56 protein-coding genes (1 of these 56 only partly in view) are annotated in these 57,671 nt (G+C 38.7%); 25 read left to right on the forward strand and 31 right to left on the reverse strand.

What is annotated here, in order from left to right; genetic code table 11:
- The first annotated feature begins 51 nt into the window (after positions 1–51).
- Complete coding sequence (gene rhuM / locus HMJ38_RS25330) at positions 52–291, forward strand: RhuM family protein (RefSeq protein ID WP_228780040.1); 240 nt, start codon at positions 52–54, stop codon at positions 289–291.
- 119 nt (positions 292–410) lie between these two features.
- Here rhuM and HMJ38_RS13090 read toward each other — a convergent pair whose 3' ends face one another.
- Both HMJ38_RS13090 and HMJ38_RS13095 read right to left on the reverse strand, forming a co-directional pair.
- Entirely contained in the window at positions 411–743 is a 333-nt protein-coding gene (locus HMJ38_RS13090) for a hypothetical protein (RefSeq protein WP_228780041.1), read from the reverse strand.
- A 31-nt stretch (positions 744–774) separates the two neighbouring features.
- Entirely contained in the window at positions 775–2,061 is a 1,287-nt protein-coding gene (locus HMJ38_RS13095) for a PQQ-dependent sugar dehydrogenase (protein ID WP_194974855.1), read from the reverse strand.
- Positions 2,062–2,585: 524 nt separating this feature from the next.
- On the opposite strand from HMJ38_RS13095, the gene HMJ38_RS13100 reads away from it, so the two are divergent.
- A complete protein-coding gene (locus HMJ38_RS13100) occupies positions 2,586–4,436 on the forward strand; it encodes a DUF4859 domain-containing protein (protein ID WP_194974856.1) in 1,851 nt (616 codons plus the stop codon).
- Positions 4,437–4,532: 96 nt separating this feature from the next.
- Here HMJ38_RS13100 and HMJ38_RS13105 read toward each other — a convergent pair whose 3' ends face one another.
- Together HMJ38_RS13105 and HMJ38_RS13110 are read right to left on the reverse strand one after the other, a co-directional pair.
- The gene (locus tag HMJ38_RS13105) at positions 4,533–5,249 is read right to left on the reverse strand and encodes a LytR/AlgR family response regulator transcription factor (RefSeq protein WP_194974857.1); all 717 of its coding nucleotides are present in this window, start codon (positions 5,247–5,249) and stop codon (positions 4,533–4,535) included.
- Entirely contained in the window at positions 5,242–6,315 is a 1,074-nt protein-coding gene (locus tag HMJ38_RS13110; RefSeq protein ID WP_194974858.1) for a sensor histidine kinase, read from the reverse strand. Before HMJ38_RS13110 ends, HMJ38_RS13105 begins: the two co-directional genes overlap by 8 nt.
- Before the next feature lie 211 nt (positions 6,316–6,526).
- Between HMJ38_RS13110 and HMJ38_RS13115 the strand changes: the two genes are divergently transcribed.
- On the forward strand, positions 6,527–6,958 hold the full coding sequence (locus HMJ38_RS13115; protein ID WP_194974859.1) for a hypothetical protein: 432 nt from the start codon (positions 6,527–6,529) through the stop codon (positions 6,956–6,958).
- Between the two features lie 444 nt (positions 6,959–7,402).
- Positions 7,403–8,455 carry a TolB family protein gene (locus tag HMJ38_RS13120; RefSeq protein WP_194974860.1) on the forward strand — a complete coding sequence of 351 codons (1,053 nt, stop codon included), beginning with the start codon at positions 7,403–7,405 and terminating at the stop codon, positions 8,453–8,455.
- A 270-nt stretch (positions 8,456–8,725) separates the two neighbouring features.
- Here the strand turns inward: HMJ38_RS13120 and HMJ38_RS13125 are convergent, their stop codons facing one another.
- The 4 genes from HMJ38_RS13125 to HMJ38_RS13140 form a co-directional block, all read right to left on the reverse strand.
- Positions 8,726–9,166: a DUF2214 family protein gene (locus HMJ38_RS13125; RefSeq protein WP_194974861.1), complete on the reverse strand. Its 441-nt coding sequence runs from the start codon at positions 9,164–9,166 to the stop codon at positions 8,726–8,728.
- 112 nt (positions 9,167–9,278) lie between these two features.
- Positions 9,279–11,906 (reverse strand): DNA gyrase/topoisomerase IV subunit A, encoded by a 2,628-nt coding sequence (locus HMJ38_RS13130; protein ID WP_194974862.1) that lies wholly within the window; start codon positions 11,904–11,906, stop codon positions 9,279–9,281.
- Between the two features lie 376 nt (positions 11,907–12,282).
- Positions 12,283–14,187: a DNA topoisomerase IV subunit B gene (locus HMJ38_RS13135; protein ID WP_194974863.1), complete on the reverse strand. Its 1,905-nt coding sequence runs from the start codon at positions 14,185–14,187 to the stop codon at positions 12,283–12,285.
- A gap of 34 nt (positions 14,188–14,221) precedes the next feature.
- Entirely contained in the window at positions 14,222–14,713 is a 492-nt protein-coding gene (locus tag HMJ38_RS13140) for a DNA topoisomerase IV (RefSeq protein WP_194974864.1), read from the reverse strand.
- Positions 14,714–14,836: 123 nt separating this feature from the next.
- Between HMJ38_RS13140 and HMJ38_RS13145 the strand changes: the two genes are divergently transcribed.
- Positions 14,837–16,087 (forward strand): sterol desaturase family protein, encoded by a 1,251-nt coding sequence (locus HMJ38_RS13145; RefSeq protein ID WP_194974865.1) that lies wholly within the window; start codon positions 14,837–14,839, stop codon positions 16,085–16,087.
- Complete coding sequence (locus tag HMJ38_RS13150) at positions 16,080–16,484, forward strand: hypothetical protein (protein ID WP_228780042.1); 405 nt, start codon at positions 16,080–16,082, stop codon at positions 16,482–16,484. The genes HMJ38_RS13145 and HMJ38_RS13150 overlap by 8 nt, the downstream gene beginning before the upstream one ends.
- A 247-nt stretch (positions 16,485–16,731) precedes the next feature.
- Here the strand turns inward: HMJ38_RS13150 and HMJ38_RS13155 are convergent, their stop codons facing one another.
- Entirely contained in the window at positions 16,732–17,661 is a 930-nt protein-coding gene (locus tag HMJ38_RS13155; protein ID WP_194974866.1) for an ROK family protein, read from the reverse strand.
- Positions 17,662–17,711: 50 nt separating this feature from the next.
- Complete coding sequence (locus tag HMJ38_RS13160; protein ID WP_194974867.1) at positions 17,712–18,200, reverse strand: YkgJ family cysteine cluster protein; 489 nt, start codon at positions 18,198–18,200, stop codon at positions 17,712–17,714.
- Between the two features lie 107 nt (positions 18,201–18,307).
- Here HMJ38_RS13160 and HMJ38_RS13165 point away from each other — a divergent pair, with 107 nt between their 5' ends.
- Positions 18,308–18,667 carry an arsenate reductase family protein gene (locus tag HMJ38_RS13165; RefSeq protein WP_194974868.1) on the forward strand — a complete coding sequence of 120 codons (360 nt, stop codon included), beginning with the start codon at positions 18,308–18,310 and terminating at the stop codon, positions 18,665–18,667.
- On the opposite strand, the gene HMJ38_RS13170 is transcribed toward HMJ38_RS13165, so the two are convergent.
- Entirely contained in the window at positions 18,664–19,491 is an 828-nt protein-coding gene (locus HMJ38_RS13170; protein WP_194974869.1) for a CvfB family protein, read from the reverse strand. The two genes, HMJ38_RS13165 and HMJ38_RS13170, sit on opposite strands and share 4 nt — an antisense overlap.
- 151 nt (positions 19,492–19,642) lie before the next feature.
- Here HMJ38_RS13170 and HMJ38_RS13175 point away from each other — a divergent pair, with 151 nt between their 5' ends.
- Together HMJ38_RS13175 and HMJ38_RS13180 are read left to right on the forward strand one after the other, a co-directional pair.
- A complete protein-coding gene (locus HMJ38_RS13175) occupies positions 19,643–20,530 on the forward strand; it encodes a 3-hydroxyacyl-CoA dehydrogenase family protein (protein ID WP_194974870.1) in 888 nt (295 codons plus the stop codon).
- Positions 20,531–20,693: 163 nt separating this feature from the next.
- Positions 20,694–21,311, forward strand: a complete 618-nt coding sequence (locus tag HMJ38_RS13180) for a deoxynucleoside kinase (RefSeq protein ID WP_194974871.1) — start codon at positions 20,694–20,696, stop codon at positions 21,309–21,311.
- Positions 21,312–21,325: 14 nt separating this feature from the next.
- On the opposite strand, the gene HMJ38_RS13185 is transcribed toward HMJ38_RS13180, so the two are convergent.
- The 3 genes from HMJ38_RS13185 to HMJ38_RS13195 are packed head-to-tail and all read right to left on the reverse strand — an operon-like array spanning position 21,326 to position 22,595.
- On the reverse strand, positions 21,326–21,970 hold the full coding sequence (locus HMJ38_RS13185; RefSeq protein WP_194974872.1) for a DUF7255 family protein: 645 nt from the start codon (positions 21,968–21,970) through the stop codon (positions 21,326–21,328).
- A 9-nt stretch (positions 21,971–21,979) separates the two neighbouring features.
- The gene (locus tag HMJ38_RS13190; RefSeq protein ID WP_194974873.1) at positions 21,980–22,441 is read right to left on the reverse strand and encodes a DUF2452 domain-containing protein; all 462 of its coding nucleotides are present in this window, start codon (positions 22,439–22,441) and stop codon (positions 21,980–21,982) included.
- Positions 22,419–22,595: a hypothetical protein gene (locus tag HMJ38_RS13195; protein ID WP_194974874.1), complete on the reverse strand. Its 177-nt coding sequence runs from the start codon at positions 22,593–22,595 to the stop codon at positions 22,419–22,421. The genes HMJ38_RS13190 and HMJ38_RS13195 overlap by 23 nt, the downstream gene beginning before the upstream one ends.
- 238 nt (positions 22,596–22,833) lie before the next feature.
- On the opposite strand from HMJ38_RS13195, the gene HMJ38_RS13200 reads away from it, so the two are divergent.
- The 3 genes from HMJ38_RS13200 (at position 22,834) to ggt (ending at position 27,336) form a co-directional block, all read left to right on the forward strand.
- Complete coding sequence (locus HMJ38_RS13200; protein ID WP_194974875.1) at positions 22,834–23,166, forward strand: Hpt domain-containing protein; 333 nt, start codon at positions 22,834–22,836, stop codon at positions 23,164–23,166.
- A gap of 98 nt (positions 23,167–23,264) precedes the next feature.
- The gene (locus HMJ38_RS13205) at positions 23,265–25,628 is read left to right on the forward strand and encodes a S9 family peptidase (protein WP_194974876.1); all 2,364 of its coding nucleotides are present in this window, start codon (positions 23,265–23,267) and stop codon (positions 25,626–25,628) included.
- Between the two features lie 4 nt (positions 25,629–25,632).
- Entirely contained in the window at positions 25,633–27,336 is a 1,704-nt protein-coding gene (ggt, locus tag HMJ38_RS13210; RefSeq protein ID WP_194974877.1) for a gamma-glutamyltransferase, read from the forward strand.
- A gap of 174 nt (positions 27,337–27,510) precedes the next feature.
- Here the strand turns inward: ggt and HMJ38_RS13215 are convergent, their stop codons facing one another.
- Both HMJ38_RS13215 and HMJ38_RS13220 read right to left on the reverse strand, forming a co-directional pair.
- Positions 27,511–28,896, reverse strand: a complete 1,386-nt coding sequence (locus HMJ38_RS13215) for an NmrA family NAD(P)-binding protein (RefSeq protein ID WP_194974878.1) — start codon at positions 28,894–28,896, stop codon at positions 27,511–27,513.
- A complete protein-coding gene (locus tag HMJ38_RS13220; RefSeq protein ID WP_194974879.1) occupies positions 28,893–30,152 on the reverse strand; it encodes a protoporphyrinogen/coproporphyrinogen oxidase in 1,260 nt (419 codons plus the stop codon). Before HMJ38_RS13220 ends, HMJ38_RS13215 begins: the two co-directional genes overlap by 4 nt.
- A gap of 154 nt (positions 30,153–30,306) precedes the next feature.
- On the opposite strand from HMJ38_RS13220, the gene HMJ38_RS13225 reads away from it, so the two are divergent.
- The 4 genes from HMJ38_RS13225 to HMJ38_RS13240 all read left to right on the forward strand — a co-directional run bounded on the left by HMJ38_RS13225 (position 30,307) and on the right by HMJ38_RS13240 (position 34,585).
- Entirely contained in the window at positions 30,307–31,533 is a 1,227-nt protein-coding gene (locus HMJ38_RS13225) for a serine hydrolase domain-containing protein (RefSeq protein WP_194974880.1), read from the forward strand.
- A gap of 249 nt (positions 31,534–31,782) precedes the next feature.
- Positions 31,783–33,075, forward strand: a complete 1,293-nt coding sequence (tyrS, locus tag HMJ38_RS13230) for a tyrosine--tRNA ligase (protein ID WP_194974881.1) — start codon at positions 31,783–31,785, stop codon at positions 33,073–33,075.
- A gap of 73 nt (positions 33,076–33,148) precedes the next feature.
- Positions 33,149–33,778 (forward strand): hypothetical protein, encoded by a 630-nt coding sequence (locus HMJ38_RS13235; RefSeq protein ID WP_228780043.1) that lies wholly within the window; start codon positions 33,149–33,151, stop codon positions 33,776–33,778.
- 105 nt (positions 33,779–33,883) lie between these two features.
- Entirely contained in the window at positions 33,884–34,585 is a 702-nt protein-coding gene (locus HMJ38_RS13240; protein ID WP_194974883.1) for a TetR/AcrR family transcriptional regulator, read from the forward strand.
- Positions 34,586–34,783: 198 nt separating this feature from the next.
- On the opposite strand, the gene HMJ38_RS13245 is transcribed toward HMJ38_RS13240, so the two are convergent.
- Positions 34,784–35,752: a zinc-dependent alcohol dehydrogenase family protein gene (locus tag HMJ38_RS13245; RefSeq protein WP_194974884.1), complete on the reverse strand. Its 969-nt coding sequence runs from the start codon at positions 35,750–35,752 to the stop codon at positions 34,784–34,786.
- A 145-nt stretch (positions 35,753–35,897) separates the two neighbouring features.
- Here HMJ38_RS13245 and HMJ38_RS13250 point away from each other — a divergent pair, with 145 nt between their 5' ends.
- The 4 genes from HMJ38_RS13250 to HMJ38_RS13265 are packed head-to-tail and all read left to right on the forward strand — an operon-like array spanning position 35,898 to position 39,796.
- Positions 35,898–36,665, forward strand: coding sequence for an SDR family NAD(P)-dependent oxidoreductase (locus HMJ38_RS13250; RefSeq protein WP_194974885.1), 768 nt, complete (start codon positions 35,898–35,900; stop codon positions 36,663–36,665).
- A 12-nt stretch (positions 36,666–36,677) separates the two neighbouring features.
- Positions 36,678–37,889: an acyl-CoA dehydrogenase family protein gene (locus tag HMJ38_RS13255; RefSeq protein WP_194974886.1), complete on the forward strand. Its 1,212-nt coding sequence runs from the start codon at positions 36,678–36,680 to the stop codon at positions 37,887–37,889.
- Positions 37,882–38,913, forward strand: a complete 1,032-nt coding sequence (locus HMJ38_RS13260) for a phosphotransferase family protein (protein WP_194974887.1) — start codon at positions 37,882–37,884, stop codon at positions 38,911–38,913. Before HMJ38_RS13255 ends, HMJ38_RS13260 begins: the two co-directional genes overlap by 8 nt.
- Before the next feature lie 4 nt (positions 38,914–38,917).
- Positions 38,918–39,796 (forward strand): 3-hydroxyacyl-CoA dehydrogenase, encoded by an 879-nt coding sequence (locus HMJ38_RS13265; RefSeq protein ID WP_194974888.1) that lies wholly within the window; start codon positions 38,918–38,920, stop codon positions 39,794–39,796.
- A 275-nt stretch (positions 39,797–40,071) separates the two neighbouring features.
- On the opposite strand, the gene HMJ38_RS13270 is transcribed toward HMJ38_RS13265, so the two are convergent.
- Positions 40,072–40,845, reverse strand: coding sequence for a class I SAM-dependent methyltransferase (locus tag HMJ38_RS13270; protein WP_228780044.1), 774 nt, complete (start codon positions 40,843–40,845; stop codon positions 40,072–40,074).
- A gap of 43 nt (positions 40,846–40,888) precedes the next feature.
- Positions 40,889–42,322 carry a nucleoside hydrolase-like domain-containing protein gene (locus HMJ38_RS13275; RefSeq protein WP_228780045.1) on the reverse strand — a complete coding sequence of 478 codons (1,434 nt, stop codon included), beginning with the start codon at positions 42,320–42,322 and terminating at the stop codon, positions 40,889–40,891.
- A 142-nt stretch (positions 42,323–42,464) separates the two neighbouring features.
- Here HMJ38_RS13275 and HMJ38_RS13280 point away from each other — a divergent pair, with 142 nt between their 5' ends.
- The gene (locus HMJ38_RS13280; protein WP_194974889.1) at positions 42,465–43,001 is read left to right on the forward strand and encodes a hypothetical protein; all 537 of its coding nucleotides are present in this window, start codon (positions 42,465–42,467) and stop codon (positions 42,999–43,001) included.
- 97 nt (positions 43,002–43,098) lie between these two features.
- Here HMJ38_RS13280 and HMJ38_RS13285 read toward each other — a convergent pair whose 3' ends face one another.
- From HMJ38_RS13285 to HMJ38_RS13325, 9 genes are all read right to left on the reverse strand, one after another.
- Positions 43,099–43,323, reverse strand: a complete 225-nt coding sequence (locus HMJ38_RS13285; protein WP_194974890.1) for a CDGSH iron-sulfur domain-containing protein — start codon at positions 43,321–43,323, stop codon at positions 43,099–43,101.
- A 136-nt stretch (positions 43,324–43,459) separates the two neighbouring features.
- On the reverse strand, positions 43,460–44,443 hold the full coding sequence (locus tag HMJ38_RS13290) for a glycoside hydrolase family 43 protein (protein ID WP_194974891.1): 984 nt from the start codon (positions 44,441–44,443) through the stop codon (positions 43,460–43,462).
- A gap of 58 nt (positions 44,444–44,501) precedes the next feature.
- Positions 44,502–44,798: a type II toxin-antitoxin system RelE/ParE family toxin gene (locus HMJ38_RS13295; protein ID WP_194974892.1), complete on the reverse strand. Its 297-nt coding sequence runs from the start codon at positions 44,796–44,798 to the stop codon at positions 44,502–44,504.
- The gene (locus HMJ38_RS13300) at positions 44,783–45,022 is read right to left on the reverse strand and encodes a hypothetical protein (RefSeq protein WP_194974893.1); all 240 of its coding nucleotides are present in this window, start codon (positions 45,020–45,022) and stop codon (positions 44,783–44,785) included. The genes HMJ38_RS13295 and HMJ38_RS13300 overlap by 16 nt, the downstream gene beginning before the upstream one ends.
- Positions 45,023–45,183: 161 nt before the next feature.
- Complete coding sequence (locus tag HMJ38_RS13305; protein WP_194974894.1) at positions 45,184–46,035, reverse strand: N-acetylmuramoyl-L-alanine amidase-like domain-containing protein; 852 nt, start codon at positions 46,033–46,035, stop codon at positions 45,184–45,186.
- A 111-nt stretch (positions 46,036–46,146) separates the two neighbouring features.
- Positions 46,147–46,371, reverse strand: a complete 225-nt coding sequence (locus HMJ38_RS13310; protein ID WP_194974895.1) for a type II toxin-antitoxin system RelE/ParE family toxin — start codon at positions 46,369–46,371, stop codon at positions 46,147–46,149.
- A complete protein-coding gene (locus HMJ38_RS13315; protein ID WP_194974896.1) occupies positions 46,356–46,592 on the reverse strand; it encodes a hypothetical protein in 237 nt (78 codons plus the stop codon). Before HMJ38_RS13315 ends, HMJ38_RS13310 begins: the two co-directional genes overlap by 16 nt.
- A gap of 107 nt (positions 46,593–46,699) precedes the next feature.
- Positions 46,700–47,104 carry a hypothetical protein gene (locus HMJ38_RS13320; protein ID WP_194974897.1) on the reverse strand — a complete coding sequence of 135 codons (405 nt, stop codon included), beginning with the start codon at positions 47,102–47,104 and terminating at the stop codon, positions 46,700–46,702.
- Between the two features lie 35 nt (positions 47,105–47,139).
- Entirely contained in the window at positions 47,140–47,520 is a 381-nt protein-coding gene (locus HMJ38_RS13325) for a hypothetical protein (RefSeq protein ID WP_194974898.1), read from the reverse strand.
- A 334-nt stretch (positions 47,521–47,854) separates the two neighbouring features.
- Between HMJ38_RS13325 and HMJ38_RS13330 the strand changes: the two genes are divergently transcribed.
- Together HMJ38_RS13330 and HMJ38_RS13335 are read left to right on the forward strand one after the other, a co-directional pair.
- Positions 47,855–49,069 (forward strand): serine hydrolase domain-containing protein, encoded by a 1,215-nt coding sequence (locus HMJ38_RS13330; protein WP_194974899.1) that lies wholly within the window; start codon positions 47,855–47,857, stop codon positions 49,067–49,069.
- 99 nt (positions 49,070–49,168) lie between these two features.
- A complete protein-coding gene (locus HMJ38_RS13335; RefSeq protein ID WP_228780046.1) occupies positions 49,169–49,420 on the forward strand; it encodes a beta-lactamase family protein in 252 nt (83 codons plus the stop codon).
- Here the strand turns inward: HMJ38_RS13335 and HMJ38_RS13340 are convergent.
- From HMJ38_RS13340 to HMJ38_RS13350, 3 genes are read right to left on the reverse strand one after another with little or no spacing between them, the layout of a single operon-like run.
- On the reverse strand, positions 49,368–51,212 hold the full coding sequence (locus HMJ38_RS13340) for a glycoside hydrolase family 2 protein (RefSeq protein WP_194974900.1): 1,845 nt from the start codon (positions 51,210–51,212) through the stop codon (positions 49,368–49,370). The two genes, HMJ38_RS13335 and HMJ38_RS13340, sit on opposite strands and share 53 nt — an antisense overlap.
- A 19-nt stretch (positions 51,213–51,231) precedes the next feature.
- Positions 51,232–52,473, reverse strand: a complete 1,242-nt coding sequence (locus HMJ38_RS13345) for a mandelate racemase/muconate lactonizing enzyme family protein (protein ID WP_194974901.1) — start codon at positions 52,471–52,473, stop codon at positions 51,232–51,234.
- Positions 52,474–52,500: 27 nt separating this feature from the next.
- The gene (locus tag HMJ38_RS13350; RefSeq protein WP_194974902.1) at positions 52,501–55,305 is read right to left on the reverse strand and encodes a glycoside hydrolase family 2 protein; all 2,805 of its coding nucleotides are present in this window, start codon (positions 55,303–55,305) and stop codon (positions 52,501–52,503) included.
- Positions 55,306–55,519: 214 nt separating this feature from the next.
- Between HMJ38_RS13350 and HMJ38_RS13355 the strand changes: the two genes are divergently transcribed.
- Together HMJ38_RS13355 and HMJ38_RS13360 are read left to right on the forward strand one after the other, a co-directional pair.
- Positions 55,520–56,905, forward strand: coding sequence for a 3-keto-disaccharide hydrolase (locus HMJ38_RS13355; protein WP_194974903.1), 1,386 nt, complete (start codon positions 55,520–55,522; stop codon positions 56,903–56,905).
- 11 nt (positions 56,906–56,916) lie between these two features.
- Positions 56,917–57,671, forward strand: partial view of a Gfo/Idh/MocA family protein gene (locus tag HMJ38_RS13360; RefSeq protein ID WP_194974904.1) — the 5' portion only. Its footprint extends 595 nt past the window's final position; only the first 755 of its 1,350 coding nucleotides appear in the window; it begins with the start codon at positions 56,917–56,919; its stop codon lies off the right edge, out of view.

Below are 57,671 nucleotides of genomic sequence, written 5' to 3' on the forward strand. Positions count from 1 at the left end.
AGAATACAAACCCGCCTTGAAAACGAGAGGGTATGATTAACCTAAGAGCAAATGAGCGAACTCTTTCAGCGCGAAAGGAGTGTCATTACAAAGCAGATTGGAAATGTTTTTAAAGAAGGTGAACTTGAAGAAAAAAGCAATGTGCAAATTTTGCACATTGGTGGTTCTGACAAGCGTGTAAAATATTATAATCTAGATGTTATCATCTCAGTTGGTTTCCATGCAAAATCCCATCGAGGTACCCAATTCAGAATTTGGACCACACAACGTCTTCGTGAGTACATATTATAGGCTTCACGATGAACGACGAGTTGCTCAAAGAAGACGGTATAAATAAGTAATACCCCCAGGATTCAACTATTTGGTCTAAAAGGGCTCAGATGACCGAAAACAAATTGTGTTTTAACCCCCTACTCCCTCTCAAGATCTTCATTTCCCTCACCGCCAAGGCTATAATGGTTATTTTCCTCATCTTCACTGCCTCTTCGCTCCTGTGCATCGTCCAATTCACTACCGGGGATATCAAGGTCTTCACCGGCAAAATCAACTTTTCGTTTTCTCCGTAATAATTCTTCATCATCCCCTCCATCCATACTTAGTCCTTTTGGTCCAAGAGCCTTTTTGTCCTCCGGAGTGATTTCATATTCTTTATCGGGATTTTTTTCCTGTAAGCGATCTATGCTTTCTTTAGCGGCTTTTTCCTGATCTTCAGTTGGTTTCGTATTCTTGTTTTGATTGCTCATGATATTTTGGTTTTTTTTGGTTATTGAATTATTATTCTGTCTTACGTGACTTATTAGATACGGTTACTTTCCATATTGTGTTTCCTGTATCGTCATTGACCAGGATAGATCCGTCAGGCAAAATGGCAACACCTACAGGTCTGCCATATACTTCTGATTTTTCACGGTCGGCAATAAATCCTGTTAGAAAATCTTCGGGCTCACCGGGTATTCCGTTTGAGAAGGGAACAAAAAGCACTTTAAACCCACTTAGTTCGGATCGGTTCCAGGAACCATGTTGACCTACGAAAGCACCTTTTCGGTATTTTTCAGGGAATTTATCGCTGTCATAAAAAACCAATCCCAATGAGGCTGTATGATTTCCCACAGGTACATCTGGAATTATGGCCTTTGCAACAAGATCCGGTCTCATTCCTACCATGCGGGAGTCTTCGATCTGTCCGAAATAGGAAAATGGCCAACCATAAAAACCATCCTTTTCCACACTGGTGATGTAGTCCGGCACAAGCTTATCTCCCAATTTATCGCGCTCATTGACTGCGGTCCATAATTCACCTGTTGCGGGATTCCAGTCCATTCCAACAGGATTCCTTAGTCCCGATGCATAGAGCACTTCTCCGCTTCCATCAGGATTGATTTCCAAGATGCAGGCTCTGCGTTTTTCTTCGTCCATTCCATGTTCTCCATTGTTGCTGGCCGAACCCACAGATACATATATTTTACTTCCATCTTCATTTGCCAAAAGATTCCTTGTCCAATGGTTATTGTATCCACCTGCGGGGAGGTCCAGGATTTTTTCTCCATCAGTTTCCAGTTTAGTTTGACCTTGCTGATATGGATATCGATATAGACCGTCGGTATTGGCAATGTAAAAGTATTCCCCCAAGATCAACATTCCGTAAGGTTGGTTGAGACCTTCAATAAAAATTTCCCGCGTGGCATAATTGCCATTTCCATCCTTATCCTGAAGTATGGTGATCCTGTTTGCACTGTTCTCGGTATTACTCTCAACTACAAAGAGGTCACTGTTTGGCCCAACATAAGTGATACGTGGATTATCAAAGTCCCCGGCAAATTTGGTTACAACAAAACCCTCAGGAGCAGTAGGAAGACCCTCAGAAGGCCAATCCACTAGTTTGCTTTCATTGCGAACTGACTCTGTAGAATACGGTGGAGGAAGAACCAATGGGCCAATAGCTGTTTCCACAGTATCCGCCTCCATCTTAGTATTGTCATTTTTTTCTTGACTGACTGCCCTTGGAGCACAAGATGCATAGATCAGCAAAAAAAGTAATATTGGCAGTATGAAATTTTTCATGGATAAAGTTTTTATTGAAAAGATATTTTCGTTTCTCTCTTTGATTAGATAGAAAAAAACAATTTAGATTGAAACCAATTCAATCACCTTTACATAAGGAAACGCAACAAATGATCCAAAAACAACTTACTATTATCAAATAGGCAGCATGAAGCCAATATGGCTTACATAACAATTTTAGAGGGTTAAGGGTCTGCTCTTTCAAAAAAACATGGGTAATCACTTGACCACAGTTTGTGGTGAAATTTGGCTGATTTGTTGCCATCAATAAAGGTGAGAATTCATCTGTTTCTTGGAGCATCTCACATAGTGATAGCCATCATAGATTTCTATGCGCTCTTTTTCACCTTATTTCAGCACGCCATTTCCTAAATTTTGAAAAAAACTTGAGGTAATGAATCCACAACAGGAACCTTCCATCCTTTATGTTAAAGGACTATAAGCATCCGACAATATTGTATTATCATCCCCTTTAAAAATTTACCTAGTTTTAAATCTTTCAATCAAAATTGAAAATAAACCATATGATTAAACTCTTTTTTAATTTGCTATACACAAAGGGACTTGGTCTTTTCACCGTTTTGCTTATAGGTTTTCTTCTGATAAGCTGTTCAGAAAAGGAATCCCCGAATGGAACAGGAATTCCTGAGACTGATGACCTCCAAATTTATGTCCCTAAAGAATTTTCAGGAATGGATATGTCCAATAGCTCCAGTACTTGGAGTTATCAACGAAGCAGGCAGTCCGAGCACTTTATTGTGTTTTGGGACAAAAGATATGGGGGAAATGATCCCAATTCCACTGAAGTTCCTGAGTTTTATCGTGTAAATATTGATGACCTATTGGCCAAAGCAGAGACATACTATGATCTTAATGTCAAAGATCTTGCCTTTGCCAAAAAAGGGATTGGGGAATCCAATCTCGATAAATACAAAATGATAATTTTTTTGTATTATCAAGAAGAATGGATGGCTTACGGATCCGGATATGATGATGTGATCGGGGCGCTCTGGATCAATCCAGCCACATGCAAACCAGTCGGATCTGTAATTGCCCATGAAATCGGTCATAGTTTTCAGTATCAGGTCTACTGTGACCTAAAAGGAGGAAGTGGTTTTCGATATGGTTTTGGAGGAAAAGGCGGCAACGGCTTTTGGGAACAGACAGCACAATGGCAGGCCTTGCAATCCTATCCGGAGCAGATTTTTACCACCCATGACTTTCAGGTTTATAGCGAAAAATACCACAGACATCTATGTCATGAATGGTATCGTTATGCCAGCTATTTTATTCATTACTATTGGACTGAAAAGCATGGAATAGATTTTATTGGGGAGTTGTGGAGAAATGCGATTGAACCGGAAGATCCGATTCAGGCATATATGAGATTGACAGGGATTTCTGTTGCGCAATTCAATGATGAAATCTATGAAGCAGCCAGTAAAATGGTCACCTGGGATATAACTGGTTTAAAACAATATGGTGCTGAATATATAGGTAAACAGCAATTTAATTTTAAAACATTGGAAGATGGAAGCCATCAGGTGACTTACGATTTTGCACCGGGTACTTCAGGTTATAACGTGATTCCACTCGAATTTCCCGAAGGTGGCGGAACAGTTTCAGCCAATTTTACCGGACTGATCAATGCTCCTGGCTACAATCCTATGGCGGACCCAAGCAAAGCCGGATGGAGATATGGCTATGTAGCACTTCTTGAAAATGGAAATAGAATTTATGGGGATATGAATCATGGCACTGAAGGCCTTGCCAGCTTTGATGTTCCCCAAAATTGCAGCAAACTTTGGTTTGTTGTGACAGGTGCACCAAATACTTATCAGCCCCATGCTTGGGATGAAAATGAATCCAATGATGAACAATGGCCCTACAAGGTCCAATTTAACAACTCTAAAATTTCCGGATTGGTAGACTTTCCGGTTGACGCCAAACCAAAAGACCTGAGCTTAAACTTTGACATCAGCTTCCCTGTCAGCGATGGCTATGACGGTACTTCTATTACTTTGGATAAGCATGATTTGTCCCGGGCCTTTGTTTTGCAGCCAAATGAGATCATCAGCAAGTTTGGAGAAAGCATTCTGTTTTTTGGAGTTGAAAGTGACGGAACACTCAATAGCAACACCACAGCAAATGGATTTGGACACTGGTTTGATGCCAATGGTAATATTTGTAACTGGGGTACTGAGGCGGTCATCTTTTCAGAATATAACGAAGATACATTTACCTTCAATGTTGGTCAGTATCCGGGCCACAGTCGTAAAGGAGATACTTTCAAAATCAGACAGGCGCTTGTATATACCTATTCACCCGGCCAATCAGTTCAGGCGACGATAACATTCAATATCTCTATTGAGTAAAAGTCACCAACGATACACTAACCTTGGATTTCAATCCATGGAAAAGCTGGATTGAGACAGAGACAAAGTACCGTAGGTATTATGCATTAGTTTCTCTCAATGCTTTTCCAACCTTTCCAACACCCCTGCTTTATTTGTTCTGCCAATGGGTAAAGTTTTACCTTTCACTTCCACATATTCATGGGTATAGGAGATGACATTCCGTAAAGCCACAATGAAGGACCTGTGTATACGGATAAAATGCTGAGAAGGGAGCTTTGATTCAATATTGCTGATGGTTTCCCGTGTGATGATTGTTTCGGTGGTGCAATGGATTTTGATATAGTCACTGAAACTTTCAATATAAATGATATCTGAGAAGTCTGTTTTCACCATTTTCCTATCTGCCCTTACAAACATAAAATTGTCAGGAATTAATATAGGGTCTTCTTTCAATTTATCCTTTTTGATATCGTAAACCTCAAAATACAAATTGACAGCTTTGAAAAGTCTTTCGAATGAAATCGGTTTTAAAAGATAATCCACAGCCTGCAAATCAAATCCATCAATCGCATACTCTCGATAAGCGGTAGTGAAAATAATCTTGATGTCTTTGGTGATGGATTTTGCAAAAGACAAGCCTGAGATTTCCGGCATGTTGATGTCAAGAAAAATCAAATCCACTTCCTTCTCATTGATAATGTTAAATGCTTCCACAGCTCCCGAACAGGACGCTACTATTTGAATCCTCTCTATTTTTGATAGGTGAGCATTAAGAATATCCCGGGCTGTCGGTTCATCGTCAACTATCAAGCATAACACTTTATTATCCATTTTTCTTTGGGTTTTGATGATTTAAGATCAAATTGATTTCAAACCATTCTGTATCTTCAGAAACTGAGAATGTGTGATTATCCGGATATAATAACTCCAGTCTTTTTTGAACGTTTTTCAATCCTATCCCCTTTCCTTCGGTCATTTGGGTTTTTCTATTTGAATTTTTCACTGAAAAACGTATCTCATTACCCTCAGTTTTTAAACTAATAAAAATCAGCAACTTCTTATCCGCCCTATTGCCATGCTTAAAACTGTTTTCCACAAAAGGAATCAGCAGCATGGGTGCTATATCAATTTGGGGATCAATTTTAGGAATGTCCAGATCAACCTTTAAGGTATCCTTGAAACGGATTTTTTCAAGCTCAATGTAATCTAGGATATGCGCAATCTCATTTGCCAAACTTACTTTGGGTTTATCAATTTGGTACAGTAAATAATCCAAGAGATTGGATAATCTTAAAATCATTTCAGGGGTTTCTTCAGATTTTTTCAATGCATAGCCATACAGCGTGTTCAAAGTATTGAACAAAAAGTGTGGATGGATTTGCATTTTTAGATAGTTCAGCTCTTGTTCCTTGAGTTTGAGTTGGGCAAGCAAGACCTTGTTTTCCAAATCCTTGTTCTTTGCCACAGAAGAATAATTATGCTTCAAGAGTGTAAAGGCACTGAATAACAAAACCACCAAATAAACTGCAACCATAACAAAAATCAGGCTTTTGCTCAATGGCATCATTTGATTGTACTGTAGCGCATTCATAAAAATCAGACCATAAAATATGGAAATGACAATGGCATAGGCCGAAAGGATAAGGGTGTACAAACTATACCAGATAAACTTCAGGTATTTTTTTGGCAGAAGGTATCGGGGAATTAACAAGTAGTTGACTATGTAGGTTGTGCCGATGGTTACCGGCATCAAAAAGGCAGAGAATGAATTGGGATTGGGTATCAATCCTTTACTTTCTTCGAAGAAAAAAGTAAAAAACACAAAAACTCCCAGCCAAAACAAAGTATGAGGTAAGATAGTGTTGAAAAGATATTTTAAGATGGTAGCGACTTTCATGAATAGCAGGACAATATCTGCATATTTTCAAAAATACCTATCTTACTGCGATGAACAACCAATTTTTCGCCTTCAATGACATGGTGGAAGCAGGCATTGGAATTCAACGTGTTAATGTGGATAAAATAAGCTGAGAATCAGTAGTTGGTCTCATAAATAAAAATGAAAGCTGAAATGAGGATAGGTTTGATCCATCATTAAAAAAAAAGTTATGCAATTATCCATTAATCAAATTGAAGGAGGAAGAGGTTTTTTCTCAGTGTTGTTTGCAAGGATGCAAGAAGGGGGCATAGTCATTATGTCCATGATTTTCATTTCAGGAATAATTATCCTTTTTCTGACTTTCAGAAGCCTGTTTTATCTGAAGAACAAAAACCCAAGGTTGAATAAAATGATCATTCTGATCAATTCCATTGGTTTGTTTGCTTTGGTAGCCGGCGTATTTGGGCAACTTCTTCAACTTATCAACACCTTGGATTACTTGGAGTTCAAAGATGGTGTAGGAGTTGGAGAACTCGCATCAGGATTGAAATTCACTATTTTGTCAACACTATTCGGCTGTTTGATTTTATTGATCAGTCGTTTCATTACCATTGTCCTTAATTGGTTGAAACCCCATCAAACGGAAACAGATACCCTATGATGGAAATCGCGAGAAGTGCTTTAATGGCTTCCAAAAATATGTATTTGACTTATATTCATTACTTCATTGATACATATATTCTGCTGTGTTAGTCTTTGGAAATAATCACCAATAATAATCAGGTTCTGAGATATTTTGATTTGGCAAAGTCATGAACTTGGGTGGGTCCAAAACTTCATCTCTAAAAACTTGATTATTAATATCATCCCTGCCACAAAAGGAAATCGACAATATTAGGAATTCAAAACGCAAGATCTAGAAAACCAATTTTAGACCGAAAAGGATTTCACTAGAAATGTCTTTTCGGTTTTTTTTATTTTTTGACTAAACAGTCATTTTTTGGTCCAGATTTTATATCCAAGAATTTGGAATTATATTTAACCTTAAGGCAAACTCCTTGGAAAGGTTTATAGATGCTGACTTATAATCATAAAAATAAAACCTATGAAATCGGGAAAATCAGTAATAATTATTGGCTTTTTTTTACTTCAATTGATGAACCGAGCAAATGCTCAGACAATTGAAAGCTTGATGGATGAGCTTCCTCCTTACTTTTCTGTTCTAACCACTTGGGGAGTAAGACCTGAATGGGATGAGAAGTCGGAGAATATCTATTTTTTAAATAAACTGGTTGGTGATGTATTCAAGATAAATATCATGACAAGAGAAGTATCACAGGTAACCTCTGGTTTTTACCATGGTGGCATTCATAGGGTCTTATGTTTATCCAATGGAGACTTATTGCTCGCCATGGGGTCAAATATTTTTGATGCGACCAACCCTGAAAAAGATAGACACGCTGGACTCGGATTATACGTCCTCACTAAAGATAATCCCAATAACCCCTATCCCTTAAATGCTTTCTGTGATGAAGGTCCTGCGGTTTCAAAAAACAGCATGAAGATAGCATGGACTCTTGAGGGTCAAAGGGAAATAAAAACAGGTGAAATTTATTATGATGGAGGTATTCCTCATTTAAAAGATGAAGAAACGCTTATTTCCTACAGGGATTCTTCAGCCTATGTCAGGCTTGAAACACAGGATTTTAGGCCACCATTAAACGAAGAACTGATTTATACCCATTATTGGGGGGATGAAAAAGATCAATACTTTAATTCACAGGTGTTCGGATTTAATCTAATTACTAAAAAGACAACAAAGTATACTGATATTCCAAAAAGCTATAATGAGGCAGAGGGTATTTTCCCGGATGGAAAATTTATGGTCATTGAAAGTGACCGCCATCAACCTATGGAAGAAAGAAACAAATATAAGCTTGACATATATAAATTAAAATTGGATGGTAGCGGGGAGGTTGAACGTTTGGCTGACTTTTCAACCAGATATTTCAATGTGATCAAGTCAGATAATCCCGTGGTGAATAATAAAGGGAATATGATTGCCCATCAATTTGGATTTCAGAAAGGTGCAGGAGACGGAAAAGGTATTTTTCTGCTAGACCTAGAGGAACGTGAAAAGTTTAAAAAGAAGAATTAATATTTAATAAAAAGATTGCCACAGAAATAAAAGAAGACCTATAGTTAGGAAAAAAGTCAAGTTGGTGGAATATATTGCTGATGACTTCATTAATCCTTTGGACGCTTTTAATGATTACAAAAAATGAAATACCTTACTGACACGCATATTCTGCTGTAGTTTTGCCCAAGCGAAGTCAAAATCTTTGGAAATGATAATAAATGATAGTCATGTTCTGAAATATTTTTGATTGTGTAAATGCATGAAGTTAGTTGGTAAAAAACTTCAGCTCTAAACCCCTATCCCCTTTGCCATCATCCCTGCCAAAAAGGGGATAATCAACAACAATAACAGCTCAAATCGCAACATCCAGAAAATCGATTTTGGAACAGTAAGTTCTTCAGCAGGATCTCCTTTTCGGTTTTTGATAAAATAAACTGTCGGATAAATAGAGAGGATACCTAGGATTACCAACAAGGCCAACTTAGTGTGGAAAATCGGATTATTACTGTAAAACTCTGTTGGCTTGCCATAACCTCCAAGCCAAAGGGTCAATCCTGCAGCCAAAAGAATCAAAACCGCCAAACCATATACCCCATCCACTTTGGACAAACGGTCGATTTCAGCCCTTGTCAAGGTCTTTTTCAGCAACAGGTGCTCAGCCACAAGCGAACCCACTATTGCAAAAATACTGATAAAGTGGACATAGCGGAGGAGGATTTCCAGAGTCATGGAGGTTGGTTTTGTTGTGAGTGATGCCTTTTACGTTTAAAGGACGGAAGACCGAAGACGGGAGACGGAAGTTGGCATGGATTTCAGAATTTTCCCTTCACTCCTATCTCAACTAAAATAATCCCAACTGATCCTTATCCTCCTCGTCTTTCTTAACCTTGAATTCAACTGTTGAACCTATTTCCAAGTCATCATCTGTTTCTGGAGAATCAGCTTCTGATGCTGTGGATTCTTCTTCGGTTTCTTTTGGTTCTTCTTGAATGAGGTTGATTTCTAGAATTTGATGGGAAGAAAGTTTATTTCCTATCGCTTTCCAACCTTTGACATCGATCAGCATGTCCAAATCGTATTCCTGTTCTTCCTGATCTTTGCCTTTTTGTAAAATGACTTTTACCTGAGGCTGTTTTTCGGTGGAAACCAACTTGAGGAAGGATTGCTTGTGGTCGGAGATGATATTGAATTTCTTATTGACAGAAGTAGTTTCGATTAAGAAACGTTTGACAAAGTAAGTTTTACTGCCACCATCATAGTAAATGGCTGATAAGGTCTTTTCAGGATCAAATTTTTCAATCAATAGTACATTTCCAGACTCATATCTGTTTGTCAATTCAAAGGTAGTCAGTTCGTAATCTCCGTTTTTATAGAAAACCACGATCCTGTCTTCACCCAGAAAATTACCGATTTTTTTACCCCTTTGGTCCGTATTCAGTCTTCCAATAGAAGGATCATAAAATATATCGAGACCTCCCAAGGTGGAAACTCCCTCCATTTTTAATTGAATTTTTCTTACAGGATATTTGGTCAGGATATTGCCACCTGCTGCCCGTCCTTTGATCTCTATGGTGGCGAAATCAAAATCAAAGACTTTAACTCTTGCCTTCGCCCCTTGGGTGAGATAAACAGTTACAATCTCTGCCTCTCCATTTGCGTTGGCAGTCAAGTAGAGTGTTTTGGAGCCTTTAGTCCCCTTAGTCAGGTCATATTCCCTATCCCTCGTGACTGCTAGGACCTGAAACCTTTTCACCATAGCCTTTCCTGACCCACCATCGAGATAAATCAGGTTGTAAACCATCCGCTCATCGCCTTTTCTAAATACGGCTACATGAAGGATGTCTTTTCCTACAAAGCCCTTTTCCTGGATTCTGGTCACTACACAAACACCATCCTTTCGAATCACAATGATGTCATCCAAATCAGAACAGTCACAGACAAACTCATCTTTCTTGAGTCCATAACCCACAAATCCGTCGGTCCTGTTGACATACAGTTTGGCATTATTTGCAGCTACTACTGTCGCTTCAATGGTATCGAAAGCCCTGATTTCGGTCTTCCGCTCTCTGCCTTTCCCGTATTTATCCAGAAGGTTTTGGTAATATTTGATGGAATAATCCGTCAGGTGCTTCAGGTTGTAATTGACTTCTTTCAACTCTTCCTGAAGCTTGCGCATCAGTTCATCTGCCTTGAAAGCATCAAATTTTGAGATCCTTTTGATCTTGATTTCCGTAAGGCGGACAATATCTTCGGTAGTGATCTCTCTGTAAAAATCGGGCTTAAATGGCTCTAAGCCCTTGTCAATCGTCTGTATAACAGCATCCCAAGTTTCACATTCCTCAATATCCCTGTATATCCTGTTTTCAATAAAGATTTTTTCCAAGGATGAGAAAAGGAGTTTCTCCATCAATTCCCCTTTCCGGATTTCAAGTTCCCTTTTGAGAAGATCTTTGGTCTGTTTGGTATTGTATTGAAGAATATCATTGACCGAAAGGAATACAGGCTTATCCTGAATAATCACACAGGCATTTGGCGAAATGCTGACCTCGCAGTCTGTAAAGGCATAGAGTGCATCGATGGTCATATCCGGAGATTGTCCCGGTGCCAATTGAATCTGAATCTCTACATCTTTGGCGGTATTGTCCACCACTTTCTTGATTTTGATCTTGCCCTTGTCGTTGGCTTTGATGATCGATTCAATCAAAGAATTGGTTGTCGTTCCAAATGGTATATCCTTGATTAACAAGGTTTTATTATCCTCCTCCTCAATCCTTGCACGAACCTTAACACGACCACCCCTATGGCCTTCATTGTACTCCGAAAAATCGGCAAGTCCTCCTGTTGGGAAATCCGGAAACAGATAAGGCCTTTCCCCTTTCAGGATTTGAATCGAGCCTTCAATCAGTTCAATAAAGTTGTGGGGAAGGATCTTTGTTGATAATCCTACAGCGATACCCTCTACTCCTTGGGCAAGCAATAATGGGAATTTAACCGGCAAGGTAATCGGTTCACGTTTCCTGCCATCATAAGACAATTGCCATTCGGTAGTCTGTGGATTGAAGACAACTTCTAAAGCAAACTTAGAAAGCCTGGCTTCAATATACCGTGAAGCTGCTGCCCCATCTCCAGTACGGATATCACCCCAGTTACCTTGGGTTTCGATCAGCAATTCTTTTTGTCCTAGATTGACAATGGCATCACCGATTGAAGCATCACCATGGGGGTGGTATTGCATGGATTGACCGATGATATTGGCTACTTTATTGAAGCGGCCATCATCCATCTCTTTCATGGCATGTAGAATCCTGCGCTGTACGGGTTTCAGACCATCTTCAATGGCAGGTACTGCCCTTTCCAAAATCACGTAGGAAGCATAATCCAAAAACCAGTCTTTGTACATTCCCGTCACGGGGAGTGACTCGTGCAGGGTTTCGTCATTTTCTTCCGGGGTATTGTTAATTTCGCTCATTTAATGTTGATATATCTTTGTGATCCCTTTTGGTGCCATGAAAGTTCGGTTTTTTTGGCAATAGACGGAAGTCCGAAGACCGAAGATGGGTAAATTCAATGTTTTTCTAAATTTAAATTAGATTAGTTATCATGCTTTGACAGATCATATTCTTTGATAAGAAGTACTCAAAATATTTCATATAAAGTGAAATAATGGTAATAATTTCACTATTTGTGAAATATAAATCAATTTGTCGATCAGGCCACTATTATGCAATTGGGCATTTTAGACCTGTCAGGTCTTGTTTTTTTATACTAAGAGATTTTGAACCAGATTCAAAGTTAAAGACCTTCGAGGTTTTGAAAACCTCAAAGGTCTAACCTGAAAGTTCTTCCTAAGCTGCTTCACTCTCCTCCTCTGCTGTGGCTTGATTGACACTTGGGTCATCGTGGACGATGTCTTTTTCTATTTTCAGGTTATCGATTATAAAAACCTGTCGGTCGGGAGTATTTTTTCCCATATAGAAACTCAAGAGATCAGCAATCTTGGTTTCCTTTTTGAGAATAATAGGATCCAAACGGATTTCCTCGCCAATGAATTTCCCGAATTCTCCAGGTGAAATTTCACCCAAACCTTTGAATCTGGTGATTTCGGCAGTTTTTCCCAGTTTATGAATAGCCCTTTGACGCTCTTCGTCCGTATAGCAGTAGATGGTCTCTTTTTTATTCCTCACTCTAAAAAGGGGTGTATCCAAAATAAACAGGTGGCCGTTTTTTACCAAATCCGGAAAAAACTGAAGGAAGTAAGTCATAATCAGCAAACGGATATGCATCCCGTCCACATCAGCATCTGTAGCAATCACTATTTTTCTATACCTGAGATTTTCAATCCCATCCTCAATATTCAATGCATGTTGAAGCAAGTTAAATTCCTCATTTTCATAAACCACCTTTTTGGTCATACCATAACAGTTCAGTGGTTTTCCTCTTAAAGAGAATACTGCCTGTGTCTGCACATCCCTTGATTTGGTGATGGAACCGGAGGCAGAATCACCTTCTGTAAGGAAAAGCATAGTCTGATTTCTGGCTTCTTCATTGGCCTTGGGGTCATCATAATGTACCCGGCAATCCCGAAGTTTCTTGTTATGAAGATTGGCTTTTTTGGCCCTTTCATTGGCCAGCTTCTTAATTCCGGATATTTCCTTTCTTTCTCTTTCTGATTGCAGTATACGCTTCAACAAGGCATCAGCGGTAGCAGAATTTTTGTGCAGGTAATTGTCGAGTGCAGTCTTGACAAAGTCATTGACAAAAGTTCTCAGCGTAGGCCCATCAGGACCAATACTTTGTGAACCCAATTTGGTCTTGGTCTGAGATTCGAAAACAGGTTCCTGAACCCTTACAGCAATGGCTGCAACGACACTTTGACGGATATCAGAAGCATCATAATCCTTTTTATAAAATTCCCGAATAGTTTTGACAATTGCTTCTCTGAAAGCTGCTAAGTGAGTTCCACCCTGCGTCGTAAACTGCCCGTTGACAAAGGAGTAATATTCTTCCCCATATTGATTGCTATGGGTCATAGCCATTTCTATGTCTGTGCCTTTGAGATGAATGATGGGGTATCGGGTACTGTCTTCATCTACTTTCCTCATCAACAGGTCATACAGACCTCTTTCTGAGAAAAACTTTTTTCCGTTATAATTGATGGTCAGGCCTGCATTCAAAAAAGCATAATTCCATATCTGGTTTTCCAGGTATTCAGGGATAAAATGGTAATTTTTGAAAACAGATGCGTCAGGAGTAAATATGATTTTTGTACCGTTTCTTTCAGAGGATTTTTCAACTTTTCTGTCATCCTTCAAAATACCTTTTTCGAATTCCGCAACCTTGGTCTCTCCTTCTCTATAGGATTGAACCTTAAAGTAATCGGAAAGGGCATTGACAGCTTTGGTACCCACACCGTTCAATCCAACAGATTTCTGAAAAGCTCCTGAGTCATATTTTCCACCAGTATTGATTTTGGAAACACAGTCTATGACTTTTCCCAAAGGAATCCCACGTCCATAATCCCTCACTTCTACCCTATGTTCAGATATTTTGATGTCTATCGTGCGGCCATAGCCCATCATGTGTTCATCAATACTATTGTCAAGAACCTCTTTGACCAAAACATAGATACCGTCATCCTGTGCACTACCATCTCCAAGTTTCCCGATATACATACCCGGCCTTAGCCTGATATGTTCTCTCCAATCCAATGATTTGATGCTGTCCTCGTTATACTGAACGTTTTCTGCCATGTATTTAAGTAATGATTTAAGGTATGGTGGTTAATTAATTTGACTGCAAGGATTTGAATTTTTTGAGCAAAATCCAAAACAATCCGACAATCCAAACTACAAAAAATACAGGTATTAAGTAAAAGAAAAAGTTGAATTCTCCCGAACTTATTTCATTTTGGTTGTTGATGCTGTGCACAAAAATGCTCATGATACAAAGTGAAATATTGATGATTCCTACAAAGCTATAAATCCAAGTCAACATATAATCCCTAAAAACATCTCCTATTGAAAATAGTCTTTTAATATTTTTAGTGCTTTGATTTTCAATGAGTTTACCCGGTGTAATCAAAATTATATTTAAAACTACAAAGAGGATTATTCCAATATAGAAAAAAGTGTTTTTGGAAATAATTTTTGATATTGCTCCCTGACTGTCAATTTCATAAGCTACCTGATCGGGCAATGCAGAATAGGTATAAAGAAACACAAAGATAAAAACAAGGACTGTTAAGAAATGAAATACTTTTCCGAATCGATAATACATAAATGAATTGATTTTGGGCGCTAATATAAAAATTAATGCCAAGCATTTCTGAAACTGTTTTTTTCCTTTTTGGGTTTTTATCCATAGCTTTCAATTGTTAAAACCCAAATAGCTGATTGTAAGATGAATTTGAGTCCCGTCGTCATTGCCATTCCGATGTATTTTATCCTGATGGGGATAGAATTGCTTGTTTTGAGATTTCAGAAGAATCCGAGTTATAGATTAAATGATGCAATTACCAATATCAATTGTGGGGTAATTTCACAGGTTACCGGCGTTTTTCTAAAAATTCTTTCCATAGGAATATATACTTTCCTCTTCGAAAAATTCGCTTTCTTCCAAATCCCAAATAACATTTGGACATTCTTTATCCTATTTTTTCTATATGACCTTTGTTATTATTGGGCACACAGGATGAGTCATGAGGTCAATCTTTTCTGGGGCGGTCATGTGGTACATCATTCCTCAGAGGAATATAACCTTTCTGTAGCTTTGAGGCAGAGTTCAACCCAGACCATTTGGACTTTTATGTTTTATTTGCCTTTGGCATTTCTTGGTTTTGACCCTGTTTTTCTGGTCTTAGTTTCAGGGTTGAATCTCCTTTACCAGTTTTGGATACATACTGAGGTCATTGGTAAAATGGGATTTTTAGAGAAATTTATGAATACCCCTTCGCATCACAGGGTGCATCACGGCAGAAATCCAAAATACATTGATAAAAATCACGGAGGTACTTTTATCGTTTTCGACAAATGGTTTGGAACATTTCAGGAGGAAGAAGAAAAACCTACTTATGGTATTACCACACCTGTCAACAGTTGGAATCCCGTTTGGGTGAATATTGCACATTATGCCAACATGAAGCAGGAAATGTCCATGATCAAAAATTGGAAGGATAAACTCAGGTATTTGGTGAATAAGCCAGGATGGCTTCCCGAGGACCTTGGTGGATACAGACCTGTAAAAGAAGTCGGGCCTGAATATAGGAAATTTGATACGGTGGTTCCCCAACCCTTGAATTGGTATGTTTTCTTTCAATATGTAGTCTTGATGGGACTGACAGCCTTTTTCCTTTTCAACCTGGATAACATTGATACCGCCACTAAAGTCGGTTTATCGTTTTTGATCATTTGGACCACAGTCAGTTTTTCAGGCATTTTTGAGCAAAATAAATGGTACCATTTCCAGGAGATCGTTCGGGTCGCGATTTTTGCAACTGCGATATGGTTTGTTCTCATCGGTTTGTTACCCGAAAATATATCTATGATTATCCTTTCAGCTTATGCAGGGGTATCCTACATTTGGCTTTGGCTTAACACAAGCACCGTCAAAAAATTCCAGACTGCTGTCAATAAAACTCCCCAAAATGTATAAAAATACCTTTGTGATTCTTGGATTGCTGTTTCTAATTATTGCAATGATTTCCTGTTCAGGTAAGGTTGAATTGGAGAATATTGACCAAGAAAAATGGAAAAATGATAGAGATGGTTGCCTTGGATCACGCTTGGAAAATTTGGAGGATTTAAGGGAGATTAAAAATGATTTCTTAGGAAAAGACAATCAAGCTCTGATCAAAACTTTCGGCAGACCTGACAAGGTTGAGTTGGCCGATAGAAGTCAGACGTTTTTCATTTATTTTTTGGAACCCGGTCCTGAATGCCAAAATGTAGAAAAGAAGGAAGATCCTTTAAAGGCCATTTTTCGTCTGAATGCTTATAGTCGTGTCAGTGAAGTTACGATCAGTACACTGGAACCGGGGAATTTGAGGTGATTTTTAAGAATCAAGAACCAAGAGCCGAGAAAAAAGAAGCGAGAAACGAGATATGTGACAGAACCAATGCTTGTCTCAAGTATCAGGGAAATAAAAGCTAAAGCCTGTCCAGATGGGAATCGGGAAAACTATTAAGAACATAGATTTTAAATCTATAATCTTTCGGCGTGTAGGTAGATCTTAAATCAAAAATCTACAATTTAAAACCTGCCTGCCGGCAGGCAGGTCTAAAATTCAACCTCTTCCCCTACTCCTCATCCATAAAACACAAGGCTGCAGCGCCTAGGGTGCCGGCATCGTTTCTGAGGGTGGCTTTCGTAAGGTTAAGGTCTTTTACATAATATGGGGTAAGATATTGTCTTACTGTTTTTTCCAAAGATGGCATCATAAACTCCAAACCTGCTGATATCCCTCCTCCAAAATATACATGGGTCACATCCAAGACTCGGATAACAGAAACAATCGCTTCTCCCAAAATTCTACCAACTTCCTCAAAAACCATTAAAGAAACCTCATTTCCCGCTTGGGCTGTATCTACCAATAGATGTGTTCCCAGTTCCTTGTTCTCCAGATCACCAGCCAATCTTGGATAAGCTTGGATAAATCTTTCCATTATTTTGAGTATACCGTTCCTGCCTACCAATTTTTCAAGCCCTTCATTACCTCTTGATAGCATATGTCCCATTTCCATGGCATTACCTCTAGCTCCTTTAAAGATTTCTCCATCCAGTACAAATGCACTTCCAATACCTGTACCCATTGTAATAAAAAGAAAATTCTCAGGAGGGTTGTTTTTGCCATATCGATATTCACCAATTGCGGCAGCAGCGGCATCATTCTCCAAATAAAAAGATACACTTGGGTACATTTTTTTTAACGATCCTTTCAAATTAAATCCATTGAGGCCTGGAATAGCTGGAATTTCCAACGTCGTCGTCCTATCTTTAGATATCAGACCTGGGAGACCTATCCCCACTTTTTTCACTTCCGGATACTTTTTCAGGATATCACCCATTCCTTCTGTAAACCGTAAATTGAATCCTCTTGGGTCATCCCTGTATGGTGCGGTATCAATTTTATCAAATGAAACGATTTCTCCCTTCTTATTTACCAAGCCGATTTTTAAGTGGGTTCCACCAACATCAACACCCAAAAAATGCTCTTGCTCTATATTCATGGTTATTTTATCAATAGGTTCTAAGGCACTAAAATAGTAAAGAGATTGGCTTACTTCCTAAAATCTTTTCCAAAGTCTTGAAAAATTTCAAACACTGCTGGACAAACCAAGGTGTTTTGCAAGGTTAAATTCAAAATTCCATGCATGTTTTTTCTATTGGTATGAGGGTACTCTTTGCATGCCTTGGGTCTTTCTTCATAGACCAAGCATGTATTATCATCATTCAAAAAAGGACAAGGAACACTTTTGAACACATAGTCCCCATCTTCATCTCTATGCAGATATTGTTTTACAAATGCTGAAGGTTTCATACCAAAGACTTTTGACAATCGGTCTATATCAGTCTGGATAAATATCGGGCTGGTGGTTTTGCAACAATTGGCACATTCCAAACAATTTATTTTTCTGAATTTTTCATCATGAGCATCTGAAAAACTTTGATCTAGATTTTTGGTCTTGACACGTTTGAGTTTAGCAAGTAATTTCTTATGATTATTATATTCTGTATTGCTTTGATATTTAAAATTTTCTAAATCCATACACTAATAACTATAAACTTTACTATCGCAAAGTTAAAATTTCACAATTATATATTTGGTTAATTGGTTATTAAATCTTATATTAAACTCCCCTATCTCGCACAGCTATGAAAATGCATCCAAATGAACTGTTCTTTTATTATAATCCCTCCCACAACGTGGACAAACAGATGAGGGCTTATGCACAGACAGTGGCAAAGCACATCAATGAAATCAATATAGAAAGAGAAAGTATCACCATGACCGGATGGAGATCTATTCTTGATAAGCTAAATCTTCGACCTAAAGACCTTCTTAACCGTGCCCATCCTGATTACCAAAACAAAATTGCGGGTAAATCTTGGGATGATGAAGGGTGGCTGAACATTCTGATCAGAAATCCCCATTTACTCAAAGCACCCATAGCCATCAAAAGAGACAAAGCAGTATTATGTATTACACCAAATGATATCTTAAAATTGGACTAGACGAGTTCAATTCCATCAATCTTTATCAATATTTTTTTGGCTTTGTATAATTGACCAATAGACTGTTTGAAGTGCTTTTTACTCATTCCCAGCAACTCTTTGATAGACTCAGGGGATGATTTGTCGTGAAGGGGCAAAAATTTCCGGACTTTTAAGACTTCCAGAATTTTTTCAGCCCCTTCTTCATATTTTAACCTTCCTGTAGGCAACAGCTGCAAATCCAGTTTACCATCATCTCTCCGCTTCTTGATGAATACATTGATTTTTTCTCCAATTTCAAGATTCTGAAAAACTTCATTTTTATAGAGAAGGCCTTCAAAGTTATTTTCTATCAATACTTTAAAACCAAGATCCGTCTCATCAAATACCAATGCCTCAACTTCCTGAAGAGCTTCAAAACCTTGAGTATCTTTGATCAAAAAATCCTCATATTTGGAAACTCCAATCAATCTGTCAGTTCTAAAATCACGGCACACCCTCACTAGATATTTCCCGCCGACTACCATATTCTTACCCATTTCGGCAGTTGGGACAAAAAGATCTTTGGGAAGTCCCCAATCTACAAATGCACCGAACTTGGTGATTTCTTTGGCTTCCATCACTGCAAATTCATCCAATAAAGCCACAGGCCTATTGGTTACAGCAACCGGTCTATCCTCACTGTCCGTGTAAACAAAAACTTCAATCTCCTCTCCTTCCTTTTCCTCTCCCTTTAAGTAACTTTTGGGTAAAAGTACTTCTCCACCTTCCTGAAGTGCCAAGTAAGCACCATTTGGGGTAAACCTATTGATTAAAAGACTGTTGATGATTCCTAATTCTTTCATGTCCCAAAGTTAACCAAATTATATGATTAGGAATTGGATTTACTTCTTAATCAAAGTAGATTTGAGCATTCAATCAAAAGAAAATTTTGTCACCTACATAGACATTTTTTCCATGATTCAGTTAAATCATTGAATATAAACCCATCTATACATGAATAATATTGCAGTAATCGGCTCAGGGACTATGGGTAACGGCATCGCCCATGTATTTGCCCAATTTGGATATCAGGTTTCTCTTATTGATATCAACCAAGATGCACTTGATAAGGCTATGGCAACCATTTCAAAAAATCTTGACCGTCAAGTTTCAAAAGGTTCTTTATCAGAAGAAGACAAGGCAAATGCTTTATCCAATATCAAGGCTTATACAGCATTAGGAGAGGGTGTGAAAAATGCCGATTTGGTAGTGGAAGCTGCTACTGAGAACATTTCGATCAAGTTGGATTTGTTCAGACAATTGGACGAACATTGTCCTGAAAAAACAATTCTAGCGACCAATACTTCATCAATTTCCATTACCAAAATCGGTGCGGTCACCAAAAGGCCTGAAAAAGTAATAGGAATGCACTTTATGAATCCAGTGCCTGTCATGAAGTTGGTGGAAGTAATCAGAGGATATGCTACTTCAGATGAAATCACCAGACAGGTCATGGGCTTGGCAAAAAAGCTTGAAAAAGTACCTGTGGAAGTCAATGATTATCCGGGATTTGTGGCCAATAGGATTTTGATGCCCATGATCAATGAAGCCATCTATACTTTGTATGAAGGTGTGGCAGGGATTGAAGAAATCGATACGGTGATGAAATTGGGTATGGCACACCCTATGGGGCCATTGCAATTGGCTGATTTTATAGGTTTGGATGTCTGTCTTTCAATCTTGAGAGTTTTACATGATGGCTTTGGAAATCCAAAATATGCTCCTTGTCCTTTGTTGGTCAATATGGTGGAAGCTGGATATAAAGGCGCAAAAACTGGGGAAGGGTTTTATAAATACACTGAAGGAAGCAAAGATTTAAAAGTCTCAGAAAGATTCCTTTAAAAAGGATATTTATGTAGGCAAAGATACCAGTAAAATGAAAATTCAATAAATTCTCGGCAGGAGACTGACATGTTCTGTACATCGGTCTTCCGACTTCGGTCAGAATATCTGTATTAGAAAATTGGGTTACCGGCAAAGAAGCGGATAACTATTAAGACATAAAATGCACATAGCAGTTTCAGGAAATATCGGTAGTGGCAAAACAACACTTACCATCAAATTGGCCAAACATTACGGTTGGAATGCTGAATTGGAAGCAGTTGAAAACAATCCCTATTTGGCAGACTTCTATGAAGATATGAAGAGATGGTCTTTCCATCTTCAGGTTTATTTTTTGAATAGCCGATTCAATCAGATCAAAAGAATCAGGGAAACCGGACTTTCGGTAATTCAGGACAGGACCATTTATGAGGATGCCTATATCTTTGCAGCCAATCTTTACAAATCCAAATTGATTTCGGAAAGGGATTATGAGAATTATCTCAATCTTTTCCATTCCATGATCAATTTTGTGAAAGCACCTGACCTATTGATCTATCTGAAAGCGGACATCCCAAAGCTAGTCGGTCAGATCGAAAAAAGAGGTAGACATTATGAAAATGCCATCAGGATAGACTATCTCAAAAACCTCAACAGTCACTATGAAGATTGGATTGGTGGATATGACAAGGGTAAACTCCTAATCATTGATGTCAATCAAATGGATTTTGTAGAGCACCAAGAAGACTTTTCATCAATCGTCCAAAGAGTGGATAGGGAAATGTATGGTTTATTTTCCTGATCAGTTTAAAGATTTTATTGCACTTTTCTTGATACCCAATTGAGGATAGCTTTCTGATACTCCTCTTTTGGGTTCAATAACAAATCATCAATCTTTTTGAGGCTGCCCCCAATCATCAGGTTTTCATATTCAGGAATTCGAATCAATTTGTACCCGTGAAGCCTTGATATCAGATCATACTGAACATCATTATAAGCATTGAGTTTCCAACCTGATGAGCCATTACCTGATAGGTTACCGGCTTCTTCACTTCTCCCAAAAATCCTTGAGGCTATGGGAGGACCATTCCATATACGGTCCTGAAGACCTGCTTTGATACATTCTTTTTCAAAAGTCCGACAAAGTCTTTTATAACTATCTACCCAGGGAAATGTAAAAGTCGAATAAATATCAGTTTTCAAAGTGGATAATCTGTACTTATTGAAATGGACGGCATCGTCATATACAAATAAAAATCTATTGATTTTAAAGTCAAACTTCAAATGTTCCAAGATGGGCATATTGCCTTTACCATTAAGCTCTTCAAAAACCACATTTAATAATAATTCTCCCTTTCCCTTCAAATAGGAAAAATTGACATCCAAATGGAAGGCAACATCAACCGGTAACGCTGATTGGTGCAATATATCTAAAAGATGTTGGACTTTGATCTGATGCATCGGGTCAAATTACTCACCTTTTCCGACAATCTCCCAAGTATGGTCTGCCAATAGTTTTACTTCAGCTATAAATTTGGAATAGCTTTTCTTTCTACCCCATTCTTCAGGAGCTACCAAGCTCAGAAAATCTGTTTCATCCTCCTTTTCATATAAAAAATAATGGTGATTGATCAATGGTTCAAAACCCATAGATGTCTTGTAGATGCGTTCGGAAACCTCAACACGTTTTTGGATTTTTTTAGCTTGGTCCGCCAATAACTGCATCTGCTGATATATTTGAGTCATCTGCATATCAGTCTGTGAATGCATGGCGGCTACCGCCCTCCCCGTGATTTTTCCTTTGTCTTCAGGTTTGATAAGTGCACTGCCGCTTTGATGGGCATAAGGCAAAAGACCCGGTATATCCGTTGTCTTTTCCTTCATCTTTTCAAGGTCTATTTTATCGATATCAATTTTTTGCTTTGCTGTCATTGTTTTTGAGGGAATCAGTCGGGGCAATTCTTTCTTTAAGATTACCTTTTGAACCAGGAAAGGTTGTTTTACTTGACATATCCAAACCTATCCAAATCATGGTAATTGCAAATAATATTGCTAAAACCAAAAATATAATTTTATTTTTTTTCATATATTTCAAGATTAGAAACCTACATTTACCGTCGGTTGTTTAGAATTTTAAAATTAATCCATTCTTTTGAATTTCGAAGTTAGGAATCCTATTTTGACCAAACCACAAAAGATGCATTTAATGCTTAAATTTGCCACTTTTGTAAGGATTTTAAAAAAAAAAGTCAAAATCGGTTTTTTTAATTTTGAAATACATAAATTTGAATAATATATACAAAAATCGGATATACAAATATTTTATGTATCAGCTTATTAGCCCTCAGACAATTTTTCAGTATTTTGGAGATGACGACAAGGAAATGCTGCAGGAAATGATCCAAATCATTTTGGACTCAAATCTTCAGGATTTAAAAAACATGGAAGATCTCTATGCCTCCAAAGATTGGGGAATGATCAAAAAAAGATGTCATAAAGCCAAACCTAGTATGAGTTATATTGGAGCAATTCAAACTCGGAAAATTCTGGAATCCATTGAATCAGACCTTGAATCTTCCCAAGGGAAATTCTCAGAGCTAAAAGATCATATTAACATAATTGAAAAAGAACTCCATACATTTCTTGAGTCACTGTAATCAAAACAATTTTTTCACCTCTCCACATTTATTCTTTTATTTTCCCATCAATAACTGAGATATTTGGAATTATCCATTTCTGAAAATCACATTTATTTATGAAAAAGTATTTCCTTTTGCCCTTACTCCTTTTTATTTTAATTCGGATTTCTCTTTTTGGTCAAGAGGATTTGACTGTGCAGAAAATAATGCAGGATCCTATTTGGATGGGAAAATTTCCATCAAATATCCAATGGGATGAAAAAGGACAAGCCATCTATTTTATGTACAGGGCAGGAAATGACCCTGCGGATTCCTTACATAAAATAACATTAGGCAAGGATGAACAACCCGAAAAAGTTTCTTTAAAAGAGCAAAGAGAGCGTATTCCGGTTAGCGCAAATACAAATCTTGCCAAAACTAAAAAAATTTATGCCAAAAATGGAGAGATTTTTTTATATGATATTGCCACCGAGACCAAAAACAGTCTGATCAAATTTGGTGATAGAATTTCGAACCCTACTTTTCTGGCCAATGAAAACAGAATTGCTTTTGAAATATCCGACAACCTATATGTTTTGGATGTCAACTCTGGAAAATTCAATAAACTAACCGCTATCCGTTCAGGAACGAAGCCACAAGAAAAAGAAGATAAACTGGCAGAAAGAGAAAAATGGCTTGAAGAAGATAACCTTTCCCTACTTTCAGTCATTAAAGAAAGAGAGGATAAAAAAGAGAAAACCAAATCATATCATGAGGCTATCAAGGAAAAAGAACCTTTTTCCTTCTATCTGGGAGGAAAATCTTTGGCAAACCTACAATTATCTTCTGATGAAAAGTTTGCCACTATGCTGTTTTTCTCAAGATCGGAAAATAAAAGAACAGATGTTCCTGATTATGTTGATGCCACCGGATATACAGTAAATCTTCCTGCGAGGACCAAGGTTGGAGACAAGCCTTCCAAAACAGAATTGGCCATTTACGACCTCGAAAGGGATACAGTGTTTTTCGTATCTACCCAAAACCTTCCTGGAATTAAGGATTTACCTGATTATATTAAAGATTACCCCGATAAAGAATGGGAAGAAACAGAAAGAGATGTTTTGCTATCTGCGCCGATTTTTTCCAATGACGGAAAGCATGCTGTAGTTAGTATCCGATCCGTAGATAACAAGGACAGATGGATTGCTCTTCTGGAACTTGAGTCAGGAGATTTAAAAACATTAGATCGACAAAGAGATGAGGCTTGGATAGGTGGACCCGGGATGGGTTGGGGCTTTGGTGGTGGAACTTTGGGTTGGCTACCGGATAATAAGCATATCTATTTCCAATCTGAAGAAACCGGCTATTCTCATTTATATATACTAGACATTAATTCCGGAAAAAAGAAGGCATTGACCTCGGGTCAATTCGAAGTGTTTGATCCATCAATATCCAGAAATGGAAAGTATTGGTACTTGACTACCTCGGAAGTAGATCCCGGAGAAAGACATTTTTATATGATGCCTTTAATGGGAGGTAAAATGGAAAAATTAACCTCTATGACAGGTAACAATGATGTTGCCTTGTCTCCAAATGAGAAAAATATGGCTATTTTATATTCTTTCAGCAATAAGCCATGGGAAATATTCCTTCAAGCCAATACTCCAAAATCACAGCCCAAACAATTGACTTTCGGTCAAAGCGATGCATTCAAATCTTATAATTGGAGAGATCCACAAATGGTCAAATTCGAGGCAGCAGATGGAGAATTGGTTCCTGCGAGACTATATGTCCCCGAATCAGGAAAGAAAAATGGTGCCGCTGTGATATTTGTCCATGGTGCAGGGTATTTGCAAAATGTCCACAAATGGTGGTCGAGCTATTTTAGGGAGTATATGTTCCATAATTTGCTCACCGATCTTGGATACACTGTATTGGATATTGATTATCGAGGAAGTGCGGGTTATGGTAGGGATTGGCGAACTGCAATTTACAGACATATGGGCGGAAAAGACCTTTCCGATCAGGTCGATGGGGCAAAATACTTGGTTGAAAACTTAGGCGTTGATCCTGAAAGAGTAGGTATCTACGGTGGAAGCTATGGAGGATTTATCACCTTAATGGGACTTTTTAATGCTCCTGAAGTTTTTAAGTCCGGTGCGGCATTAAGGTCTGTGACTGATTGGGCGCATTATAATCATGGTTATACAGCCAATATCCTCAATGAACCGTTCAATGACCCCATTGCATATCGTCGATCTTCTCCAATTTATTTTGCAGAGGGTCTAAAAGGTAATCTCTTGATAGCCCATGGAATGGTAGATGTCAATGTTCATTTTCAGGACGTGGTTCGCCTGGCACAAAGACTCGTGGAATTGGGCAAAGACAATTGGGAAATGGCTGTCTATCCTGTTGAAGATCATGGTTTCGTGGAGCCAAGCAGTTGGACAGATGAATATAAAAGAATACTAAAACTGTTCAATGATACTCTAATCGATTGACCTGATGAATAGCAAACTATCTTCCATTTTCATTTTTTGCATTTTAATACTCTTAGCAGGCTGTAATCCCACAGACCAAATTTCCTATGAAGAAAGAGGTCTAATTGCCGAATATGCCATGGTTGTCTCAGCAAGAGAGGAGGCTTCTAAGATCGGCTTATTAATGATGCAGCAAGGCGGCAATGCCTTTGATGCCATGGTTGCCACTGAGTTGGCCTTGGCAGTGGCCTATCCTTTTGCCGGTAATCTGGGAGGTGGTGGATTTATGGTCTATAGATTGGCTGATGGGAAAAGCGGCACCATTGACTATCGGGAGAGAGCACCTATGGCAGCACATAGGGATATGTACCTGGACGAAAATGGAGAGGTTATCCCTGGTTTAAGTACCATGGGTGCCTTGGCTGTAGGTATTCCCGGAACCATAGCAGGGGTTTTTGAAGTGCATCGAAAACTAGGTTCATTACCTATTGAAGATATTTTGGCACCCGTGATAGAATTAGCTGAAAAAGGCGTTGTTGTGACTGAAAAGCAAGCGCAAAGGTTAGCCGGATATAGAGAATCCATTGTAAAAGTAAGCGGAGAAAATACATTCTTTGCACAAGTTTTTGATGAAAATGATACCATTAAATATGCCGCATTGGCAGAGACCCTAAGGCGTATTTCCAGAAATGGTAGCGATGAGTTTTATAAGGGAGAAACAGCAAGAAGATTGGTTAAATTTCTTCAAGAAAAGGGTGGAATCATTACTTTAGAGGATTTGTCAGCCTATGAGGCCCAATGGAGAGACCCCATTCAATTTTCTTATAAGGACATCAATATTATTTCTATGGCTCCTCCCAGTAGTGGTGGGGTTACATTATCACAGATTTTGGGAATGATAGAAGAATTTGACTTAAAGTCAGTGGGCCATAATTCACCGGATTATATTCAAGTGTTGACCGAAGCTGAAAGACGGGCTTACGCAGATCGAAATTATTATTTAGGTGATCCTGATTTCGTGCAAGTTCCTGTAGAAGTTTTATTGGACAAAGCTTATCTGAAAAACCGTATTTCCAACTTTAATTTTGACCAAGCTACACTTTCTTCTGATGTCTCCCATGGACATATCCAATTTATAGAAAGTGAAGAAACAACACATTATTCAATTATTGATCAATTCGGAAATGCCGCAGCCGTTACTACCACACTGAACGGTGCTTATGGCTCCAAGTTGTATTGCGATGACCTTGGGTTTTTCCTGAACAATGAGATGGATGATTTCAGTGCGAAAACCGGTGTGCCCAATATGTTTGGTCTGATAGGTGCGGATGCCAATGCCATTGCGCCTGGAAAGCGAATGCTGAGCTCGATGACACCCACCATTGTCGAAAAAAATGGAGAGTTGCTTATGGTTGTTGGAACACCGGGAGGTTCCACAATCATCACCTCTGTCCTGCAAACAATTCTAAATGTAGCGGAATTTGAAATGACCATGCAGCAGGCAGTTGATGCGCCAAGATTCCACCACCAATGGCTACCTGATCACATTAATTTTGAACCTGAAGGATTTACTAAAGCCACCCTTGAAAAACTTAAATCCAAAGGTTATAATACCAATGAAGGCTATACTCCCATCCTGGGAAAAGTGGATGCCATTCTTGTTCTGCCCAATGGAAAGTTAGAGGGAGGCGCAGACAAAAGAGGCGATGATAAAGCTATTGGTTTCTAAAATATTCTGTATTTCCTATTTTAGATCATTGTTTGAAATAAGAAATATGCCATTGAATTGAAACCAATATCAATCAATTTCCAATCCTAATGACGCAGGCAGGTAATCAAAAATATTTATTTACATTATTCATTCTGAATCCCATTAGTCTCAAGAATTCAGATTTTGTATAAATCAAAATCCTTTATACTTCTCCAAATAATCCCTAAATCTATTCATTACCCAAAGATGTATTCTTGCCTGGGTATTGATATATACATACCAAGGTAATCTAGGAACAAACTCATGAATAGCTGAAATCATGTGCTTTCCATTCATTACTTCCCTAAATTCTAACCATCCATAGTCAAAACGCTTAACCAGCCATCCACCTGTAATATAAAATAACTGACGCTTGATGTCACTTCTATCGGGAATCCAAGTCAATTGCAGCATAGGTTTTGTTCCTTTTAGTATAAAAAAACCTATATCCCCCCTTTCGTTTTCTTTGACATTGATCAGAAATCTAAAAAATGTTGGAAGCCAGACTTTATACCTATTGGCAACCCAAAGTGCACTTTTATGTCGGGTATTTGGCATGCGCTGAATGCTCCTAACCGTATTTCGGACATCACTATCATTTTTAAATTTTGGCATTTTGGGAAGCTTGTTTCCAGGATTTAAAGCTTCCTCTACACTTTCTTTGAAGGATAGATAGTCAATCTCTTTTTCCTTGAATCTCAAATCCTCAGAAAGAGTTAGTGTATGCTTTAGACTTTCAACCAAAGGCGAAACAAGTTTCATCGGTGTTTCTCCAAAATAAGAAACCCAGAGTTTGGAAAGTCCGACAGAAAAAATGGGAACCGAAAAAATCCACCGCTTTTTTCCCATCACCCTTGCTGTTTCCTCCAACATCCCTTTGTATGTAAGGATTTCCGGACTGCCGATTTCGATGGATTTGCCGAATACATCAGGATTGCCCAAACAAACATCCATGATAGTCATCGTATCTCTGAGAGAAATAGCCTGAGTTTGGGATTTCGTCCATTTGGGACACATCAAAGCGGGAAGCTTTCTGACAAGGTTTCTGACCATCTCAAATGATGAACCTCCGGGTCCGACAATAATTCCTGCCCGTAAAGCCGTCACAGGAACACCTTTACTTCCCAAAGTTTTTTCAACTTCTAACCTACTTCTTAAATGAATTGAGATTTTTTCTTCAGCTACTTCTTTAGGAAGAATTCCTCCCAGGTATAATATCTGTTTGATTTTATTAGCTTCCGCTGCCCGGGCAAAATTATCCGCCAACAATAAATCAGTGTCCTCAAAACTTCCCTGATTGAGTCTTGTGAGTGCACTCATCGAATGAATCAGGTAAATGGCATAATCCACACCCTGAAGGGCCTCAATGGTAGAGGTAATAGAAAAGAGTTCAACTTTACGCCACTCCACATCAGGATCGGGATTTTGGACTGCCTCCCTCCTACTTAATGCAATGATTTTGTATTTGTCTTTGAAATTATGGATAAACCATCTTCCGATGTAACCTCCTGCTCCGGCAATTGCTATAGTCTTTTTCAATTCATATTGGGTTGAATACTTAAAATTACAGCTTCTGCAGACTTTCGGCCTGCTGTCATCGCTGCATTGATGGATCCGTTCAGTAAATAGTCTCCGGATAAAAATACATGGTCATATATCTTGGTTTGCGTGGCAGAAATACTCGATTTCATGTCTTCAACCTGTGGTAGTGCATCCTCGATTTCGTATATTTTCTCCAATTTAAAATGTTCGGATTTGATATGTGTAAGGGCTTCTAATTCTATTTTGACCATTTCAATTAGTTTATCGTCAGCTTGGATTGGTTTGGTGATAGAAACAGATAAAAGTGCTCTATCAGATTTAGCATAAGACTTGCTTACATCTGTCATAAATACCAGATTATTGACTAAAAATTGCTTGTCGGTTACCAAACCTATCATAGGACTGGCAAAAAATGATTTTTCCAGACTGAAATACAGATTGATTACTTTTCTGGAAGGTTTGAACTGTCCCTCCATTTGGGAAAGAAATTTATCAGGTCTGACAGCAATAATGATTTTACCCGCATTGATTCGCTCACCGGAGGAAAGTTCAATTACATTTCCATCGATTTTCTCAACGGCAGCATTGAGCCTGATAGAAGTCTTTGCTAATTTACTTTTCAATTGATCTGAAATGGCCTGCATGCCATTTTCCGGAACTGCGGCATGACCCATAGAAAACATTTTGAAAACAAAATTGAACATCCTCGAGGAAGTCTCCAGTTCATTTTCAAGGAAAATACCTCTGAAAAAAGGCATAAAGAAGTTTTCAATTATTTTTTCAGAAAATCCATAATCTCTCAAAAACTGTAAAGTTGTCTTATTGGGTTCATTGAAAATTTCATCTTCAGTTTTGCTTTTCAAAGATTGTGTCAGTTTGAACATTCTTATCTTATCCATAAATGTACCCACTGAAGAAAAGGCCATGCTCACTATTTTCAAGGGATTGCGCAAAGGATCATGAATCGTAAACAGATTACCTGGTCTAAGGATAATTGCTCCCGGATCAAATTTCTTGAGATTTAAAGCATGATAATCCAAATACCTTTGGGCCTCCGGATATGCCGTCAATAAAACCTGAAAACCCCTATCAAAAATAAATCCATCCTGGTAATCCGACCTTACCCTTCCACCTACAGCTTTATCTGATTCCAAAATAATGGGACTAAATCCAGCCCTCTCAAGTTCATAAGCTGCGATCAGACCCGAAATACCTGCTCCGATGATATAGATATCAATTTCTGTGTTTAACATAACCTTCATTTAAGAGACCAATTTTAACTCAAATTGTTTCCTGTTACAATTTAAGTTTTTCTTTTCTACCGTTTAAAGTTTTATCCTTCGAATACTGTAATTAATGATCAAAACTTGGAATGCATAGTTTATTTTGCACACAAACATAAATTCTATGAAAATTTTCAAGATCAGTTTCCTCCTCCTTTTCTTTAGTCTATCATTTAGTGTTTACTCCCAATCTGCCTATTTCCCACCGTTCGGAGATTGGGAACAAAAAAGCCCTTCCGAGTTGAAAGTTGATGGTGAAAAAATACAGTCAGCCATCGAATTTGCGATTAAGGCGGAAAGTGAAGCAAATAAAAATATGAAAATAGCACATTATCAAAGTGCATTTGGAAGAGAACCATTTGGGTTTCCGGTAGGTCCCATGAAAGACCGGGGTGAGGCTGCAGGATTGATTGTTTACAAAGGATATATTATCGGGATGTGGGGTGATCCCTATCGAGTTGATCTTACCTTCAGTGTGGCTAAAAGTATTCTATCCACAACGGTAGGATTGGCAGTGGACCAAGGGTTAATCAAAAGTGAGAAGGATTTGGTATATCCTTATATGGGGCCAATTATCCCCTATGACCCGCAAAGGGCCATGATGAATAAATCAGATCATTTGATGGAAGAGGATGTTTTTGATTTGTTTGGGACACCTCACAATAGAAAAATCACTTGGGAACACCTTTTAAGGCAGACCTCTGATTGGGAAGGTTCACTTTGGGGAAAACCTGATTGGGCAGACAGGCCACAGGGAAATTCCTCAGATTGGCTGACCCGTGAAAGAAATGAACCGGGAACAGTTTACAAGTACAATGACACAAGGGTTAATGTGTTGGCATTGGCAGCTTTGAATGTTTGGAGAAGACCACTCCCACAGGTTCTTAGAGAGCTTGTAATGGACAAAATCGGAGCTAGCCCTACTTGGAGATGGACCGGATATGAAAACTCTTATATTGTATTGGATGGCCAAATAGTTCAATCAGTCAGTGGGGGTTCACATTGGGGAGGAGGCCTGTTGATCAATGCATATGATCAGGCTAGATTTGGCTATTTGACTTTAAGAAAAGGAAACTGGAACGGACAACAGATCATCTCTGAGGAATGGATCAAAAAATCCCGAACTCCTACTTCGGTGCAGACCAATTATGGGTTTATGAATTATTTCCTGAATACTGATAAAAAAGAAATCCCTGCTGCGCCGGAATCCGCCTTTTTCCATTTGGGTGCGGGAACCAATATGGTCTATGTGGATGAAGAAAATGACTTGGTTATCGTAGCCCGCTGGATCAAAAATGATCAGAAAGCCGAGTTAGTGAAGCTAATATTGGAGAGCTTGCCGGGGAGGTAGGTAGCAAGATCATAAGCATTTGTCCGCCGTGGCGGATTGAAAAATTGTAAAATTTGAAGATTGAAAAAACTTGTTTGTCGTGACAGATTCAAAGGTAAATGAGCTCCTTTATTAAACTAAAATCTTGCTTCTTGACTCTTGGCTCTAGTTTCTTGGTTCTTGGTTCTTGTTACTCAAATCTCCGATCTAAAATCTAAATTCTAAATTCATACCGCCTATATTTGCACCTTCAAAAACCAAGGATTACTTATGAATAACTTTATTGAAGAACTGCGTTGGAGGGGAATGCTCCAGGATATGACACCTGAAATCGTGGAACACCTGAAAAAAGGAATGTCTTCGGCTTATCTGGGTTTTGATCCTACAGCGGATTCTTTGCATATTGGCCACCTTGTAGGGGTGATGACATTGTTGTATTTTCAAAGAGCAGGCCATAAGCCTTTTGCTTTGGTTGGAGGAGCAACCGGCATGATCGGTGATCCAAGCTTTAAGTCCTCTGAAAGAAATCTATTGGATAAATCAACCTTGGACCATAATGTGGCATGTATTAAGGAACAGCTTTCAAGATTTCTCAATTTTAATGAAGGTGCTGAAAATAAGGCAGAGTTGGTCAATAATTACGATTGGATGTCCGAATTTTCATTTTTAGAATTTATAAGAGATGTAGGTAAGTATATCACTGTCAACTATATGATGGCCAAGGATTCCGTCAAAAGAAGATTGGAAGAAGGCAGTGGACTCTCTTTTACTGAATTTTCTTACCAATTGATTCAAGGGTATGATTTCTACCATCTGTGGAAAAACCGGAATGTTTCCATTCAATTAGGAGGTTCAGATCAATGGGGAAACATCGTGACAGGAACTGAAATGATCCGGAAAATGGAAGGTGGACAGGCATTTGCACTGACAGTTCCACTGATAACCAAGGCTGATGGAACCAAGTTTGGGAAAACTGAGGGTGGTTCTGTATGGTTGGATGCAGACAAAACCTCTCCATATGCCTTTTTCCAGTTTTGGTTGAATGTTTCAGATGAGGATGCTTCCAAGTACATCAGGATTTTTACCATTTTGGATAAAGATACCGTTTTAAAACTTGAAACTGAACATGCTGAAACGCCCCATCTGAGAATCCTTCAAAAGGAAATTGCAAAACAGGTGACCATCATGGTTCATGGTGAAAAAGAATACAACATGGCTTTGAAAGCTTCGGAAATTCTTTTCGGCAAATCATCGACAGAAGACCTTGCTGATTTGGATGAAAGGACTTTTCTACAGGTTTTTGAAGGGGTTCCCCAAGCTGAAATCACCAAAAATGAGTATAGTACCATAGCCAATGTTGTTGATTTGCTTTCTGAAAAAACGGATGCTATTATTTTTGCCTCCAAAGGCGAAGCAAGGAAAATGATTCAGGGTGGTGGAGTTTCTATCAACAAACAGAAAATCACAGACCCTAATCAAACTATAGGGTTTGATCTTTTGCAGGATAAATACCTATTGGTCCAAAAAGGCAAAAAGAATTACTTCATCATAGCAGTAAACTAAATTAAGGAAGAACTATTTTAAAGAGTTCTTCCTTAATTTTTTAACTTTGAGAAACACACCTTTTAAAAGTGAAGTGAAAAAGTTTTTCCTATTTCTCATTCTCCTGATTTTATGTTTTCAATATTCCTGTATCAAGGAAGAAGAATTTGATTCTGTAGAAGTTAAGACTACTATCGAGGCCTTGGTGGAAAGTATACATCAAGGGTTTTTTGATTTTGAAATCAATGGAGGAACAATAGAGGAACCTATCAGTTTGCCAACCGAAGGGATGGATGGGATTTACGGCATCCGGTCCGCTGACCTTGACAATCTGGAGGGAGAAGATCTTTCATTGTTCAATTGCATCAATTCCTTGAATCCCGGACTCCTGCAAAGAGTCAAGTTAAGGGATGTATCTAATACTTTTGCCGTTTGCAGGTATGCTACAAGTTTGGCATACAAGGAGGATATCAAGAAATTATTGGATAGAGTTGAAGTGGAAAGATTGGAATATATCCGTCAGTTTGAAGCGGGAGAAATAACTCAGGAAACTTTGAATCAGGAATTAGCTGATTTGAAACAAAGGTTTTCCCTTGTTTACCTGAATATAAAAGAATTTTACAGTGAAATTTTTAAAACTTGTCTTGAAACAATGATTCGATATATACAATCCACTCTCAACAATCAGCAATGGCAGACTTTTGTCAACTGCAATGGATTATAATTTTTCTCTTTCATTTTCAAATCATTAAAATCAACACTAGCTTTTGGTAAGTGATTTTCTGACCACTATTTAATATATTTGACTCATATTCGAAAAACAGGGGAAATGGGCGCACACGAGAGACAACAAAGGGAAAAATTGATTTTAGAGACTGCCATTAAACTTTTTATTGAAAAGGGTTACCACGCTACCCGGATGGATGAAGTCTCCAAAAATTCCAAAATCAGTAAAGGTTTGACCTATTTTTACTACAAAAATAAAGAAGACTTATATATGGCTGTGACGAAGAAAGCCTTTGATGAATTGAAAGATGTTTTTAGGGAAATCATCAAAGTCAAGGGTAGAAATGGATTGGAGATGTTAACTGAATTGGCTGCTAATTATGTCAACTTCGTAAAAAAGAACAAAATGTACAATGAAGCGATTCTCAATTTTATGGGTATCATGCAATTGTATAATGATGAAAAAGAAATTCAAAAAATAGATCCATTAATTTTGGAAAGTGTACATTTTTCAAAACTTTTAGAAATTCACCACGACTGTGCGAAGTTGGGTATTCAAATGGTTTCATTAGGTATCAAGGATGGCAGTATTCGTCCGGAATTGCAGCCGGAAGTAACCTTTTATACTGTTTGGACCATGTTGATTGGTTTTGAAAGGTTGATGGGTCCAGTTGGATTTGAAGGCAAGGACATTAAAATCCAACTGGATAATCTCAGACCCGGATTTATCAAATTGATGCAGGATATGCTCAAAGGAACTATACAGGCCCAAAGACCACAGGCGGTTCAGGCAAGTTTGTTTTGAAAAACTAAAAGCTATCTGTTATTCCTAGAAGTTTATAGACCTCTCCCTTGCCATTTCGTCTACCTGCCGTGGAAGAAACGTAGAAAGTAGTCCGTCTTGCCGGAAGAAATCAAAACACCGAGTTTTGGTAGACCCCACTCCTTTTTATACCCTAACCTGTCTCAAGTCTCATATCTGACGTCTCAGGTCTCAAATCTCCTAAGATACCAAAATCACCTTCCCATTTCTCCCGCCTTTTTCATACTCCTCTAAAGCCTCCTTAAACTCTTCCAAAGGATAAGTAGCCTGAATATCAACTTTTACCTTTTGGGTTAAAAGATATGTAAAGACTGTTCGAAAGGCATTCTCCCGCTGTTCCTGATTCAGGTTTTCCATATAGGTGGTCAACCAAAATCCTTCAACCTTAAGGTTTTTGAAAATCAGTAAACCAGAATTTAAAGGAATATTTTCTAGACTAAGGAGTCCAAAGACCATCATTTTACCTCTGGGTTTTAAGCAGGCTAAAGCTTTTGCTCCCAATATGCCGCCCACTGCATCGAAAATTACATTTACTCCTCCATCGGTTTTTTCCATAATGACTTTTTGGAGTTTATCTTTCTCAGTATTGATTATCAAATCAGCACCAAGATTCGTCAGAAGGGTTTTTTGTTCATCCCTTCTAACCGTACAGGCTACATGGATTCCTTTTTGTTTGGCCATCTGTATCACCAATTTTCCATAAGCGGAGGCGCCTGCTGTGACCAACACCCAATCACCACGAAGTAAGCCGCTTGTTTCCAACATGCCGTAAGCAGTCAAAGGATTGACAAAAGCCTGGCAGGCAATCTCATCTGACATGCCCTCAGGTGTAGGGATTACCAATTGAGCGGGCACACAAATGTATTCCTTCCAAGTTCCGATAGCGGTGAAAATAACTCTTGTTCCCACTGGGATACTGTTTTTTTCATCAGATTGATCTATAACTCCTGCAGCCTCAAAGCCAGCGCTGCTTGGAAGCTTTGGTGTGATCCCATACATACCCCTGACAAACATTATATCCGAAGGATTGATATTTCTCGCGGTGACTTTTATCCTGACTTCATGGGGTTTAGGTTGAGGAATTGGGGCTTCTTCCAGTTTTAAAACTTCTGTTGGCATTCCTGTTTGTTCAAAAATTACCTGCTTCATGATATTTGATTTAGTATTTTGATTAAAATTTGAATTTGAAGATAAATAAAAATACTCGGTATGCATAATATTTTTTAGACAATGGATAGCCTTTAAAAAGTATATTTTTTATCTTGTTGGAAAACTTAATCTAACTGTTAGTATTATGGATTTATCAACTCTATTTTCATTGACGAATGGTGTGGCTCTGATTACAGGAGCGAGCAAAGGTATAGGATATAGCATTGCAGAGACTTTTGCTGCTGCCGGTGCCAAAGTTGTAATCAGCAGCAGAAAGCAGGATGCACTGGATGAAATGGCCGATAAACTTAGAAGCAAAGGATATGAAGTGACCGGTATAGCCTGCAATGTCGGAAAAACAGAAGAATTGGAAAATCTGGTTCAAAAGACCATAGAATTATATGGACAGTTAGATGTCTTGGTCAACAATGCTGCGAGTAATCCGGTGTTTGGTCCTGTGCATGATACCAGTCTGGAAGCTTTTGATAAGATCATGGAAGTCAATGTCAGGGCACCTTTTCACCTGATGAATCTTTGTTTTCCATACTTAAGGTCTTCCCCTATAGCTTCAGTCATTAACATCAGTTCAATTGGTGGGATTTCCCCCGAACAAGGATTGGGCATCTACAGTGTCAGCAAAGCTGCATTGATCTCCCTTACCAAAGTTTATGCAAGAGAATGGGGGGACCACAAAATAAGGGTAAATGCCATTTGTCCGGGTTTGATTAAAACCAAATTCTCTGAAGCCCTGTGGAGCAACGACAAAATCATGCAGCATATCATAAAAAAACTCTCCATAAAAAGAGCTGGAACAAGTGAGGAAATCGGGGCTGTTGCACTCTTTTTGGCTTCAAAAGCTTCCTCTTATACCACAGGAGCAGTTCTGACAGCAGATGGTGGTTTCACAATTTAAATCAGTTTATCCATGAGCAATTCGGAATTCCTGACTTCAAGCCGCACAGAAGAACTATTACCAAAGTACCGGGCATTTTTAAAGGAACATCTTTATCCAATTGAAAAAGAAATAATTTATGGGTCTTTCAAAGCACACCTGCCTCAATTAAATTCCTTACGGCAGTTGGCCAAAAAAGAAAAACTCTTTGCTCCACATCTTTCAGAATCTGAAGGTGGCCTAGGGCTATCTTTGTTTGAATTTGCCGGAATCTCGGAAGTTTTGGGCAGCAGTCCTTTGGGACATTATATTTTTAATTGTCAGGCACCTGACATAGGCAATATGGAATTGATGCATCAGTTTGCCAGCAAAGAACTTAAAGATCAATATCTGAAGCCTTTGCAAAGAGGTGAAATAAGAAGCTGCTTTGCGATGACTGAACCGGAACACGCCGGAAGCAATCCCAAACATCTTTCCACTCTAGCCATAAGAGATGGTGACAATTATATCATCAATGGACACAAATGGTTTACCTCCTCAGCAGATGGGGCAAGTTTTACCATAGTAATGGCTGTCACCGATCCCCAAAATCCAAACCCTTATCAAAGAGCAAGCATGATTTTAGTGCCTTTGGACAATCCCGGATATAAACTGATCAGGAATATCCCTATCATGGGAGATGTGGGAGAAGATTATATGTCTCATGGAGAAGTAAGCTTCACGGATTGCCGGGTGCCTGTAAGCAATCTTATAGGTTCTGAAGGACAGGGTTTTGTTTTAGCCCAAGAAAGATTGGGGCCAGGAAGAATCCATCATTGCATGAGATGGATAGGCATCTGCGAAAGAGCTTTGGATTTGATGTGCAAAAGGGCAGTCTACAGAGAATTGGATCCGGGAAGACCATTAGCCTCTCAACAAACGATCCAAAACTGGATTGCTGAATGCTCTGCATCCATCAAGGCTTCAAGATTGATGGTCATGAACACAGCTTATCAAATAGAAAAATTTGGGGCCAAAGCTGCCAAAGAAGATATTTCAACCATCAAGTTTTTTGTTTCCGACGTACTGATGAAAGTATTGGATAAGGCCATTCAGGTGCATGGAGGCTTGGGAATAACAGATGATACCTTACTTTCTTTCTGGTACCGACATGAACGTGGGGCAAGAATTTATGATGGACCGGACGAAGTGCATAAGTCTGTTTTGGCCAGGAGCATTTTAAAACCCTACATGAATCATGAATAAAGAACCTAAAGGACTGGAAAATCTTTTCCCGTATTTAGAAAACAAACTGAAACTTGATCCTCAATCTACGATTATCAGTCAATTTAAAGGCGGGTATTCCAACCTTACCTATTTAATCCAATCACCATCCGGGCAATATGTACTCAGGAGACCACCTTTGGGATTGAAAATCAGTAAAGCCCATGATATGGTAAGGGAATTTCGGATTTTGGAAGCATTAAAAAAGGCCGGTTATAAAAAAATCCCTGATCCCATTATCTGCTGTGAGGATGAAGATGTGATCGGTGCGCCTTTTTTTATCATGGAAAAAGTGGAAGGGCTGATTTTGAGGAACAGGATTCCTGAAGGATTGGATTTGAATACGGATTTTTTTAGAAAACTATCCCAGAACACCATGGACGGTCTTTTGGAACTTCATCATTTGGAATTGGAAGAATCAGGTTTGTCGGAATTGGGAAAACCCCATGGATATGTTGAAAGGCAAGTTCATGGCTGGTCTGAAAGATATTTTCGATCCAAGACTGATGAACTCGCAGAGATGGAAACTGTCAGTGATTGGCTTAAAACAAATATGCCGAAAAATGAAAATATCGGATTTATCCACAATGATTACAAATATGACAATCTTGTATTGACAGGACCGGAAGATCCGGAAATCAAAGCTGTTTTGGATTGGGAAATGGCTACTGTTGGGGACCCCTTGATGGATTTGGGAACTTCTCTTGCCTATTGGGCGGAAGCAAAGGACCCTGACACATTAAAAATGTTTAATCTCACCCACCCACAGGGAAATTTTTCCAGACAGGATGCCATTGACTACTATGCCTCCAAAAGCAATCTGAAACTGGACCATATTTTATTCTATTATGCTTTTGGCTTATTTAAAGTTGGTGTAATTGCGCAACAAATTTATAAAAGATATACCTTGGGATTTTCACAGGATCCCCGATTTGCAGGTTTGATTCATGTGGTCAGAGCTTGTGGAAAAACAGCATTAAAAAGTATCAAAACGGAAAAAATATAAATTCATGAAAATCAAAAATGTTTGCATTTTAGGCTCAGGTACTCTGGGAACAAGAGTAGCGCTCCAATCCGCTTTATCCGGGTACAAAGTTGCTGTGTATGACATCAGTCCTGCAGCTTTGGACAATTCAAAAAAATTAATGGAAAAAATAGTACGTCAATTGGCCAAAAGCAGTGGTTTGGAGGCTGAAGCCGGACTAAATGCGATTTCAGGTATAACTTTTACTGACAACCCGAACGTAGCTGTTTTGGATGCGGACATCATCAATGAAAGTGTATTGGAAGAAGTAGAAGTCAAAAATCAAGTTTGGGAGTTATTTGGAAAAATTGCACCTGAAAAAACCATTTTCACTACCAATACATCATTCCTACTTCCTTCCATGTTTGCGGACATCTCGGGACATCCTGCCAAATTCTGTGCTTTACATTTCCATGATGTGTTTTATGCTAAAGTGGTAGATATTATGCCACATTCCGGTACGGATGAAAAATTAATACCCATCTTAATGGAATTTGGAAAATCCTTGGAACAAGTACCGGTTTTGGTTAAAAAAGAGAATCCCGGCTATATATTCAACAGCATGTTGATGGCTTTTATTGGTGCAGCAGGGAAGTTGCTGACAGGTGAGGTAGCAAGTATTGAGGATATAGATAAGTCCTGGATGGTCAATTTCAGGATGCCAAGTGGCCCCTTCGGTATTCTGGACACCATTGGTTTGGATACAGCATGGCATGTAACCCACAAAATGCCCGACAAAGCCTCACAAGCCTTTGCCGCACTTTTAAAAAAATATATCGATGCAGGTAAACTTGGAGAAAAAACAGGAGAAGGATTTTATACCTATCCCAATCCAGCATACAAAACTCCAGGGTTTTTAAATTGAATTTTCAATTTCGGTTTTTTGGGATTGTTGGCAGGATATCCCAAGGATAAAGAAAATCAAACCACATAATCCAAAGTATTTCATATCAAAAGTATCATTAGGTTTCCAATAAATTTGAAATGGTCATTGTCATTCAAGAAGGGATATAGCAACAAATGGGCTTGGAAATATCAGATTCCTCTGTGAAAATCTCTAACTGACCCAAATGGCTTAACGGAATACTTTTCATTATGCCAATAAAGGTTTGTGGATTATTAAAATAGATTCTATTCAGATTATTTCTCAGCAATAACCAGCATTTCAAAATCCTCAGTTGTTAAGGTGTCGTTTCTTGAAAAAGCTCCCAAATGTGCTCCATTGATATCTATTTTAGTATATCCCAATGATTTCAGCATCCATTTTATTTCACTTGGCACATAATACCTTTCATTGCTTTCAATTGATTTTTTATTCCCGTCATCATCAATAAAATCAGTAATAGAGTGATCTCTAAAGGTCATTAAATCAAAAGTATTACTGCGATAGGTCGTACCAGTTGATCCATTTTCCTTATTGGTGAAGGCTTCGACAGAATGGTAGAGTGGAAATAAACCATTGAGCGTAGTGAAAATGAATTTGCCTTTGTTTTTTAATGATTTGGTAACCTGCTTCAATATTTCATAATTCATTTCATCGGTTTCCATCAAAGGAAATCCTCCTTCACATAGCATGATGGCAACATCAAATTCATTGAGGAAAGGAAGGTCTCTGGCATCAGCTTCAATAAAGTTGATCTGAAGATTAAGAAGTGCTGCTTTTTCCTTTGCCCTTTTTAATTGAGATGCAGAAAGATCTATTCCTGTAATATCATAACCTCTTTTTGTCAATTCGATGCTGTGCCGACCTGTCCCACAACCAACATCCAAGATTTTTAAGGTTTTATTAAAATCAAGCTCCTTTTCGAGAAAATCACATTCCCCAACCGTGCCTTGGGTAAACTCCTCTTGGTCGTACTTTTGAGCAAAGTTCTCAAACATTGCTTCATACCATTGTTTCTTAATTTCCATCATGTTATTTAATTTATAGCATTGATTTTCAATTAATTAAATTACTTTACTTAACTGAAAGGATTATCCTTCTATAAGATACCAATTCGTGGGTGCCATTATCTCTTACCTCCAGTATCAGGTGAATTTCAGAATTGCCGATATCTCGAGGAAGCTCTAATTCCTGCTTCTTTTTGTTGGGTTCATTTAAAAAAAACTGACCCTTATAGCTACTAGCCTCTTGGTAATAAAACCAATTGAAATTGATTACATCCCCATCAGGATCAAATGATCCTGATGCATCCAAAATGACCCTGGCGCCGGGTTCTTCTTTTATTCTGATAATTTGATTGCCTCCTGCACTATTGATTAGGGCAACAGGTTCATGATTTACCTCCTCAGGACCTTTGGTGGAATATTGTAACCTGTTCAAAAAACTGGTTTTTGCAGCGGGGATCCATCGTTCCAATTCGCTTCTTTCCAATCCACAGGTATGAAAATAGCCATCCGGAAATTGCTCTCCCATAGACCGGAACATGCTGCCCCAACTTCCCTGGGTAGGGTCCAATGGATCATTGAGACCAAGTGCGGCACTAATCAGGTACAGAAAAGCAGGCGTATCCCCTTCTCCCCCATGATCATAATATGCTGACATCGGACCATTGCCATTGACTTCTTTTTGATCCATCACCTTTAAATACTTCCAAAAATGTCCATTGTCATGTAAAAACCAGGCTGGATTAACCCTTTCACTTTTGAAAGTTGAGGTTACAGTTCCCATATTATTACACTTCAAAGCCTGAACTTTATCCAGGTCTATCATATAATCAAAAGTGATGTCCTGAAGAAGAATTCCGAAAATGTGGATCTTGGTTAGAAGTTTCTTGAATTTTTCCTCCCCCTTTCTTTCTCTGTAGCGGTATAGTGCCTGAACAAATGTAATGGGGCCTCCCCACATTTGCACGAAAATCGGCCGGTCATCTTCTTTATCAAAAACCTCCTGAAGATATTCGCTACCCTCTGAATCTTTTGGTTCCCCGTTAGGATTCAGCCCATCTCCTATCCAATCATGAAAGGTAATATCACCCCATTCACTTTCCACATATCGGCCCGCGATTTCCTGCGCAAATTTCTTCTCATTTGTTAGCCAAATAATTGGCAATGCCCCTCTTCCTTTTTTTGTGACGCCTGCAAGTTCAGCATAGCTAGGAAAATCTTCATGATGTCTTTTAAGTTGTGCATATTCTTCCCGGTAAGCATCCAAAATATTATTGACCTTGATCCAAGGACCATCTTGATTATAGTTAAAATCCGGTAGTTGTTGGGTGATAATGATGGCTTCTGTATCAAAATAATGCGAATAATAAAGATACCTGATCAGGGAATTACCGTCATCATGGGTCATATCCGTCATGATCACCACACGGTATTTTTCCTGCGCCATGGAAGGAACGCCAATTATGGATAAGATGAGAAGGAAAGAGAAAATATATCTTTTCATGGGACTGAATGTGAATCACTAGAAAATATAACTTGAAAACATCTATAAACAAATCAAAACTATTTTATCGGCAAATTGAAAAGGAATAATCATAAATTTGATTTTCCATGTTTACCTCTAAAACTTAAAGCCTTTCGATCCTATGCAAATAAAAATCAAAGATCTCCTCCTGATTCACGGACTTAAATCTATGCCTATTGTATCTTTGATGACAGTAATCGTGTTCATCTCATGCTCCGGAAACAATGCAGGCAAGAGCGAATCAGAAAGCACATTGACCGAACAGGCTGGAAAGACTTTTTCTGAAATCAATCTGGAAACTTTTGGATACCTGGAAGAAGTCATGGGCTGTAGTTGTTATTTGGCGACAGACAGTCTTCAATTCCGACAGCAAAATTTTATTTATGCAGAAAAATATGGTCTTCCGGATAAAAAAGATTTTGGCTTCATCAAATTGGACAATCAATTGATCCGATTGGAAGTCCTTTCTGTAGAAAACAATTCAGAGGAATCTTCGAGAAATGTAAGGTTAGGAAATGAACAGGTAGAAGTTTGGTTGAAACTCAAGTTAAGCGAAAGCAACGAGCCTGAAGTATTACCTGCTAAGGGCGAAATTCAAATACATATTCCAGACCGTCTTCCATGGATCCAAACAGTGGTTGGGACTTGCGGATGCTAATTCAAACAGCAGTAAAAACCTTTTATAAAAAATGGCCTCGGTTAAATTGCCTTAAATCAACAACTAACCGAGGCCATATTCATTTGATCTCTAGGGATTATACTTTTTTTGGCGGGAGGTCGAAAGCAACAGCATCGTGTTCCAAATGCCCACGATGTGAGCCGTCACAAAAAGGTTTGTTTTTGGACATTCCACAACGGCAAAGTCCCAATACAGTCCGACCTTGCAGTCCGTAAGCATTTCCTTGGGCATCCACAATTTCGAAGTCACCTTCTACCTTCAAAGATCCATTGGAATTAACAGTGATTTTAGTATTAGCCATATTTTTTCATTTAAAGTTTATATTAACAAACCTAGTTTAGGTAATTTAAACCAAACCGAAAAAGGTTTTTCATAATTTTAAAATTTTAAACTTTCTATGATCTATTTCTCAGGCTTTTAAATATTTTGGTTTAACATCAATCCAAAGGATTTGCCGGAACTCCTTCAAAGGTGATTTTGACAGGTATGATCAGGCCATTTTCGTCAAATTCCATCTTGTCAATACAAGTTACCCGGTGATTGCCATCCGTTTCACCCAACGGTCTGCGATGGTATACAATATAGTATTGGTCAGTTTTGGGAACATGCAAGACCGAATGATGTCCCGCACCGGTGGCCACTTCTGTATCCTGTTCCAATACTACTCCAATCCGCTCAAAAGGGCCAAAGGGATTGTCTGCAATCGCATAGGCTACTTTATAGTCAGGACCGGTCCAACCTCCCTCCGACCACATAAAATAATACTTCCCATCCCGCATAAACATAAAGGGACCTTCCACATAACTTTCCGGTGTCACTTCTCTATAATATTCCCCATCGTCAAAAGGCTCCAAACCTGTAAAATCTTCGTTGAGTTTGACCACATTGCATTTTCCCCAACCTCCATAATACATCAAAAAGCTTCCGTCTTTATCCTTGAAAATAAATTGGTCAATCGGCTGTGCTCCATTGATAATATCTTGGATCAAAGGCTTGCCCAACAAATCCTTAAATGGCCCTTGTGGTTGGTCGGCAACAGCCACACCTATTCCCCCTACTTCTCCTTCATGCACATCATTGGCTGCAAAAAAGAGAAAATATTTGCCTTTGTTTTCAATTACCCCAGGTGCCCACATGGCAGAATCCGCCCAGGCCACTTCAGCTGTATCGATGATCCTTTCATGCTTGGTCCAATTGACCAAGTCAGGGGAAGAAAAACAATCCATAAAGACCTGTCTGTGGAATTTGTCGGAGTAAGTCGGGTAAATCCAATACGTATCCCCATAAATAATCGCTTCAGGGTCGGCATACCATCCTTCGAAAAGGGGATTTCCGGAGAAGTGCAGGTTTTGGTTTTGTGGGCTGGATTTACATGATAAAACTAAAAATGCAAAAAGAAGAAGGTATGTTTTTTTTAGCATGAGGCTTTGACTTGTAAAGGTGTATAAGGTTTCGGAATTCTTTCTTAATGATGTTTATCTAAATTTTACTCCTGGAATCTCCTGACCGGGTATCAAAGAAATTTAACAGAATAATCTCTTTTTCTGTCACTCTATAAAACAACCTGTTATGTTTTGTTATTAAGAAACCTCTTATTCCTAATTTTTCATTCTCAATTGTACCTAAAAATGGCTGATGAGATAATAGATCAACAATATCATAAGTTTTTCTTACAAAAGATTTCGTTACATTTTTGCCCCATCTTTTTTCTAAAAAATCTATGATCCTATTAAATTTTAATAAGGATCTTTTAGTCCATACTATTTCTTTAACCATTCGTCATGTTGTTTTTTAGCGACATCATGACGGACCAGGTTTTCAGGATCTTTACTTTCTTCAAAGCTGATCAACAATTCATTTTTTTCTTCCAAAGTCAAACTTTCCCAAAGCTTTCCTGATTCATTCAAATTTAATTTTTGAATCAATTCATAATAAACTTTGATTAACTCCTGATCATCAATCTGATCGATTAACTTATGAAACTTTTCTTTAATTAGCATTACCCTATGTCTTTGATTAATACAAACCAATTATAAAGATAAAAACAAATCTTAAAAATTCGGTTCATTTTTTAAATAGCAATGTTGCGTAAAACAGCTTGTAACTCAAATTGCTTGCATATAATATTTATTTTAAATTTTTATGAATGCTTGATCTAAAATCATTTACTGGGTTCAACCAACCTCCCCACCATTATCCCTGATTGCGACTTATTACCTTTCAGGTAATCGTGCAAAGGCATTTCGGAAATCTCCACCTTCATATTTTTTGTTCCTGCATGCAATAAATGGATCCTGCCTTCCTTTTCTATGGCAAAGCCCACATGTACGATATCCAAGTTTTGCATGGAAGTAGTGATGGCAATCAGGTCACCGGATTTGATGTTCTTTTCGTAGTTGACTATTTCATCTTTTGGGATATAGTGATAGGTTTTTTTGCTGATTTCAGCTTCAGTTACCTTTAGCCGCTTCACAAATTCAGGATTTCCCAACTGTGCATAATATTGGGGATTGGAACTCATAAAGCTTGGGTTATTGGCATAAACCTTACCACCTATTTCCTTGGTGACATCTTTTATGATTCCCTTTTGTTCGTTCTGGTAAACCCAATCCGAAAAATAATGTAACCGGGATGGGTAGTCCTTTCTGATTCCATCCTGATACCTGAGCAATTCCAGTTCCCGCGCATAATCCTCAAAAGAAAATTCCCCCATTTGTGCCAACCTTGCCAAAGTGACGACAGTTTCCAGGTAAGTGGTACAATCCAGGCCCATGAGATCTATCACCAGTTTTTCTTCCCCAGGCAGTTCCAAAGTTTTCTCCACATAGGGTGTATTGAGAAACCATTTCCCTATTTCGATGATGCGTTCATTGGGAGACTTTTCCGAAAGGTCGATTTCTGAAAGTTTCAGCAGGTAGGCATCAAGACGTTCTTTGCTTTCAGCGGTGCAGACAGTTTGGCTTTTCACTAAGACTGGTATAAGGAAGACGATGATAATTGGAATCAGGCGCATGGATTGATTAATAATTTTGTTTTAAATATAAAAGAATTGATTATTCCAATTCCAGTTTTTCAGGATTTTGCCATGTATCCCAAACCCTGATGATGTGAATTGTGTCAGAAGTTACTTGATAAATAATTGGTAGTGTTTTAGGGACTTTATTCTAATTCCATGAAAATCGCTTAATGGTCCTACTTCAGGAAATTCCGAAATTAAATTTGCACCTTCTTTAAAAAGATTTTCCAGTTTTTCACTGTAAGTTTTACTCTTGGTCTTATAAAGCCAAAAACGATAAATTCTAAATCTATCTTCAATAGCAGTTTGAGTCCAAATTATTTTTTTAGCCATTCCTGTATCAGGTTATCGGCTTGTTCATTAGAATAGAGCCTACCTTCTTTGACATCTTTGAGTCCTAATTCAATAGCTTTTTTTTCCTCCTCACTTAGTTTGTAAGAGGTTTCCATGTTAGATTCCAGGTTTACCAACCTATAAATTTCCGATAGTATTTCGGTATCCGTGATAGAGGTTATTTTATTGATAATCTCTAACTTAAGCTCAGTTGTTGACATTTTTTTCTAATTTAATATTTCAATTTAGCGCTGTTTTTTTTCAATTACAAATGAACACATTGAAAACCAATTCCCGCCTAATTTGAAAAATAAATCTCATTCCGAATTTAATTCTCTGAGTTCACAATCAACTTCCACTCCACCAACACCAATCCCATCACCACCGCTACTTCAGCCAAAAAATAAACAACTCCCAAAACTGTCAATTCGGAATAGAAAAAATAAACCAATCCCAAAGTCAGACAGCAATACATGAAATTAGCAATGCTGATACCAAAAAGAAAAGTTTTCCAATTACCCTTCAAGAAAAAATAGCAGTAAAAAGAATACACCGCAAAAACCAATGCAATCAGGGAAAGAAAAGTGAGGATATCCTTGGGCATCCCAAAAGTTTCCTCAAAAGGCCTAAGAACTCCAAACAAAAAAAATGCAGTCAACAAAGCACCAAAACCATCGATTAGAAATATGGTTTTAGGGTTATTATTAAGCCTAGAGAGGATATTGGCCTTCAATTTTTCAATATTTCAATTTTCCAAATTTTTCAATCTCAATCCACCGGCCAGATCCTTATCGTATAATTCACCTGATCATCCGGGACATGAACCAATATCGGAAAATCTCCTTCGGGTTTATGAATCGGCATATTGTAAATGGTCGGAGGATTATCGAAAAAAGATTTTTCCCCATCCGTTTTAAAAGAGAATTTTTGACCATCGAGTCCAGGGAAATTGAGTGATCTTTCCAATTCCGGACTGAGGATGATAATAGAGTCTTTTTGATTCAATCTTGGAATTCCATGATACCAAGGCAACTCTTCCAGGCTTTTCAATTCAAAATTCTTTTTTGGATTAGGGCTAATGTCTTGAGAAAAAGATGAGAAACAAATCCCTGAGATGAAAACGAGGCAAATGGATATTGATTTTTTCATGACTCGATAAATTTAAATGTGAAAAACTTAATGGATTACAAGTCTATTTACGAAATAATAATGAAATAGTTGATATTTAAATGATATATGCTTTGTCAAGTAAGGTAGATTTGAGATATATAGATCAGCGATGATTTCGTGTTTATTCTGCCTAGTATTTTACTGAAAATTCAGTGTATTTTTTTGGCTCAAACAAAACAATACTTCAATTTAATTAATTAAATTTAGCATGGCTATAAAAAAACATGAACAATCCAGTAGAGTTATTATGACTTTTTCCATTTTTTTCATGATTTTGTAGTTAATTCATTAGGGATAAATCTGAAGTTAGTTTATGAATAAACAACTAAAGAAAATCAGGACCATCATTGGAATTATCATTTTGGGGTTGGTTACTATTCTGGCACTTGGTTATCTCTATTTACGTAACAGTGAATGGTGGATTGCTGTTTCACTCTTTAGCGATAAAACCCGTTTAGAGAATTTCCAGAATTTTCATAACCTCTTTCCATCAGAACAAATTAATCATGGTGAGAGCACTGGGGAATTTAGCTTTGAAAGCAAAGATCTTCCGGAATACTTTGAATTCGAAGGAAACCAAAAAAACATCAAGGAATTTTTAGAACAAACTTGGACTACCGGCCTTATAGTTGCCCAGGGGAAACGGATTCTTTTTGAAGAATATTATAGAGATTACAATGAAGAATCTTTAGTCACATCCTTTTCAGTGGCAAAGTCTGTAATCTCCGCATTGATTGGCATTGCAATCGAAGAGGGATATATTGGATCCGTTGAAGACCGGGTTGAAACATACCTGTCTGAATTCAGTGGAACAGCATATGGGGCGGTCAGTATTCAGGATCTTCTGACCATGTCTTCCGGAATAGGATTCAATGAAAATTACGATAACTTTACCTCAGATATTACTTTGCTGCCAATCAGGGTATTCGGATTTGGGCACCGATTACCTGACCTTTTGAAAGAACTACCTAAAATTCGCGAACCCGGAACCTATAATCAATACATTAGTAGCGATACGATAGTTTTAGGCTTGATTTTGCAGGAAGCCACTGGTATGAGTATAGGCCGATTTTTGGAAGATAAAATCTGGAAACCTGCAGGTATGGAAGCTACAGCATATTGGAATACGGACACCTTCGGTTTTACCCTTTCCCACGCCTTTCTTTCAGCAAGATTAAGAGACTTTCTACGCTTTGGTCGAATATATATCAATGGTGGTATGGCCCAAGGTCGGCAGATTATCCCAGAGTGGTGGATTAAAGAATCTATATACCGAACTGAACCCCGCCTTCAACCTGGCAAGAATCCATTGAGCGATTGGACATTTGGTTATGGGTATCAATGGTGGATTCCTGAGAACCCTGATGGAGATTATTCAGCTATTGGGATTTGGGGCCAGTATATATACATCCACCCCGTGTATGATGTAGTAATCGTAAAGACTAGTGCAGATTATGACTTTGATGTTAGGGACCATGAAACAATAGCCATGTTTAGGACTTTGGCCCAGTGGGCATCAGAAAAGTGACAATGTCATTTTTTTTATCATTCATCAAAAAGATTCTTTAATGGGCCTAAATTCAAACCAGAGGCCAAAGCGGCCTATTCGGATTCGAATTACCAGCATTTGGGAAAAATCATTGAGGAGGTTTCAGAATATTCCATTCCAGAGATTATGAAAGCTTATATCTTCGATCCTTTGGGGCTGAAAAACACCTATGTGTATCAGGATGCATCTGATAATATTCCCAATCCTTTTTTTTGGTTCCAAGAAACTTTGGCTACCCAAATACATGGCATCGCTCCTATTTCAACTATAATTCCATTTATTTATAAAGCTCCTTATGTAATTTCCTCAAAACCTCCACAGGAAATTTGATCACCTTTCTATCATAAGTCATCAGTCCATTGGTCTCTATTTCCACATCTGTAGTTTGGGTGTAGACCGCCGCGGCTAGACCTAAGGGAATCAGTGCTTTAAGGTCCACGATCAAGCGCTGATATCTCGCCAAAAGTTCTTCCTGGGTTTTGAAGGATTGATAGCCCCAATTGTCCTTGTCCTGCCAGGTATGTCCTTCCACAGGAAGCCCCAATCCCCCGTATTCTCCCAATACCAGCACATTCACCTTTCCAAACAAATCCGGTGAGGGCATCACAGGATCTGGATAATTGTGCACATCAAAGATATCTCCGGTAATTTTATTTCCTTCGAGTTCAAAATTCCCACCTGAGGCAGAATTGACCAATCTTGTTGGATCATAGGCTTGGGTCCATTCGGTGATTTCTTTGGTTTTGAACTGCCCCCAAGCTTCGTTGAAGGGTACCCAAACTACAATGGATGGAAAATGATGAAATGCATCCATAATGGCTTTCCACTCGGTTTTGAAAATTGACTCGGATTCAGGTGTTCTGTCTTTGTCAAGGCCTTTTCGGTAAATGCCGGGTTTGGACTCCCAGACATTTCCCATATCCCCGCTGGGCATATCCTGCCAAACCAACATACCCAATTTATCACAGTGATAGTACCATCGGGCAGGTTCCACTTTTACATGTTTACGGATCATATTGAAACCCATTTCCTGCGTTTTGATAATGTCAAAAGCCAAAGCCTCATCCGTAGGCGCAGTGTAAAGACCATCAGGCCACCAACCCTGATCCAAGGGGCCATATTGAAACAAGGACTTTCCGTTCAGTTCCATTACCTGCATGCCATTGGCATCATAGCCAATGGATATTTTCCTCAAAGCCCCATAGGATTTTACCTGATCCACTACCCTATTGCCACGCTTCAAGCTGATTTCAAAATCATACAAATGGGGATTTTCAGGTGACCAAGATTTAGGATCGGGTATATTCAAATTCAAACCTTTGCCAACTTCACCCTGAACTTCTGCAATTACCTGATCACCATCCAATGCTTTCACTTCCAAAGTAAATTGACCTGAATTCAAATCGTTGCCAGTTTCAATCAGAAACTTGCCATTATCCCAATCAGGGGTGATTTTTAAAGCTGATATGTATGACTCTGGAACAAATTCCATCCAGACAGTCTGCCAGATCCCTGTCACCGGAGTGTACCAAATACTTCGTGGCCGATTGATCTGTTTGCCTCTTGGCTGTGGTCCGTCATCAGTCGGATCCCAAACCCTGACCATAATTTCCTGTTGCTGTCCTTTGTTCAACAAGCTGCTGATATCAAAAGAAAAAGGATCATATCCTCCTTGGTGAACACCGGCTGATTTCCCATTCACAAACACCTCCGCTTCCCAATCCACTGCTCCGAAATGAAGCATGACTTTTCCTTTTCTGTCCTTATTGGCAATAGTCATTGTCTTTTTATACCAAAGCTCCTTTTCCGCGCCAACAGGTTTCATAACACCCGATAAATAAGATTCTACAGGGAAGGGAACCGTGATTATTCCCTGAAATTGTTCAGGTTTACTGCTTCCTTTTTCCAAAATCGCATAATCCCAAGACCCATTCAGATTGGTCCAATTTTCCCTGACCATCTGCGGTCGGGGATATTCCTGATGTGGTGCACTGGCATCCACTTGTTCAGCCCATGGGGATAGGATCGGATTGGTGTTGAGGTTTTGGGCTTGTAAAAAAAAGGGCTGAATTAAGAAACCAAATACATAGACATAGTGCAAAATGTGCTTGAAGCTTTTCATGTTTGGGTCGGTTGTTGGGTTAAGAATTGATGATTTTGGCTTTTATGAAAATGTATTCATCATATTCCAGACCCAATCCTGGACCTGAGGGAACTTTGATAAAACCATTTTCGATATCAAAATGAGGGTAATACCAATCAGGATATTTTTTCTTTCCACCCGGAAATTCCTGATATCCTTCCAATATAGGCGAAACAGAAGCTAATTGAAAGAAAGGTGCTGCTAAGGGGTCATCTTTTGGGCTATGAGGCGCCAAACTCAATCCATTGGCAATCGCCAATTTTTCCACATAAAATGCCCGCAGCATTCCTCCATTATAGTATAAATCCGGTTGAAGCACATGATACACTTTGTTTTGGGCAATATCGCGCCATCTGAGATAGGAAGTATCTTGCTCTCCACCTGCCAGTTTCATGGTTTTCAGGCTTGCGGCAATCTTTTGATTAGACGCATAGTCCTCCCAATAACAGGGTTCCTCAAAAATGGAAACACCATAATCTTCCAAAAAAGCAGCCATTTTTAGTCCTTCCTGAAGATCAAAAGAACTATTGGCATCTGCATAAATGGTCAAATCATCCCCAAAAGTTTTCTTTAACAGTTGAATCAGATTTTCTGACCGGCCCGGTGCAGCATCGGCATTGCGGCTCATTCGACCGCCAACTTTTACTTTGACGGCTTTAGCACCTGTCTCGGCAAGTTGTCTTTGAAGATTGGCTACTTCTTCCTCGGGGCTGGTTTCACGGGTCAAACTTGAAACATACATGGGAATTTCGGTTCGGATTCTCTTTCCAAAAAAATCAGAGGAAGGAACACCTGCTGCTTTTCCCAATAAATCCATCACTGCGATTTCGATCTGTCCTATACAATTGAACAATGGAATTCCGGAATACTTATAAACCCCTCTGTCATGAGCGATGGTATCCAAAATCTGTTCGATATCCCGGGCATCTTTGTCTATAAAAAAGGGTTGAATCAACTTTTTCAGAATCGGTAAGAGAAACTCCATTCTGAAATTAAGTACAGTGGTACCCTGAAGTCCGTCTTTGGAAGTGACGACAATAAATCGGTTTCCAACTGATTCCAGGACTTCTATTTTTTGAATGAAAATAGGGAATTTTATCACAGATTGAATGTCCAAAATAGGGGAAGGATAAGTATTCCCATTTTCTTCATTGATTGAATCAGCAAAGGCTTTACCAATATTAATTGATGAGGTCAATCCTATTACAGCACTTTTTGAGATAAATTCCCGTCTTTTCATTTTAATTCAATTTCCTTTTTGATCAGTTTACTTAAAATCAAACCATAGTTTTATCCCAAAAGGGGTATCTCCTGTATGGCTTACGCCACTGCCTTTTTCACCACTCGGACCCATCGTCTCGGGTCCAGAGAATTTATTACCAATAGGCGATATCTGATGGAGGAAAGATATATCGCCTTTTGGCATTTTTGGAGTAACTCCTGCAGTGGCATGGGGTGGATTTTCGGGATTGTACAGTTTGAAAAACATTCCCGGTGTGCCGGAATATATTTGGATATTTCCTTCTTCCGTCTGCAGTTCCATGGCATATAGATTGGCATGGTAGCCTTTGAATTCGGGATAAATCAAGTTATCATAACTGTAACCAGTCATGGTATTGTTATAAGCTTTTTCCCATAAGCCAAATTCAGCGCCTTTTAACCTGTTTTTCCAAACCCTATAAGGACCATCTCCTACCCACGTCACACCTTTTACCTTTTCTTCAGGATAAGAAAATGATATCCCCAAATAGTCAATGCCTCCACCACCAAAGGCAGGACCATTGGATTCAAAAGACAACAGTCCGGAACTATGGACAGTCCAAGTAGCCTTTTTGGGATAGGCTGAATAGGCTATGTGGACCTGAATACTTCCCTCCTCGTCCATTTCCCAATACACTTTTTCCACCTGTGAATCCATTCCTTCCACCATTGGGCCGTTGGCAAATGAAAAGAACTTTGTTCCGTTTTGAACTTTAGTCAAACCACCTGTTTCAAGATCAAAAGAATAAGTCATCTCTCCTGCCTGTATTTTCAATTGACCGTTTTCTTCCTCCATTTGAACCATATTCATTTCACTTGAACCGGATTCAATTAATTCTCTTGTTAAAAAGTCCGAAGGAGGGTGAATTGGCCAACTCCAAGTATATAATTCCTTACCATTCCAATCAAAGGCACTAATTGAGAGGTAATCCGATTGATCAAAATTATCAGGAAGGTCTAGGTCTATTCTCTTTGTTTCACCTGGAAGTACGTCAGGAAGGTTGATTAGTTTTTTATGGACATCACTTTGACTCTCTAAGCCATTGATAGAAAAAAGTTTCCATTCAAGTTTGCAGTCCTCTAATGAGGAATAGATATATTGATTTTCTATTAAAATCTCCCCGTTGAAATTGGCGTTGAGGTTGAAAGGCTGAACTTGTATCGGGGACCATATTTCCTTTATGGTGTAAAAACTTCCTTCCTTTTCTTTATAAGGGCCCAAAATTCCGTCAGGGGCATGGTTATCATCAGCATCCAACTCTCCGTTTCTATCTGTTCTGACCACTGCTTCATCTGCAAACACCCAAAGAAACCCACCGGAATAAACCGGATTTCTTTTGAATGCATGCCAATAGTCATCCAATCCTGCACCATGACCGCCATCATAAAGTCCATGCATAAATTCCGTGGGCATGAACGGAACCTGGCCATGGGTCAATCTTTGTACGCCTGCATTATATTTAAAATAGTGGAAGATATCCATGCCATTCCTGATTAACCATGGGTAGATGACTGGCCGTTTTTGGATATCGTATTCATGAAACCATTTCTCATTTTCAAAATCCCAACCCCCTTCATTGCCGTGGTCCCATATCACTACCGAAGGATGATTGGCATCTTTGAGGACGGTGGCTTTGATGACCTTCGGCCCGACTTCGGTATCATAGCCTTGCTGCCAACCTGCCACCTCATCCAAAACAAACAAGCCGAGAGAATCGCAAAGGTCCAAAAACCGCTCATCAGGTGGGTAATGCGACATCCTTACCGCATTCATGTTCATCTCCTTCATCAACAAGATATCTTCCAAATGATTGGCTTCACTCAAAGCTCTACCTGAATTAGGATAAAATGAATGCCTGTTCACTCCTTTGAAGACAACTCGTTTGCCGTTGACATAAATCCCATCCTGTTCCCTCAGTTCAACTGTCCTGAATCCAAAGTTCTCCTTCTTTTGAAAAACGATATTTTCATTTTGCATCAAGATAAATGATGCCTCGTACAGATGAGGGTGTTCGGGGTTCCATGTTTTGATACCTTCAATTTTTCCTGAAAGCCAAGAATCCTCGCTTATATCTGCTGATTCAATGCTTCTTATTCCTAAATCAGAACCTTTTTCTCTGATCTCAATTTTAACTTTGGCATTTTTGGGTGGATTATTGATTTCAATCAGACTGTTGAAAGTACCATCTGCTTTGGCATCTATTGCAAGTCTTGTAAAATGTGCATTGGGTAAAACTTCCAGGTAAACCGGTCTGAAAATCCCACCAAAAATCCAAAAATCGGCTTCTCTTTCTGCCCTGTTCACCGAAGCATTTGCAGAGTGCTTGTTTACTTCTACTTCTAGGACATTATTCTTGCCATAATTAACCAATTTGGAGATGTCATAGTTAAATCTATAAAAACCACCTTGATGCATTTCCCCAACAGATTTCCCATTGATTTTAACCTTGGTATCGGTCATTGCCCCTTCAAAAATAATGTTGATGGTTTTTCCTCTCCAATCTGAAGGTACCTCAAAGGAATGTTTGTAAAACCCGGTTTCCTTTCCTAAAACCCGCTCGGCGTTTTTATGGTCGTGTCCGTAATTGTAGGTACCGAAACCATGCAGTTCCCAATTAGAGGGAACAGGAATGGTACTCCAAGTTTCAGCTTCCCGGCCATCCGATACCATAAATTCCCAATCTACCGTTTCTGCGGCATCCTTACCGGAAAGGTAAATTCTTTGATAATCCACCTGGGCCAAACTGGAATGCAGAATAGAAAAAATCAGAAAAATAGATGTCAGCGTATTTTTGAGCGTATTGGAGTTCATCCTGGTTATTTTAGGTTTAAGGGTATTAGGGAAGAATATAAAATATTCCACTTATCACTTTCGACTACATACATTCTAAGATAGTTCTTAAATTCAATTATCAAAATTACAAAAGTCACTTACTCTCGAAATCGTTTGCGTAATCAGCTGGTCAGGTTGCTTGAATTACATACACTTAATGTAGAACTTGACAAATATTAAAATAACCCAAAATATGAAAAAGTCAGTATTGCTATTAATGATGCTAGGATGTATGGGTATCATTTCCTGTGAATCTCCCAATTCGGGGAATACATCTTCAGAATGGAATAATATATTCAATGGTGAAAACCTGGAAGGCTGGAAAGTGGTCGGAGGTGCAGCGCCTTTTGAAGTCAAGGATTCGGAAATCATAGGTTATGCCAAAGCCAATACCCCGAATACTTTTTTGATAACTGAAAAAGAATATTCGGATTATATTCTGGAACTCGATTTAAAAATCGAAGACCTTTCCAGCAACTCGGGAATTATGGTCAGGGGTCAGTTTGATCCGACCAAAAGGGATGGACAAGGTTTGGTTTTTGGATATCAGATAGAAGCAGACCCTACTGCCCGTTCTTGGTCGGGCGGATTATATGATGAAGCGCGAAGAGGTTGGTTGTATCCATTGGACTTAAATCCCAAAGCCAAGGAAGCTTTTAAAATGGGTGAATGGAATTCTTATCGAATTGAAGCCATAGGTAAAGAAATCAAAACCTGGATCAATGGTCAGGAGGTCGCCTATGTTGTGGATGATATGGATTCAAGGGGATTTATTGGATTGCAGGTGCATAGCATTGGAAATCCCGAAGATGAAGGGAATAAGACTTATTTCAGAAATGTCAGGGTACAAACGGAGAACTTAACTCCTACCCCATTTCAGGGAGATGTATTTGTAGTCAATACTGGATTGAACGAACTGACTGATTTTGAAAAAGAAAAGGGATGGGAACTATTGTTCAACGGCCAAAATTCAGATGGCTGGAAAGGTGCCTATAAAGAAACTTTTCCTGATAAGGGCTGGCACGTTAATGATGGTATATTAACCATTGAAAAAGCAGATGGTGGTGAGTCCAGCAATTTTGGAGATATTGTTACTGTTGAAAAATACAGTGCATTTGACCTGGCCTTTGATTTTAAAATGACTGAAGGTGCCAATAGTGGGGTTAAATATTTTGTGACATTAAGTGAAGGAAACAAAGGATCGGCTATTGGTTTGGAATATCAAATCTTAGATGACGAAAGACATCCTGATGCCAAAATGGGTATCGATGGCAACAGAACCTTGTCTTCCCTTTACGACCTTATCAAAGCAGATAAAAAACCACGATTCGTCAAAGGTCCTGGGGAATGGAACAAAGGTCGGGTTGTTGTATATCCTGATAACAAAGTAGAACATTACCTCAATGGCGTAAAAGTAGTGGAATTTGTCAGGGGTTCACAGGAATACCGAGACCTTGTAGCCATCAGTAAGTATAAAATTTGGGATAATTTTGGTGAAGCCCCAGAAGGACATATCCTGCTTCAGGACCATGGAGATGAAGTCCATTTCAAAAATATCAAAATCAAGAAATTGAAGTAAACCCAAAAACAATGAATATTGATAAAAAAAACAGACGTGAGTTTTTGAAGAAATCAACCTTGGCCACAGTAGGACTCTCGTCCTTGGGGGCTATGGGTTTTTCAGCAAAAAGTTATGGTAATATAATTGGATCCAATGATAGATTGAATGTTGCAATTGCAGGACTTGGAAGAAGGTTGGGAGCATTTTATGCACCAATCAGCGATCCTAACAACAATGTGAAGCTGGTAACCCTATGTGATGTCATGGAATCTCAAAGAGGAAAGGCTGCTACGAATTTTACCAAATATATTGATTACAAACCAAAATTGGAAAACAGTATTCTCAAGGTAATTGAGGACAAAGAAATCGATGTGCTGATCAATGCGACTCCTGACCATTGGCATGCCCCCGGTACATGGTTGGCTGTGGAAAACGGCAAACATGTTTATGTAGAAAAACCCTGTAGCCACACCCCCCGGGAAGGGGAAATTTTGCTGGAATACAAAAAGAAGTACGGCAAGGTGATCCAAATGGGAAACCAACAGCGATCCTCTGACCACACCATAGAAATCATCAATCAGATCCACAATGGCGTGATCGGAAAAGCGTACATGGCTACTGCATTTTATATCAATCAACGCGGGGAAGTTCCAGTTGCAAAAGAAGCTGCTCCTCCAACAGGTCTGGATTGGGAGCTTTTCCAAGGACCTGCTCCAAGAAGAAAATATACTCATGATACGTGGAATTATAACTGGCATTGGTATGGTTGGGATTATGGAACTGC

It is taken from the genome of Aquiflexum lacus, from assembly GCF_015476655.1.
GTDB classification, from domain to species: Bacteria; Bacteroidota; Bacteroidia; order Cytophagales; family Cyclobacteriaceae; genus Aquiflexum; species Aquiflexum lacus.

What these genes read in the sequence shown, in the direction of transcription:
- rhuM (WP_228780040.1), top strand. Translation starts at nt 52, where the DNA reads ATGAGCGAACTCTTTCAGCGCGAAAGGAGTGTCATTACAAAGCAGATT.
- HMJ38_RS13090 (WP_228780041.1), bottom strand. Translation starts at nt 743, where the DNA reads ATGAGCAATCAAAACAAGAATACGAAACCAACTGAAGATCAGGAAAAA.
- HMJ38_RS13095 (WP_194974855.1), bottom strand. Translation starts at nt 2,061, where the DNA reads ATGAAAAATTTCATACTGCCAATATTACTTTTTTTGCTGATCTATGCA.
- HMJ38_RS13100 (WP_194974856.1), top strand. Translation starts at nt 2,586, where the DNA reads ATGATTAAACTCTTTTTTAATTTGCTATACACAAAGGGACTTGGTCTT.
- HMJ38_RS13105 (WP_194974857.1), bottom strand. Translation starts at nt 5,249, where the DNA reads ATGGATAATAAAGTGTTATGCTTGATAGTTGACGATGAACCGACAGCC.
- HMJ38_RS13110 (WP_194974858.1), bottom strand. Translation starts at nt 6,315, where the DNA reads ATGAAAGTCGCTACCATCTTAAAATATCTTTTCAACACTATCTTACCT.
- HMJ38_RS13115 (WP_194974859.1), top strand. Translation starts at nt 6,527, where the DNA reads ATGCAATTATCCATTAATCAAATTGAAGGAGGAAGAGGTTTTTTCTCA.
- HMJ38_RS13120 (WP_194974860.1), top strand. Translation starts at nt 7,403, where the DNA reads ATGAAATCGGGAAAATCAGTAATAATTATTGGCTTTTTTTTACTTCAA.
- HMJ38_RS13125 (WP_194974861.1), bottom strand. Translation starts at nt 9,166, where the DNA reads ATGACTCTGGAAATCCTCCTCCGCTATGTCCACTTTATCAGTATTTTT.
- HMJ38_RS13130 (WP_194974862.1), bottom strand. Translation starts at nt 11,906, where the DNA reads ATGAGCGAAATTAACAATACCCCGGAAGAAAATGACGAAACCCTGCAC.
- HMJ38_RS13135 (WP_194974863.1), bottom strand. Translation starts at nt 14,187, where the DNA reads ATGGCAGAAAACGTTCAGTATAACGAGGACAGCATCAAATCATTGGAT.
- HMJ38_RS13140 (WP_194974864.1), bottom strand. Translation starts at nt 14,713, where the DNA reads ATGTATTATCGATTCGGAAAAGTATTTCATTTCTTAACAGTCCTTGTT.
- HMJ38_RS13145 (WP_194974865.1), top strand. Translation starts at nt 14,837, where the DNA reads ATGAATTTGAGTCCCGTCGTCATTGCCATTCCGATGTATTTTATCCTG.
- HMJ38_RS13150 (WP_228780042.1), top strand. Translation starts at nt 16,080, where the DNA reads ATGTATAAAAATACCTTTGTGATTCTTGGATTGCTGTTTCTAATTATT.
- HMJ38_RS13155 (WP_194974866.1), bottom strand. Translation starts at nt 17,661, where the DNA reads ATGAATATAGAGCAAGAGCATTTTTTGGGTGTTGATGTTGGTGGAACC.
- HMJ38_RS13160 (WP_194974867.1), bottom strand. Translation starts at nt 18,200, where the DNA reads ATGGATTTAGAAAATTTTAAATATCAAAGCAATACAGAATATAATAAT.
- HMJ38_RS13165 (WP_194974868.1), top strand. Translation starts at nt 18,308, where the DNA reads ATGAAAATGCATCCAAATGAACTGTTCTTTTATTATAATCCCTCCCAC.
- HMJ38_RS13170 (WP_194974869.1), bottom strand. Translation starts at nt 19,491, where the DNA reads ATGAAAGAATTAGGAATCATCAACAGTCTTTTAATCAATAGGTTTACC.
- HMJ38_RS13175 (WP_194974870.1), top strand. Translation starts at nt 19,643, where the DNA reads ATGAATAATATTGCAGTAATCGGCTCAGGGACTATGGGTAACGGCATC.
- HMJ38_RS13180 (WP_194974871.1), top strand. Translation starts at nt 20,694, where the DNA reads ATGCACATAGCAGTTTCAGGAAATATCGGTAGTGGCAAAACAACACTT.
- HMJ38_RS13185 (WP_194974872.1), bottom strand. Translation starts at nt 21,970, where the DNA reads ATGCATCAGATCAAAGTCCAACATCTTTTAGATATATTGCACCAATCA.
- HMJ38_RS13190 (WP_194974873.1), bottom strand. Translation starts at nt 22,441, where the DNA reads ATGACAGCAAAGCAAAAAATTGATATCGATAAAATAGACCTTGAAAAG.
- HMJ38_RS13195 (WP_194974874.1), bottom strand. Translation starts at nt 22,595, where the DNA reads ATGAAAAAAAATAAAATTATATTTTTGGTTTTAGCAATATTATTTGCA.
- HMJ38_RS13200 (WP_194974875.1), top strand. Translation starts at nt 22,834, where the DNA reads ATGTATCAGCTTATTAGCCCTCAGACAATTTTTCAGTATTTTGGAGAT.
- HMJ38_RS13205 (WP_194974876.1), top strand. Translation starts at nt 23,265, where the DNA reads ATGAAAAAGTATTTCCTTTTGCCCTTACTCCTTTTTATTTTAATTCGG.
- ggt (WP_194974877.1), top strand. Translation starts at nt 25,633, where the DNA reads ATGAATAGCAAACTATCTTCCATTTTCATTTTTTGCATTTTAATACTC.
- HMJ38_RS13220 (WP_194974879.1), bottom strand. Translation starts at nt 30,152, where the DNA reads ATGTTAAACACAGAAATTGATATCTATATCATCGGAGCAGGTATTTCG.
- HMJ38_RS13225 (WP_194974880.1), top strand. Translation starts at nt 30,307, where the DNA reads ATGAAAATTTTCAAGATCAGTTTCCTCCTCCTTTTCTTTAGTCTATCA.
- tyrS (WP_194974881.1), top strand. Translation starts at nt 31,783, where the DNA reads ATGAATAACTTTATTGAAGAACTGCGTTGGAGGGGAATGCTCCAGGAT.
- HMJ38_RS13240 (WP_194974883.1), top strand. Translation starts at nt 33,884, where the DNA reads ATGGGCGCACACGAGAGACAACAAAGGGAAAAATTGATTTTAGAGACT.
- HMJ38_RS13245 (WP_194974884.1), bottom strand. Translation starts at nt 35,752, where the DNA reads ATGAAGCAGGTAATTTTTGAACAAACAGGAATGCCAACAGAAGTTTTA.
- HMJ38_RS13250 (WP_194974885.1), top strand. Translation starts at nt 35,898, where the DNA reads ATGGATTTATCAACTCTATTTTCATTGACGAATGGTGTGGCTCTGATT.
- HMJ38_RS13255 (WP_194974886.1), top strand. Translation starts at nt 36,678, where the DNA reads ATGAGCAATTCGGAATTCCTGACTTCAAGCCGCACAGAAGAACTATTA.
- HMJ38_RS13260 (WP_194974887.1), top strand. Translation starts at nt 37,882, where the DNA reads ATGAATAAAGAACCTAAAGGACTGGAAAATCTTTTCCCGTATTTAGAA.
- HMJ38_RS13265 (WP_194974888.1), top strand. Translation starts at nt 38,918, where the DNA reads ATGAAAATCAAAAATGTTTGCATTTTAGGCTCAGGTACTCTGGGAACA.
- HMJ38_RS13270 (WP_228780044.1), bottom strand. Translation starts at nt 40,845, where the DNA reads ATGATGGAAATTAAGAAACAATGGTATGAAGCAATGTTTGAGAACTTT.
- HMJ38_RS13275 (WP_228780045.1), bottom strand. Translation starts at nt 42,322, where the DNA reads ATGAAAAGATATATTTTCTCTTTCCTTCTCATCTTATCCATAATTGGC.
- HMJ38_RS13280 (WP_194974889.1), top strand. Translation starts at nt 42,465, where the DNA reads ATGCAAATAAAAATCAAAGATCTCCTCCTGATTCACGGACTTAAATCT.
- HMJ38_RS13285 (WP_194974890.1), bottom strand. Translation starts at nt 43,323, where the DNA reads ATGGCTAATACTAAAATCACTGTTAATTCCAATGGATCTTTGAAGGTA.
- HMJ38_RS13290 (WP_194974891.1), bottom strand. Translation starts at nt 44,443, where the DNA reads ATGCTAAAAAAAACATACCTTCTTCTTTTTGCATTTTTAGTTTTATCA.
- HMJ38_RS13295 (WP_194974892.1), bottom strand. Translation starts at nt 44,798, where the DNA reads ATGGTTAAAGAAATAGTATGGACTAAAAGATCCTTATTAAAATTTAAT.
- HMJ38_RS13300 (WP_194974893.1), bottom strand. Translation starts at nt 45,022, where the DNA reads ATGCTAATTAAAGAAAAGTTTCATAAGTTAATCGATCAGATTGATGAT.
- HMJ38_RS13305 (WP_194974894.1), bottom strand. Translation starts at nt 46,035, where the DNA reads ATGCGCCTGATTCCAATTATCATCGTCTTCCTTATACCAGTCTTAGTG.
- HMJ38_RS13310 (WP_194974895.1), bottom strand. Translation starts at nt 46,371, where the DNA reads ATGGCTAAAAAAATAATTTGGACTCAAACTGCTATTGAAGATAGATTT.
- HMJ38_RS13315 (WP_194974896.1), bottom strand. Translation starts at nt 46,592, where the DNA reads ATGTCAACAACTGAGCTTAAGTTAGAGATTATCAATAAAATAACCTCT.
- HMJ38_RS13325 (WP_194974898.1), bottom strand. Translation starts at nt 47,520, where the DNA reads ATGAAAAAATCAATATCCATTTGCCTCGTTTTCATCTCAGGGATTTGT.
- HMJ38_RS13330 (WP_194974899.1), top strand. Translation starts at nt 47,855, where the DNA reads ATGAATAAACAACTAAAGAAAATCAGGACCATCATTGGAATTATCATT.
- HMJ38_RS13340 (WP_194974900.1), bottom strand. Translation starts at nt 51,212, where the DNA reads ATGAAAAGCTTCAAGCACATTTTGCACTATGTCTATGTATTTGGTTTC.
- HMJ38_RS13345 (WP_194974901.1), bottom strand. Translation starts at nt 52,473, where the DNA reads ATGAAAAGACGGGAATTTATCTCAAAAAGTGCTGTAATAGGATTGACC.
- HMJ38_RS13350 (WP_194974902.1), bottom strand. Translation starts at nt 55,305, where the DNA reads ATGAACTCCAATACGCTCAAAAATACGCTGACATCTATTTTTCTGATT.
- HMJ38_RS13355 (WP_194974903.1), top strand. Translation starts at nt 55,520, where the DNA reads ATGAAAAAGTCAGTATTGCTATTAATGATGCTAGGATGTATGGGTATC.